We start from the raw sequence: 57671 nt of genomic DNA on the forward strand, positions 1-57671 counted from the left end.
GCCCGGGGGGGTTCGGCGGTCCGCCCGGCGGGCCGGGCGCAGGCCCGGGTGGCGGCGGTTTCGGCGGCGGCGGTTTCGGTGGACCTGGCGGAGGACGTCGCTAGGACGGGCCTCAGCCCCCGGCCTCCCGATCGAGCAGCGCGCGCTTGCGCGCGACGCCCCAGCGATAGCCCGAGAGAGCGCCGTCCGAGCGCACCACCCTGTGGCAGGGGATGGCCACCGCGACCGGATTCGCCCCGCAGGCCCGGGCGACCGCGCGCATCGCCGTCGGCAGGCCGATGGCCCGGGCGATCTCCGCGTAGGTCGCCGTCGACCCGACCGGGATCTTGCGCAAGGCCTCCCAGACCTGCTGCTGGAAGGCGGTGCCACGAATGTCGAGGGGCAGGTCGAGACCGCTGCCCGGCGCCTCCACGAGGCCGATGACCTGCGCCATCCAGCGCTCGAAAACCGGATCGCCGCCTTCGATCTCCGCGCCGGGAAAGCGGTCCTGGAGATCCTGCAGCAGGGGCTCGGGCGCATCGCCGAGCAGGATCGCGCAGACGCCCGCCTCGGTGGCGGCGACCAGGATCGCGCCCAGGGTGCAGGCGCCGATGCCGAACCGGATATGCAGGCCCGCGCCCCCGGTCCTGTAGGATGCGGGCGCCATGCCGAGGCGGGGGGCGCCGCCCGCGTAGAAGCGGCTCGCCGCGCCGTAGCCGGCTTCGTACAGGACCTCGGTCACCGAGGCGGCTCCCGGCAGACGGGCGGCCACCGTGGCGGCGCGGCGGGCGGCGGCATAGCCCTTCGGCGTCACGCCGGTGGCGGCCTTGAACACCCGGTGGAAATGGTAGGCACTCAGGCCGGCGGCGCGGGCGAGTTCGGCGAGCGACGGCATCGTCTCGGCCGACTCGATCAGGCGACAGGCCCGGGCGACCATCTCGGCCCTGCGCTCGGCCAGCGCGGGCTCGTCCGGGCGGCAGCGCCGGCACGGCCGGAAGCCGGCAGCCTCGGCCTCGGCGCAGGACCGGTGGAAGGTCACGTTCTCGGGCCGCGCCGCCCGCGAGGCGCAGCTCGGACGGCAGTAAACCCCGGTGGTGCGGACCGCGTACACGAAGGTGCCGTCGGCGCGCGCGTCGCGGGCCGAGAGGGCCGCCCAACAGTCGGCTTCACTGAGATCGGGCCTGGGAACCACGCGCATGGCGGCGGCACTATGCGGCTTGGCGTGGGCGTTGGGGAGGGGCATGAGGGGACCTGCCGGGCGGTGGATGGCGCTCGCCGCACTCTGTCCATCCGTTGCCGCTCCGGCATCCCGCTCCTTGCGCCCGAATCCGCTGCAACCGGCGGCCGGCACCGGAGCGGGCGCTCCGCCTCGCGAGGACGCCATGGCATCCAGCAACACCGACCACATCCATGTCGGCCAGGACGGGTGGCTGTTCCTGAAAACGGGGACCAACGATGTCCTCGGCCAGTACGAACGGCCCGAGGAGACGACGGAGCTGATCTGGCAGTGGCGGAGCCTCGTGACGACCCGCGAACGGCGCCTGCGCGGCCTGGGTATCCTGTATCGCCACGTCGTCGCCCCGGAGAAGCTGATGATCTACGATCACCGTCTCGACGGGCTCGCGATCCGCCCGGCCGCGTCGCCGGCCTACCGTCTGCTGCACAACGAGCCCTCGACGGGCCGCCTTCGAGGCCCCATCGCCCGCTACGCCGGCTGGCGCCGACGGAAGCGCTGGCGGGCGACCTGCATCGATCTGGTGACCCCGATGCGGACGCAGCGCGACAGCGCCGACCTCTACTGCCGGACCGACACACACTGGTCGTTCGAGGGATGCTTCCTGGCCTATGCTGAGATCTGCCGGGCACTGGGAGCAACGCCGCGGGACGACCTGCGGGACCGGCCCTCCTTCGAGACCGACCACGACGGCGATCTGGGAAGCGCGTTCGATCCGCCGCGGCGGGCGCGCTCGCGCACCGTCCTGATGCAGCAGGACGCGGTGCGGACCTATGGCAGCCCGATCGTCGAGGCACGGGAGAAGGCCGGGCTCCTGCACACGCTGCATGTCGGCGCCCACGTGGTCTACGGCAACGCCAAGGCCACCGACCCGCGGCGGCTGGCGCTGTTCGGCGATTCCTTCTCGCACGTCATGCCGTACATGCTGACGATCATGCTCGCGGAAACGTTCCGCGAGGTGCACTTCATCTGGAGCACCTCGCTGGACTGGCCGTATATCGAGCGCGTCCGGCCCGACATCGTGCTCACCGAGGTGGCCGAGCGGTTCATGGTCCAACTGCCCGACGACACCTTCTCGGTCGAACGTTACGCCCAGGAGCGTTTCGGCGCCGAACTCGCCGCCGCCGGCGCCTGACCGGTGCCGGCGGGCCGATCCGATCAGGCCTGCAGCTTGGCCATCAGCGCGTCGGACAGGGCGAAGTTGACGTAGACGTGCTGAACGTCGTCCTGGTCCTCGATCACCTCCACGAGGCGGATCAGCTTCTCGCCGGTCTCGTCGTCGACATCGATGGTGTTCTGCGCCTTCCAGATCAGGCCGGTGCGGCTGGGCTCGCCGAAACGGGCTTCCAGCGCCTTGACAACGTCGCCGTAGGAATCCTGTGCGCAGACGACCTCGTGACCGTCCTCGCCGGAGCTGACATCGTCGGCGCCGGCCTCGATGGCGGCCTCCAACATCGTGTCGGCATCGGCCACGGAGGCCGGGTAGGCGATCACGCCGACGCGGTCGAACATGAAGGCGACGGCCCCCGTCTCGGCGAGGCTGCCGCCGGACTTGGTGAAGGCCGAGCGCACGTCCGAGGCGGTGCGGTTGCGGTTGTCGGTCTGCGCCTCGACGATCAAGGCCGCGCCGCCGGGGCCGTACCCCTCGTAGCGGATGTCCTCATAGTTCTCGCCATCCACGCCGGCTGCCTTCTTGATGGCACGCTCGATATTGTCCTTGGGCATGTTCTCGGCGCGGGCCGCCAGGATCGCCGCCCGCAGGCGTGCGTTCATCGCCGGATCGGGCGTGCCGAGCTTGGCCGCGACCGTGATCTCGCGGGCGAGCTTGCCGAACACCTTCGAGCGGACCGCATCCACCCGGCCCTTCCGGTGCATGATGTTCTTGAACTGCGAATGGCCTGCCATGACGGTTCAGACTTTTGTTCGTTGGCGAGGGCGGGCGTTCGGGACCCCGCCGTCGCGGCTGTGAGATCGCGCCGTATATAGGCCGCCCGCTTCCGGCGAAGCAACGCAGCCGCTCATGGAGCCCGGGATCGGTCGGCCGCGGAAAGATTACCGTATCCGGGCGTTGCCACAGGGAGTGCCCCTCAATCGGAGGCCTGATGCCGAGCCGGAATGGACGCAACACGGTCATGGTCGCGGGCGCGAGCGCCGGCGTCGGCCGGGCGGTGGCCCACGAATTCGCCCGGCACGGCTGGAATGTCGGGCTGATCGCCCGGGGCGAGGCAGGGCTCAGGGGCACGATCCGCGACGTGGAGCAGGCCGGTGGCCGGGCACTGGCCTTCGCGGCCGACGTCGCCGACGCGGATGCGGTCGCGCAGGCCGCCGACGCCTTGGCCGACCGGTTCGGCGGTATCGACGTCTGGGTCAACAACGCCATGGTGACGATCTACGCAGCCGTGCAGGAGACGCGCCCGGAGGAATTCCGCCGCGCCACGGAGGTCACCTATCTCGGCCAGGTCCACGGCACCCTGGCAGCCCTCCGACACATGGTCCCGCGCGACCGGGGCACGATCGTCCATATCGGCTCGGCGCTCGCCTACCGGTCTATCCCGCTCCAGGCGAGCTACTGCGCCGCCAAGGCCGCCGTGCGCGGCTTCGTCGATTCCCTGCGCAGCGAGCTGCTCCACGACGGCAGCCGGGTGCGGCTGACGATGGTGCAGCTGCCGGCGGTGAACACGCCTCAGTTCGACTGGGCGCGCTCACGGCTGCCGCGCAAGCTCGAACCGGTGCCTCCGATCTACCAGCCGGAGGCCATCGCCCGGCACGTCTTCCGGGCGGCCCACGATGCGCCGCGGGAGTTGTGGATCGGGGCCTCGGCCTGGACGGCGATCATCGGAAACATGCTGATCCCGGGCTGGATCGACGGCTATCTCGCCCGGCACGGCTATCGCGGGGAGATGACCAGCGTGCAGGCCAAGAGGAACCGACCCGACAACCTCTACGACCCGGTAGATACCGATCCGGGGGCGCATGGACGCTTCGACGCCCGTGCGACCGGACAGGTCACCGCGGCCGACCCGCGCTGGCTGAAATTGGGCCTCGCGGCGGCGCTCGGTCTCGTGGCCGGGACGATGCTGTTCGCCACCGAGGCGCACGGGCGCGAGACGGGGCGACAGGCCCGTCGGCGGAGCCAACCCCCGGTCTAGCCGCGCGACAGGCCGAGGCCGGCCTGCCACCTCACGCCGCCCGCACAGTCACGAGGAAGCGCTGGACCTCGGCCGTGAGTTGCGCGGATTGATCCGACAGCGCCGATGCCGCGGCCAGAACCTGGCCCGCGGCCGTGCCAGTCTCCTCGGCGGCCGAAGCGACGCTCGCGATGTTGCTCGTCACCTCGCCCGTCCCGGCCGCAGCCTGCCCGACATTGCGCACGATCTCCTGCGTTGCAGCCTCCTGCTCTTCGACGGCCGCCGCGATCGAGGCCGCGACGCCGTTGATCTCGCGGATCCGCGCCGCGATGGCGCCGAGCGCGGACGCGGCCTGATTCGACGCGCCCTGCACCTGCCCGACCTGCCGGCCGATCTCCTCGGTGGCCCGGGCCGTCTGGTCGGCCAGCGCCTTCACCTCCGCCGCCACGACGGCGAAGCCCTTGCCGGCCTCGCCGGCGCGGGCCGCCTCGATGGTGGCATTCAGCGCCAGCAGGTTCGTCTGGGCCGCGATGCCCGAGATCAGCGCCACGATCTCGCCGATCTTGCCGACGCTCTGGGTCAGGGCGTGGACCAGCTCGCCGCTTCGGTCCGCCTCCGCCACGGCAGTCTGCGCCAACCCCGCCGAGCCATCGACCTGCCGGCCGATCTCCTGCACCGACGTGCCCAGCTCCTCCGCGGCAGCCGCGACCGTGCCGACATTCGTTGCGGCTTGGTCGGCCGCGGCCGCCACGGTGGTCGACCGCGCCGCCGTCTCGGAGGCGGTGGACGCCATGGACTGCGCCGTGGCTTGCAGCGCGCCTGCCGAGCCGGACACCGCGCGGACGATCCCGCCGACCGCTTGCTCGAACCCGTCGGCGATCTCCCGCAGAGCCGTGCGGCGCTCCACCTCCGCGGCGTGCCGGGCCTCGGCGGCCTCCTGCTCCAGCGACCGGGTCCGGAGCAGGTTGTCCTTGAACACCTGTACGGCGCCGGCCATCGCCCCCAGTTCGTCCGTGCGCTGGGCTCCGGACACGTGGCCGTCGACGTCGCCGTCGGCGAGGCGGCGCATGGAACCCGCCAGCCCGAGGATGCCCCGCACGACGCGCACCTGGACGATCAGGATCGCCGCAGCCGCGACTCCGGTCGCGAAAAGGATGGCGGCGACCGCGAATATGAAATCCTGGCGGGCCGCCGCCGCGGAGGCGCGCGCCCGCTTCACGGCCGCGTCGATGACCGTGACCGCCGCGTCGGAGATCGCCTTCAGGCCGGCCAAGACCCGGGTATCCCATTCCGGATCCAGGCTGAGCAGGGGGCGCCCCGCCAGGAGCTCGCCGATTGCGGCCTGCCGCATCTCCGACAGGCGGCCCGCGAAATAGGCGGCCTTCGCGCTGGCATAGGCCTCCTTCACGTCTGCATCGACCCCGGCGATCTTCACGGAGCGCTCGGCGAGTTGCCACGCCGTGCGCTCCTCTGCCTGTGCCGTGATCAGCCGCTGCAGGGCTTCGGGCTTGCTCGTGATCACTTGGGTTCGGAAGTCCCCGACGAGCGCCAGGACAGTGCCGCCGCTCTTGCGTGCGACCCAGGTCGCCGCCCTGGCATCGAGATAGCTGCCAAAGGCCGTGTCGAGGGTTTGAATCTCCGTCTCCAAAACCTCTGAAGCGGCTTCGAGCGCTGTGATGAAGCGGTTCGCGTGGTCGTCCACGTTCTTGCGGAGCGTCGGATCGCGCTCGGCGAGCCTCTGTTCGAAGGCGACGTCCATGGCCGGGCGGGCGCGCTGCCACGCGCGCAACAGGGTTTGCAGGTCGGCTCCCTTCGCGCGCAGGCCCGCCGCCGGGGCTTGGCTCAGCCCGGTGATGGCCGTGTCCGCGACCGCGTCGAACGCCGTCCGGCCCGCGAGCGAGGCCTGCCGGTGGCTGCGATTACGATCAGGCTCAGCGGAGAGGGCGAACAAGGCCCAACCGCGCTCGACGCGCAACTCTGTCAGACCGACGAAAAGTCCGTGGTCAATGGACATGTAAGTCGCGACCTGATCGGCCTTATTCAGTGCCGACCGGCTCCTGAATATCTCCAATGCGGCGAAACCGATCGACGAAAGGCCGATCAGAGCGAATAGAGACACGAGCAAGAAACGGATCGACGGCGCACGCACGAACATTACCCCACTCTTGCGAGCACGAGGTCTGATTATCCTAAGATTTATTCACAAAGCAATCAGATTTTTCAGCAGTTCGATATTCGTCTTATTGACGATATGTACCTACAGATCATTCTTTATACAAGAATTTATTCAAAAATATTCAGCTCGATCGAAATAATATACGGCGATCAGTCGAACGGTTGTTGCGGCGCAACCTCGGTGAACTTCCCGCCCTGGCAGACCGATCTCGATCCGGCGCAAGGTCAGTCACGGGAGCCGTCGCTGCCGGTAATGGGGACGGCGATCTCCGCCGACGTCGGGGGCACCCGAGGCGGCGCGCACCGTCCGGAGATGGTTGGGCGTCCCGGCCTACGGATGCATCTCAGGACCGTGCGGGACTGCGCCGTGACCCGCGAGGCTCGCGTGCCACCGGTTCAGGCCGGCTAGGTCCACGACGCCGCCCGGCCATTCGAACCCGGCGAGGTGCCGGTGCGGCCGACCCGGCTCGCCGAGGTCCGAGACCGCCGAGAAGGCGCCGTCGAGCCGGTGGCTGTCGGTGTAGCGGCTCCGGGTCGCCAGGACCGGAAGGCCGGCGGCGCGGGCCGAGCTGATGCCGGCGGCGGAATCCTCGAACGCCACGGCGTCCGCGGCGGCGACGCCCAGGCCGGCGAGCGCCAGCAGATAGACGTCGGGCGCCGGCTTCTTGCGGTCGGCCTGGTCGCCGGCGGCGATCACGTCGAAGGGCACGAGGCCGGGCGCGAAGTTCACGGCGACGAGCTGATCGACGTTCGGCCGGCTGGTCGTGGTGGCGACGGCGAGCCGGATCCCGGCCGCCCGCGCCTCGGCGATCAGCCGTCCGATGCCAGGGCGCAGGGGCAGCCGACACGCCGCCACCAGCGCGCCGTAGGCGGCGGTCTTGCGGGCGTGGATCTCCGGGGCCAGGGCGTGGAGCGCGTCGGCCTGCGCGGCGTGCTGCGTGTCGATGTAATGGGCGAGCCGCTCCTTGCCGCCCATCACGGTGAGCAGATCGGCGTAGAGCGCCGGAGCCCAGTCCCAGGGCAGGCCGACCTCCGCGAACGCGCGGTTGAACGCCTGCCGGTGCAGATCCTCGGTCTCGGCGAGGGTGCCGTCGACGTCGAAGATCAGCGCCTTCAGCACGACAGGTCGCGGCCGGAGGCGCCCTCCGCGCCATCACGGATCGCCGCGATGCGCTCGGCATAAGCGTCCGGGCCGCCGGCGAAGACGGCGTTGCCGGCGACGAAGGTGTCGGCACCGGCGCGGCTCGCGGCCTTCACGGTCTCGGGATCGATGCCGCCGTCGACCTGGATGCGGATGTCGCGCCCCGCCACCATGGCGCGCACCCGCGCGACCGACTCCATGGCGCTCTTCAGGAAGCTCTGCCCGCCGAAGCCGGGATTGACGGTCATCACCAGCACGAGGTCCACGAGGTCGAGCACCGGCTCGACCATGGCGGCCGGCGTGCCGGGATTGATCGCCACGCCCGCGCGCTTGCCGAGGTCGCGGATGGTCTGGAGCGAGCGATGGATGTGCGGCCCGGCCTCGGCATGGACCGTGATGCCGTCGGCGCCGGCCTGCGCGAAGGCCGCGAGATACGGATCGGCCGGGGCGATCATCAGGTGCACGTCGAAGAACTTCTGCGTGTGCGGTCGCAGAGCCTTCACCACCGGCGGCCCGAAGGTGATGTTGGGCACGAAATGCCCGTCCATCACGTCGAGGTGGATCCAGTCGGCCCCGGCCGCATCCACGGCGCGGGTCTCCTCGGCGAGCTTCGAGAAGTCGGCGGAGAGGATCGAGGGGGCGATGACGGGTGTGAGCATGGGAGGCTTTCGGGATGGTTCAGGCCAGCCTGCGGCGGCGCTCGACGAGCTGCATGATCATCGGCGTCAGGATCAGCTGCATGGCGAGATCCAGCTTCCCGCCGGGGATCACGATGGAATTGGCTCGGCTCATGAAGCTGTCGTGGATCATGGAGACGAGATACGAGAAATCGATCCCTTTCGGGTCCTTAAAGCGGATCACCACCATCGACTCGTCGGCGGTGGGGATCCAGCGGGCGATGAACGGGTTCGAGGTGTCGACCGTCGGCACCCGCTGGAAGTTGATGTCGGTGAACGAGAATTGCGGGCAGATGGTCTGCACGTAATCCGGCATGCGCCGCAGGATCACGTCCGTGACGGCCTCGGTGGAGTAGCCGCGGAACGATCGGTCCCGGTGCAGCTTCTGGATCCATTCGAGGTTGATCACCGGCACGACGCCGATCTTCAGGTCGGCGTAACGGGCGATGTCGACGTCCTGGTCGGCCACGCAGCCGTGCAGGCCCTCGTAGAACAGCAGGTCGGAATCCGGGGGGAACGACTCCCAGTCCGAGAAGCTGCCCTCCGGGATGCCGTAGGCGTGCGCATCGTGGGCGTCATGCGCGTAATGGCGGGTCCGGCCGGTGCCGGACTCGGCGTAGCTTCGGAACACCGCCTCCAACTCGGGCAGGAGGTTGGCCCGCGGCGCGAAGTGGGACAGCGTCGGCTCGTTCGCCATCATGGCCCGCATCGTGTCCCGGTCGAAGGCGTGGAAGCCGTCGCCCTCGATGAACACCGCCAGCACGTCCTCCCGGCGGAAGATCTGCTCGAAGGTGTTGCGAACCGAGGTCGTGCCGGCCCCGGAGGAGCCGGTCACCGAGATGATGGGATGCCGCGCCGACATTCTGTTCGGCCTTCGTGCTGCGCCTACGACCGCATGAGGCCGCGCTGGCCGAAGAGCGGCGAGCGGCCGGCATCGGGCTTGCCGCCCGCGTAGTAGGTCGCAACGCAGTCCACCTCCTCGGTGGAGCCGCAGACCAGAGGCGCCCGCTCGTGGATGCCGGTGGCCACGAGATCGAGAATCCGGGTCTGGCCATCGGTGGCGGCGCCGCCGGCCTGCTCGACCAGCATCGCCACGGGGGCGACCTCGTAGAGCAGCCGCAGGCGGCCGCGGGCGTAGTTCTTCCGGGCGTCGCCCGGATAGAGGAACACGCCGCCGCGGGTCAGCACGCGCTGGATGTCGGCCACCAGGGAGGCGAGCCAGCGCATGTTGTAGTCCTTGTCGCGCGGCCCCTCGGTGCCGCGCTGGCAATCCTCGATATAGGCCTTCACCGGGGCGTCCCAGTGCCGGGCGTTCGAGGCGTTGATGGCGAATTCCTTGGTGGTGGCCGGCACCGAGAGGGCCGGGCTCGTCAGCTTGAACCGGCCCTCGGCGCGGTCGAGCACGTAGGACTGGGTGCCGTCGCCAAGCGTCAGGATCAGCGCGGTGGCCGGTCCGTAGGTGACGAAGCCCGCGGCGATCTGGGCCGAACCGGGCGTGGTGAACGATGCGAGCGGATTCGCCGGATCCTTGATCGACGGCCGGATGCCGAAGATCAGGCCGACGGCCATGTTGACGCCGATGTTGGACGAGCCGTCGAGGGGATCGATGGCGACCGCGAGCGGCGCGTCCGGGTTCAGCCGCATCACCTCCTCGGCCTCCTCGGAGGCGACCTCGGCGACCGGGGCGCCGCGAAGCGCCGCGGTCACGCTTTCGTGCGCGATGACGTCGAGGGCCTTCTGCACGTCGCCGTCGCTGTTATGCTCGCCGGCCGCCGCGAGGTCGCCGCCGAGCGCCCCGCGCCCGATCCGCTCGCTGATCTCCACGGCCGAGCGCGCGACGGCCGCGATCACCGCGGCGGCGTCCTTCAGGGCCGGGTTGGCGTCCACGGCCTGCGCCAGGCAGGTCTCGAGGGGCGTTCCGACCGCCGCTGAAATTGCCATCGGCCTACTCCTCCTGCTCGGATCCCGTCCCTCGGGATCGCGCGTTCCGCGCCGGCTCTGTAGCGGCCGCTCGGCTGCCAAGATAGCGGTCTCTGTCTCCGGATCGACAGGAACCCGCGGCCGGGCCTTCAAGATTTCTGTGCGATCTTGTGCCATAGGACGAAAAAAACGAGATGTCCGCCATGCGCAACCTCTCCCTCAAGCAGCTTCAGGCGGTCGCTGCCGTGGCCCGCCTCGGCACCATGACCCGGGCGGCGCAGGAGCTGAACGTCACTTCGGCCGCGCTCTACGCGCGCATCCGCCAGCTGGAGGAGGAGGCCGGGCTGCTGCTGTTCGACCGGACGCCCGGCGGCCTCAAGCCGACCGATGCCGGCCGCGAGATGCTCTGGGCGATCGACAGCATCAACACGGTGCTGGAGACCTGCACCGACCGCTTGCGCACCCTGCGCGGCGCCGAGGGCGGACGGGTGGCGCTGGGCGTCGTCTCCACCGCCAAGTACTTCGCGCCCCAGGTGATCGCCGGCTTCGTCAAGAAGCATCCCGGCGTCGAGATCAGCCTGTCGGTGCGCAACCGCGGCCAGACCGTCGAGGCCCTGCGCGGCTACGAGATCGACTTCGCCCTGATGGGCCGCCCGCCCCGGGACTTCCCGATCGAGGCCGCCACCTTCGGCCCGCACCCGATCGTGCTCATCGCGCCGCCGGGGCACCCTCTGGCGGGCAAGAGCGGCCTGAACCGCGAGGACCTCGCCGACCAGCCCTTCTTCCTGCGCGAGGAGGGCTCGGGCACGCGCATGGTGTTCGAGGAATTCATGGCCGGCGTGCTGGTGAAGCGGGCACCGCTCGATATCGACACCGGCTCGAACGAGACCATCAAGCAGGCGGTCATGGCCGGCCTCGGGATCGCGCTGCTCTCGGTGCATTCGGTGGCGGCCGAGCTGGAGAGCGGGCGGCTCGTGCTCCTCAACGTCAAGGGCCTGCCGATCCGGCGCGACTGGTACGCGGTCCGGCGCGCCGACAAGGTGCTCGGGCCTGCGGCCTCCGCGGTCTGGTCCTACCTGATGTCGGAGGGTGCGCGCAGCCTGCCGGGCGTCGCAGAGAGCGGTCTCGCGCTGGCGGGAGCCAAGGCGTGAGTGCGGCCGGGATCGTCGTCGCGGGCGCCGGCCAGGCGGGCTTCCAGCTCGCCGCCTCCCTGCGCGAGGGTGGGTTCAGGGACCCGATCACCCTGGTGGGCGACGAGACCGCCCTTCCCTACCAGCGGCCGCCCCTGTCGAAGGCCTACCTCGCCGGCAAGACCGATCAGGAGGGTCTGTTCCTGCGCCCGCCCGGCTTCTTCGCAGAGCACGCGATCACGCTCCGGCCGGGGCTCCGGGCCGTCGCGATCGACCGGACGGCGTGCCGGCTGCAGCTGTCGGACGGCGGGCACCTGCCCTACGACCACCTCGTGCTCGCCACCGGCGCGCGCAACCGGCCTCTGCCCGTGCCCGGGGCAGACCTCGAGGGTGTGCGTCAGCTGCGCGGCCTCGCGGATGCCGACGCGCTCAAGGCGGAGATCGAGGCCGCCCGGGCGATCGTGGTGGTGGGCGCCGGCTTCATCGGGCTCGAATTCGCCGCCGTCGCGGCCGGGCGCGGCCTCTCCGTGACGGTGATCGAGGCAGCCGAGCGCCCCATGGCCCGGGCGATCTCGGCGGAGATGGGCGCGTTCTTCCGCGCGGCTCAGGAGACCATGGGCGTGCGCTTCGCCTTCGGGGCCGGCGTGACGGCGATCCTCGGACGGGACGGCCGCGCCGTCGGCGTCGCCCTCGCGGACGGCGGAGAGCTGCCCGCAGACCTCGTCCTCGTCGGCATCGGCGTGCTGCCGAACCGGGACGTCGCCCTGGAGGCAGGCCTGCCGGCCGAGGATGGGGTCCGGGTCGACGCGTTCCTGTCGACACCCGATCCGGCCATCTCGGCGATCGGCGACTGCGCGCGGTTTCCCAGCCCCTTCGCCCACGGACTCACGCCGGACGGCACGGTGCGCATCGAATCCGTGCAGAACGCCATCGACCAGGGGCGCTGCCTCGCGGCACGGCTTAACCGAAAGCCGGCGGCCTACGGCGCGCTGCCCTGGTTCTGGAGCGACCAGGGCCGGCACAAGCTGCAGATCGCCGGGTTGTCGGGCGCCTCGGATAACAGCGTGGTCCGCGGGTCTGGACCCGCCTTCTCGGTCTTCCGCTTCCGCGACGGCCGCCTGAGCGCCGTCGAATCCGTCGACAGGGCGGCCGACCACATGATCGCCCGGCGGCTCCTTACGGCCGGGACGCCGCTGACCCCGGACCAGGCGGCGGATCCGGATTTCGACCTCAAGGCGCTTGCGCTGCAGCGGCCCTGAGGGCGCTCAGCCCGGGAACGCCACCGGGGCGGACTTCTGCCGCAGGGCGATGGCGGTGCCGATGCCGAGCGCCAGGATGGTGACCGCGCAGAGGGCGAGCGCTCCGAATTGGCCGAGCCGGAGGAGCGCCTGCCCGATCACCGCGACGCCGAGCGCCTGCCCGCAGAAGAACGAGAAGGCGTGGAGCGCCACCGCGGAGGCGCGGGCCGTGGGCGCGACCTCGGTGACCTGCGTCTGGTAGGTGTTGTGCAGCATGTAGAATCCGAGCCCCATGGCGGTGAGCGCGGCGCAATCGACCTGCCACGTACCGGCGAGCCCGACGACGGTGAGGGATGCGCCGCAGATCAGGCCGCCGCCGATGAGCATCCGCGGCAGGCCGAGCAGCCGCACCAGCAGCCCGACCAGGGCCGAGTAGAGCAGGCCTCCGACCGCAAACCCCGCCAAGACGAGTCCGGCCTCGCGCGGGCCGCCCTCGCCGCGGGCCTCGATCAGCGGGGCGAGGTGCGGGAACACGCCGAAGATCGCGATGGCCTCGATGAACACCGCCGAGAACAGCACCCGCGCCCGGGGATTGCGCAGGATCGTCCGGTAGCGCGTCACCGCCACGCCGAAGGCCGGACGTCGGGCGGGGGCGCGACCGGCCCGGTCGAAGCCGAACACGGTCGCCGCGCAGGCTATGGCCGCCACCGCTGCGGTGACCGCGAAGACGCCCCGCCAGCCGATCGCCGCCTCGATCAGGCCCGCGAAGGTCGAGCCCGAGAGCTGGCCGAGGATCACCGCAACCAGGAAACGGCCGATCGCCACCTGACGGCTCTCCATGGGCACTCGGTCGCCCAGCAGCGCCAGGGACAGGGGAATGCAGCCCCCCGCCGCAGCCCCCGCCAGCATGCGCAGGCCGAACAGGCTGCCGATGTCGGGGGCGATGCTGCACAGGGAGAGGGCGACGGCGAGCACCGCCAGGCAGGTGCTCATCACCCGCTCCTTGCCGAGCGCATCGCCGATCGGCCCGAGCACGGGCTGGATGAAGGCGTAAGGCAGCGCGAAGGCGGTGGAGAGGAGCGCCACCGTGTGGGCGTCGCTCGCGAGGTCCCGGGCGAGCACGCCCACCAGGGGCTCGACGGAGCGCAGCGCGAAGGTGCTGCCGAACCCCGCGCAGGCCAGCACGACGATCAGGCGCGGGATCGAGGTGGCCGGCGGCGCGGCGAGCGCCGCGGCGGATGGGAGGGCCGGCTCTGTGCTGTCCGTCATGGGAACGCTTCGCGACGCGGGCAGAATCCGCTCTGCGGCATCGCATCTCCCTCGCCGGAGCGGAACCCCGCCGCGCGACAGATCAGTGCGCGTAGAAGGCCGGATCGGAATTGTCGGTCGGATTCGCGAAGGCCCAGCGCAGGGCGGAGGACAGCGGTACGGTGTAGGTCAGCCCGCGCGGCGGCACCGGCTTCAGGAACCAGCGGTCGTAGAGCGTCATGATCTCGGGGCTTCGGTAGAGATCGGCGGTCGCCCGGTCGACCACCGCCTTGAAGGCCGGATCGTCCCGGCGCAGCATGATCCCGTAGGGCTCCGGATTCGACAGGGTCTCCTCGCTGACCACGTAGGCGGAGGGCTCCTTGGACTGTGCCGCGACCACGCTGAGCTGCACGTCGTCCATGACGAAGGCCGCCGCCCGGCCGGTCTCGACCATGAGGAACCCTTCCGGGACGTCCTTGGCGGCGGTCACCGTGATGCCGAGCTTGCGCTCGTTGTTGGCCTTGATCAGCATCAGGATGTTGGTCGAGCCGGCCACCGACGAGACCGTCTTGCCGCGCAGGTCGTCCAGGCTGGCGATGTGCTGGTCCTTGCGGGACACGAAGCGGGTCGCCGTCAGGAAGTGCGTGTTGGTGAAGTCGACCTGCTTCTTGCGCTCGGCGTTGTTGGTCGTCGTCCCGCATTCGAGATCGATCGTGCCGTTGGTCATCAGCGGGATGCGCGACGAGGAATTGACGAACTCCATGGCGACCTCGAGGCCGGGCCTCTTGAGCTCGCGCTTCACCGCGTCGGCGATCCGCAGGCAGATGTCGACCGCGAAGCCCACGACCTTCTGGTTCTGGTCCAGGTAGCTGAACGGGGTCGCGGTGTCGCGCACGCCGAGGACCAGCCTGTTGTTGTCCTGGATCTTCCTCAGGGTGCCGGCGGGCTCCCCTGCCTGGGCGGGAGCGCCGAGGAGGAGCGCGGCGAGCATGGGGGCGAGCAGGCGCATGGGCTGGCGTGTTCCGGTCGCGCGATCGGGGCGCCGGGCGCGTTGCTCCGCGGCGGGGAGCCGGACTGCGCGCCGGATCCGGCCCCCGGATCCGGCCTCAGCAAGAGTCCGGCCGCGCTCAGGCCGACGCGGCCGCCTCGTGTTCCTGCGCGAGCTGCGCGTCCGCGGCGGCGACCTTGCGGGAGGCCGGGCGGGATCGGATGCGCTCCACGTAATCCACCAGGATGGGCGCGGGCTCGACGAGGCCGAACCCCATGGTCCAGCCGAGGGCGCCGCCCCACAGGACGTCGGCGGCGCTGAAGCGCGCCCCGAGCAGGTATGGGCCGGGCGTCAGCGCCTCCTTCACCCGGGCGATGACGCTGTCGTAATCGGCATAGGCCGACATACCGCGCGGCCCCGGCTCCCGTTTCAGGTGCCGGTCGATCACGGCGGGCTCGAAGCAGGAGCCGTAGAACACCATCCAGCGCAGGTAGGCGGCGCGGGCGGGCTCGGCGGGCGCCGGGGCGAGACCGGCCTCCGGGAACAGGTCCGCGAGGTAGAGGTACACGGCCGCCTGCTCGGTCACGAGGGCCTCCCCGTGTCGGATCGCCGGCACCTTCGCCATCGGGTTGACGGCGCGGTAGGCGTCCTGGAGGTGCTCGCCGGCCCGCATGTTGAGCGCGTGCAGCCGATACGGGACGCCGAGTTCCTCGAGCAGCACGCGCACGCCCGACGAGCGGGTATTGGGCGAATGATAGAACTCGATGTCATGCATATTGGACGCTCCGCAGCCGGCGAGGATTGTCGATTCGCACGGCGGCACGCTCATACCGGCTGAAGTTCGGGTCAACCGCGGACCGGTACGCTGCTTCTCAAGGGACCGGAATCGCGGCAGGAACGTTGGGCGATTGTGCGATGCCGCGCGTTGGGGTTCCGTCCCGGACGATGCGAGCCGGGGGTTCGAGTTTCCATGGCGAAGATTCTGCTGGTCGAGGATCACGAAGAGATCTGGGACTTCCTCTCTCGGCGCCTCAAGCGGCGCGGCTACGAGGTGATCCTGGCGCATGACGGCGAGGCCGGCGTCCATCAGGCCCGCTCGGGCCAGCCCGACGTGATCCTCCTCGACATGAACCTGCCGGTCCTCGACGGCTGGTCGGTCGCGCGGACCCTGAAATCGGGCACCGACACCCGGGCGATCCCGATCATCGCGCTCACCGCGCACGCGATGTCGGGCGACCGCGACAAGGCGATCCAGGCGGGCTGCGACGACTATCATCCCAAGCCGGTCGATTTCTCGAAGCTGCTCAGCCAGATCGGCGCGGCCCTGGGCGAGACCGAGCAGGCGAGCTGACCCGGTTCGGATCGGCGCGCCGTCGCCCCGAGAACTGACATGAGTGGAGCGTATTCGTGACCGAGGATCCCGTCACTGCCCAGCGCCTGAAGCAGGGCCTGCCGGTCATCGTGGCGCTGGCCTCGCTGCTCCTCGTGGTCGCCACGTTGGCGGCGCTGTATTTCGGCCGCGAGATCCTCGTGCCGGTGACACTGGCGATCCTGCTGAGCTTCGTGCTGGTGCCGGCGGTCCGGATGCTCAGGCGGCTGCGCGTGCCGCGGGCGCCGGCAGTGCTGCTGGTCGTCGTGATCGTCTTCGGCGCCCTGTTCGGGCTCGGCAGCCTGATCGCCAGCGAGGCATCCCAGCTCGCCGCCGACCTGCCGCGCTACACCCAGGTGATGCGCACCAAGATCAAGGATCTGCGCGGGGCGACCTCCGGGACCAGCACGCTGTCACGGATCGTCGACATGGTGCAGGATCTCGGCTCCACCCTGCAGCCGCCGCCTGCCGCGGAGGTGCGTGGCGAGCCGGGATCGCGCACGCATCCCCTCACCGTCGAACTCACGCCCGCCCGCGCCAGCGTGGTCGACACGCTTCAGACCTTCGCGGGACCGATCCTCCATCCCCTGGCCACGACGGGCCTGATCCTGATCTTCACGATCTTCATCCTGCTGCAGCGGGAGGATCTGCGGAACCGGGCGATCAAGCTGGCCGGCGGCTCGGGCGACCTGCGCCGCACCACGGCGGCGATCGACGACGCCGCGAGCCGGCTCAGCCGGTTCTTCCTGGCCCAGCTCGCCCTCAACATCGCCTTCGGCCTCGTCATCGGCGTCGGCCTCTGGTTGATCGGCGTGCCGAGCCCGACGCTGTTCGGCGTTCTCGCGGCGATCCTCCGGTTCGTGCCCTATATCGGCGCGGCGATCAGCGCCCTTCTGCCCCTGATCCTCGCCGCAGCAGTCGATCCCGGCTGGAGCATGGTGATCGCCACCGCGGCGTTGTTCCTGGTGGTGGAGCCGATCTGCGGCCACGTCATCGAGCCGTTGCTCTACGGCCACTCCACGGGCCTCTCGCCGGTCGCCGTGATCCTGGCGGCGACGATCTGGACCTTCCTGTGGGGCCCGATCGGCCTCGTGCTGGCGACGCCGCTCACGGTCTGCCTCGTGGTGCTCGGGCGCCATGTGGAGCGGCTCTGGTATCTCGACGTGCTGCTCGGCGACCAGCCCGCGCTGTCGCCGCCCGAGATCTTCTACCAGCGCATGCTGGCAGGCGATCCCGTCGAGGCGATCGACCAGGGCTGGCAGTTCCTGAAGGAACGCGCCCTCGTCACCTACTACGACGAAGTCGCCCTCGCGGGGCTTCTACTCGCCCAGGAAGATCTCTCGCGCGGCACCCTGGACCGCGAGCGGCAGGACGAGGTCGGCGCGGCGATCCGCACGGTCGTCGACCGCCTGGGCACCGCTCCCGTGGCACGGCGGACCCGTCGGGGATCGGGCCGCGGCCCCGATACCGAGACCGCGGCGGCGCTGGCCGCCATCGGGCCGGACCGGCAGGTCGCCGGCATCGTCCTCGGCCGCGAGGACCTCGCGCCCAACTGGCGGGGCGCGACCCCGGTCCTGTGCGTCTCCAGCCGCGGCCCCTTCGACGAGGCGGCGACGCTGATGCTGAGCCAGATCCTCGCCCGGCACGGGCTGGCCTCGCAGACCCTGTCGATGGCGGCGATCCGCGCCGGCGAGCGGCCCGAGAACCCCGAAGCTTTGGCGCTGATCTGCTTCTCCTACCTCGAGCCGGTGAGCCTGTCGCAGATCCGGTTCACGGTCCGCCAAGCTCGGGCCGCGGTGCCGGGCGTCCGGATCCTGGTGGGTTTCTGGCGCGAGCGCGATCCGGCGACCCTGGAGAGGCTGCGTCGGGCGACCTCGGCGGATTTCCTGGTGACGTCCCTCAACGAGGCCCTTTCGGCGGTGCTGGACACCTGCCGGGCGCCCACGCCGTCCCGGCTCGTCCCGGCCCAGGTCGAAACGCACGCCGGGTCACCACAGCCGGCCGCAGCATGAGCCGCCGGCGCGACACCGCCGCCGGGCACGCGCCGTCGACATCGCGCGCCCGACCGCTACAGTCTCTCACGCCCGTCGTGATCGGCCGCGCGCGAAGTGCTTCCAGGATCCGGGGGGTAACGACCGACTCTCATGTCTGAGACTCCAGAAACATCCCCCGCCGGGCCGAGCCCTCCGATCAGGGACAGCGCACCGAGCGACTTGAGCGACCGCAGGAGCGACATCTTCTTCGCGGCCGTCGAGACGACGCGCATGCCGATGATCGTCACCGATCCGCGCCAGCCCGACAACCCGATCATCTTCGCCAACCGGGCCTTCCTGGCGATGACCGGCTACACGCCGGAGGAGCTGATCGGACGCAACTGCCGATTCCTGCAGGGGCCGGAAACCGACCGCGAGAGCATCGCCCAGGTCCGCGCGGCGATCGCCGAGAAACGGGAATTCGCCACCGAGATCCTGAACTACCGCAAGAACGGTTCGACCTTCTGGAACGCCCTGTTCGTCTCCCCGGTCTACAATGCCGACGGGGAACTCGTGTACTTTTTCGCCTCGCAACTCGACGTCTCGCGCCGCCGCGACGCCGAGGAGGCCTTGGGCCAAGCCCAGAAGATGGAGGCGCTCGGCCAGCTGACCGGCGGCATCGCGCACGATTTCAACAATCTGCTTCAGGTGATCGTCGGCTACGTCGACATCCTGGCCGCCGGCCTCGAGAAGCCCGACGCCGACCGCGCCCGGCTGGGGCGGGCCGCCGAGAACATCCGCCAGGCCGCCGAGCGCGCGACGACCCTGACCCAGCAGCTGCTGGCCTTCGCCCGCAAGCAGCGGCTGGACGGCCGCGCGGTCAACCTCAACACGCTGATCGAGGGGATGGGCGAGATGGTCGCCCGCTCCGTCGGCGAGGCCGTGAAGATCGAACTCGATCTCGCGGAGGATCTCTGGAACTGCCGCGTCGACCCCACCCAGGCCGAGGTCGCGATCCTGAACGTCCTGATCAACGCCCGCGACGCGATGCCGGAGGGCGGCACCGTGCGGATCTCCACGGAGAACAGCGAGATCGCCGCCCGCGGCCGGGAGATCGGGCCGCTGCGCGATGGCCGGTACGTCAGCATCGCCATCAAGGATACGGGGACCGGCATCCCGCCGGCCGTGCTCGCCCGGGTGATGGACCCGTTCTTCACCACCAAGGAGGAGGGCAAGGGCACCGGGCTGGGCCTGTCGATGGTCTACGGCTTCGCCAAGCAGTCGGGCGGTGCCGCGCAGATCGACTCGACGGTGGGCGCGGGCACGACGGTGCGCCTGTCGTTCCCGGCGACCGACGGCGACGTGAACACGCCCCCGAAGGTCGCGCTGCGGTCCGTGGACCGGCAGGGCACCGAGACGATCCTGATCGTCGACGATCGCGAGGACGTGGCCGAACTCGCCCGGACCATCCTGCGGGACTTCGGCTACACGACGCTCGTGGCCGGCAATGCCCGCGAGGCCCTGGAGATCCTGGATTCGAGCGAGCGCATCGATCTGCTGTTCACCGACCTCATCATGCCCGGGGGCATGAACGGCGTGCTGCTGGCCCGCGAAGCGCGCAGCCGCCAGCCCAAGCTCAAGGTCCTGCTCGCCACCGGCTACGCGGAGGCGAGCCTGGAGCGAACCGATATCGGCGGCTCGGAGTTTGATCTCCTGAACAAGCCCTACCGGCGCACGGAGCTGGTCCGACGCGTGCGGGCCATCCTCGACGGTCCGACCGGGGTGGGCTGACCTTCGGGAGACGGCCGATGTCCCAGGGCGACAAGTCGAAGTACACCGACAAGCAGAAGCGCAAGGCGGAGCATATCGCGGAATCCTACGAGTCCCGCGGCGTGCCGGAAAAAGAAGCCGAGGCCCGCGCTTGGGCCACGGTCAACAAGGACGACGGCGGCGGCAAGAAGCCGGGCGGCTCGGGCCGGGGCAAGTCTACCGGTCATCCGGCCGCCCACAAGGGTGGCGCGAGCGGTGGCGAGGCGTCTGAAGGCCGGACGGCTGCGGAGCGATCCGCCTCCGCCAGGAAGGCCGCTGCGACCCGGAAGGCGAATGCCGCGGCGCGGGCGTGAGACGGATTGGCCGGCAAGGGCACAGCCGCGCCGTCGTCCCGAGCCACCCAGGGCGATCTAGCCGTCCCGCTCGGCGAGCTTGACCAGCGTGTGCAGCATCCGGTTGGCCGGCGTCGGGACGCCGAGTTCCGCGCCCTTGCGCACGACGTAGCCGTTGAGATGGTCGATCTCGCTGGGCCGGCCCCTGGCCAGGTCCTGGGCGGTGGACGAGCGCTGGTCGGCCATGGCGACGCTGAGCGCCATGACGCTGTCGAAGATGTCGGGCGCCACCCGCACATCCGCGGCTCTGGCGACGGCGCCGCATTCCCGCACCACGTCGGTCATGGATGCGACGACGCCCTCGCCCTGGACCAGCCGGCCGTAGGGAAGCTGCGTCAGGGCCGACAGGGCATTGTAGGCGCAGTTCATGATCAGCTTCGCCCAGAGGGCGTCGACGGCGCGCTCCGAGACCGTCGTCGGGATCCCGGCCGCCGTGAACGCGGCGGCGATGGCCGCACTCGTCTCCGAGGCGCCGAGGATCAGGTCGCCCCGCCCGTTGTGCCGGACGCGGCCCGGCCCGGTCATCGCGGTGGCGACGTAGACCGCCACCGGCACCACCGGCCGGCCGAGCACTGCGGCGAGCCGTTCGGCATTGTCGACGCCGTTCTGGAGGCTGAGGATCGTGGCGGCGGCGGCGAGATGCGGCGCGATCATCGCGCCGACCGCCTCGGTGTCGCCGGACTTCACGCAGACGAGCACGAGCTCGGCCCGGGTGACCCCCTCGCCCTCCGTCGTCGCCCGCACCGGCACCGCGTCCGTCCCGCCCGCGCTCTCCAGCACGAGACCGTCCGACCGTACCGCCTCGACCAGGGCGGGACGGCCGATCAGCGTCACCGGGTGGCCAGCCTTGGCCAGGAGGAACCCGTAATAGCAGCCGACCGCGCCGGCTCCGACGACAGCGACGTTCATGGCGGTACCGCTGCTCATCGCGCCGAAGCCGCGGCGCGCTCGGGATGGAACGGGGCTGCGCCGACGGCGCTGCTGCGGACATGATCGAGGAGCGCCTGGGCSGGGTGGCGCAGGCGCACGCCGTCGACGAGCTTGGCTTGGCAGCGGCAGGAATAGCCGTCCGCCAGCAGGGTGCAGCCGGGCGCCTCGGCCACGAGGCGCGCCCAGCTCAGCCCGTAGATCGCCTCCGACGTGGCCCGGTGGCGCGCCTCGTGGCCATAGGTTCCGGCCATGCCGCAGCAGCCGGCCGCCGGCACCTCGAGCCGCAGGCCCAGATGGGCGAACAGGGCCTGCCAGTCGCGGACCGCGCCCGGCGCGTTGGTGCGCTCGGTGCAGTGGGGCAAGAGCTGCAGCGTCCCGCCACCTTGCCGGGGTGGGATCCGGTCGAGCTGCGCGGCGAGCCATTCCTGGAGCAGATGGACCTTGGGCAGGTCACCGCCTCCCAGCGCCTGCGCGTATTCGGACCTGTAGGTCAGCGTCATCGACGGATCGATCCCGACGAGGGGCACGCCCTGGCGCGCCAGTTCCGACAGCATCCCGGCGTTGGACCGGGCAACGGCGGCGAACCGGGCCAGGAACCCGTGCACGTGCAGCGGCTTGCCGTTCGGGCGATAGGGCACGAGCCAGGGCTTGAAGCCGAGGGCGGCCAGCAGCGCGCAGGCGTCGGCCACGACCTCCGCGTCGAAATGGCTGGTGAAGGCGTCCTGCACCACCAGAACCGCCTTCTCCCGATCGCCGGGGTCCAGCCGGGCGAGCGCCTCGGGAGTCGCGACGGCGACGCCGAGATCCGCCAGCCGCGCCGAGAGGGCGACGGGCGACAGGGTCGGGATCGCGACCAGTCCGGCCCTGGCGAGCAGCAGGCGCACCACCGGATTGATCAGGAGGCCGTTGCTCAGGCGCGGCGCCCGGGCGGCCAGCGGCAGGAGCGGTTCCAGCGCCGCTACGAGGTGGTCCTTCAGGGGCCGGGCGTAGCGCGTGTGGTAGAGCGCCAGGAACTTCGCCCGGAAGCTCGGGACGTCGACCTTGATCGGGCAGGCGCCCGTGCAGGACTTGCAGGCGAGGCAGCCATCCATCGCCTCCTTCACCGCGTGGGAGAAGTCGCCCGCCTCGGATCGCCGCCGGATCGTGCCCCATAGGGTAGCGGCCAGGTCGCGGAGCCACCCGGCCCGCTGCCGCGCCAGTTCGGCGGTCGGATCGACGCCGTCCGACGCCGCGCGGCGCAGCCACTCGCGCATCAGCGACGCCCGGCCCTTCGGCGAGTGCCGGCGCTCGCGGGTCACCTTCCAGGACGGGCACATGGCCTCGTCCACATCGAAGCTGAAGCAGGCGCCGTTGCCGTTGCAATGGAGGGCCTCGTCGAAATCCCGGCGGACCGGCGCCGGGATGGTGCGGTCCTGCTCGCCCCGGCGCGGCACACCGTCGATCGGGGTCAGCGCCTCACCCGTCGCCGAAGCGATCTTGCCGGGGTTCATCCGGTCGCCCGGATCGAAGGCGCGCTTGACGGCCTCCAGGGCCGGCATCAGCGGGCCGAAGGTCCGGGGCACGAATTCGGAGCGGAATCCCTTGCCGTGCTCGCCCCAGAGCAGGCCACCATACTTGGCGGTGAGCGCCACCACGCCCTCCGTGACCTCGCGGATCAGGCCGTTCTGGGCGGGATCCTTCAGGTCGATCGCCGGCCGGACGTGCAGGACGCCGGCATCGACGTGGCCGAACATGCCGTAGCGCAGCCCCTTGCCGTCGAGGAGCGCCCGGAACTCCGCGATGAAGTCGGCGAGCCGTTCCGGCGGGACCGCCGTGTCCTCCACGAAGGGGATTGGTCGCGCGTCGCCCTTGGCGGCCCCGAGGAGGCCCACCGCCTTCTTGCGCATGGTCCAGAGTTTCTCGATCGCCGCACCCCGGGCGACGGTGAAGGCGAGGCGCTTGGTGTCCGGGCCGCGCTCGGCCTCCAGCATGGCGATGAGCCGCCCGAGGACGGCCTCGACGGACGCGGCGTCGTCGCCCACGAACTCCACGAGATTGATGCCGTCCACCGGCCGCCCGGCCGGATCGTCGGGGAAGAAGGCCTGCACCTCGGCCCAGATCGGATCCCTGCGGGCGAGCGCCAGCACCGTGGAGTCGATCGTCTCCACCGAGGCGGCGCCGAACGGCAGGAGCGCCTGCGCGTCGCGCAAGGCCGCGTCGAAATCGACGTAGGACAGCGCCACCAGAACCGCGGCCTTGGGGATCGGCAGCACGTTGAGCCGCGCCTCGGCGATCAGCGCCAGCGTCCCCTCCGAGCCGCAGAGGACGCTTTTGAGGTCGAAGCGCCCCTCCGCGTCGCGGAGATGCGCAAGGTCGTAGCCGGTCAGGCAGCGGTTGAGCCTGGGGAAGCGCGCGGCGATCAGCGCCGCGTTCTCGGTGACGACCGTATCGACGGTGCGGTGGATCGCGCCGACGCGGTCGTTGCGCCCCTTGGCGGCGCTCAGCCCCGCCTCGTCCAGGGGCTCGGCGGTCCAGACCGTGCCGTCGGTGAGCACGCAGGTCAGGGCCAGGACGTGGTCCCGGGTCTTGCCGTAGAGGCACGAGCCCTGCCCGCAGGCATCGGTGGAGATCATGCCGCCGATCGTGGCGCGGTTCGAGGTGGAGAGTTCCGGCGCGAAGAACAGGCCGTGCTTGGCGAGTTCCCGGTTGAGCTGGTCCTTCACCACCCCCGGCTCGACCCGGACACTCCGGTTGGCGGCGTCGATCTCCAGGATGCGGTTCATGTGCCGCGAGGTGTCGACCACGAGGCCGTGGCCGAGCGACTGGCCGTTGGTGCCCGTGGCCCCGCCCCGCGGACGGATCACGATCGCGGCGAAGCGCGGGTCGTCCAGCAATTTGGCGATGCGCACGAGGTCGTCGCGGGTCCGCGGGAAGGCCACGGCCCCCGGTTCCACCTGGTAGATCGAGTTGTCGGTGGCGAAGACCGTGCGGTCGGCGTCCGAGAGCGTCAGGTCGCCCTCGAAGCCGCGCAGGCGCAGCTCGGCGCAGGCCGCTTCGTAGAGCGGCACGGCCTCGGTTCGGCGGGTCAGGACCGGGATCATCCGTGCCTTCTACACCCGGCAGATCGCGAAGGAAGATCGGCCGTTCTGTCGCGCGTCTCCCTGCGCCCGCCGGCATCCCCTTGCCACACCGGCCGGCGCGGGACGCTCGACGGGCAGGTGGACCGGGCAAGCCGGCGCGCCTGTCGGCTCGGCCTGGAGGCGATCCGTGCACCCGGCTTCGAGACTGACATGGCGGCCGAACTGATCCGGAAGGTCGCCTCCACGGTTATAGACACGGACGGATCGCGCCTGTTGAGGACGGACGGCGCGGCGTTGCCGCGGGCCGCCCGGACACCCATCTTGGGATCGCAGGATCGTCCGTCCGATTCTCGGCCCGCACGCGGGCTCTTCCTCCGCAGAATTGTCTGGCACCCACCTTTTGGCACGACGCACCACCGCTCCGGCGGCCGAGCCCGCGGCTCCTCCGCCCCTCCCTACCCGCGAGCAGATCCTCGCCTTCGTCGCCGAGTCGAAGGAGCGCGTCGGCAAGCGGGAGATCGCCAAGGCCTTCGGCATCACGGGGGCCGCCAAGATCGACCTCAAGCGCGTCCTCAAGGAGATCGAGGCGGACGGCGACCTCGACCGCGGCCGCGGCGGACTCGCCCCGGCGGGCCACCTGCCGCCCGTGGTTCTGGCCGACATCCGCTCGCGGGACCGCCATGGCGATTTCCTGGCCGTGCCGGTGGAATGGGGCGGGGCCGGGAAGCCACCCTCCATCGTGCTGACCCAGCCGCGCGGCCCTCGCAAGGGCAACCGGCCGGCGCCGGGCATTGGCGATCGCGTCCTGCTCCGCGTCGAGCGCGACGCGGAGGGCGGCTATGCGGGCCGCGTCGTTAAGGTCATCGGCAAGAACAAGGCCGAGGTGATCGGGGTTTACCGCGCCGGCGCGCAGGGTGGCCGGATCGCGCCGGTGGAGAAGCGCTCGCAGGGCCGCGAGATCATGATCCCGCCCGGCGAGGAGGGGCAGGCCCGCGACGGCGACCTCGTCAGCGTCACCTTGGAACGTGAGACGCGGTTCGGGCTGCCGCGGGGACGCGTCCGGGAGCGTCTGGGCTCCCTCGGCTCCGAGAAGGCGGTGAGCCTGATCGCGCTCCACCTGCACAACATTCCGCACGTCTTCTCGGATGCGACCCTGGCGGAAGCCGACGCCGCCGAGCCCGCGCCCCTGACGGGCCGGGAGGATTGGCGCGACCGGCCGCTCCTGACCATCGACCCGCCGGACGCCAAGGACCACGACGACGCCGTCATGGCCGAGGCCGATCCCGATCCGGCCAATCCGGGCGGCTTCATCCTCACCGTCGCCATCGCCGACGTCGCCGCCTACGTGCGGGCGGGCTCGAGCCTCGACCGCGAGGCGCTTGAGCGGGGCAATTCCGTCTACTTCCCCGACCGGGTCGTGCCGATGCTGCCCGAGCGGATCTCGAACGACCTCTGCTCGCTCCGCGAGGGCGAGGACCGGCCGGCGCTCGCGGTGCGCATGGTCATCGCCGCCGATGGCGAGAAGCGCCGCCACAGCTTCCACCGGGTGATGATGCGGTCCCGCGCCAAGCTCGCCTACGCGCAGGCGCAGGGCGCGATCGACGGACAGCCGGACTCTGCGACCGGGCCGCTGCTGGACACGGCGCTCCGCCCGCTCTGGGCCGCGTACGCGGCCCTGCGGGAGGCCCGGGACCGCCGCGGGCCGCTCGCCCTCGATCTGCCCGAGCGCAAGGTCCTGCTCAGCCCCGACGGTGCGGTCGACCGGGTGATCGTGCCCCAGCGCCTCTATGCCCATCGGCTCATCGAGGAGTTCATGATCCAGGCGAACGTGGCCGCCGCCGAGACCCTGGAGCACGCCCGGCAGCCGCTGATCTACCGCGTCCACGACGAGCCGGCTCAGGAGAAGATGCGGGCGCTCGGCGAGGTTCTGGCTTCGGTGGGCATCAAGCTGCCGAAGGACGGCGCGCTGCGCCCCGCCCTGTTCAACCGGATCCTGGCCATGGCGGCCGAGACCGAGCACGGCGTCTTCCTCAACGAGGTCATCCTGCGCAGCCAGGCCCAGGCGGTCTACGCCGCCGAGAACCTCGGCCATTTCGGCCTGAACCTGCGCCGCTACGCGCACTTCACCTCGCCGATCCGGCGCTACGCCGACCTCGTCGTCCACCGGGCGCTGATCACCGCCTGCCGGCTCGGCTCCGACGGTCTGGCCGTCGCGATCTCCGCGGGTGAGCTCGCCCAGATCGGCGAGCAGATCTCGGCCGCCGAGCGCCGCGCCATGGCGGCCGAGCGCGAGACCATCGACCGGCTGATCGCCCACCACCTCGCCGATCAGGTCGGCGCCACCTTCGAGGGTCAGATCGCGGGGGTGACCCGCGCCGGGCTGTTCATCAAGCTCGACGAGACCGGCGCCGACGGGTTCGTGCCCGTTTCGCAGCTCGGCGCCGACTATTTCCGCCACGAGGAAGGCCGCCACGCCCTGGTCGGCGAGCGAAGCGGGGAGACGTTCCGCCTCGGCGACCGGGTCGAGGTGCGGCTCGTGGAAGCCGCGCCGATCGCCGGCGCGCTGCGCTTCGAGCTGCTCAGCGAGGGCCGCTCCCGGTCGGGCGCCCGGAAGGCCGGCCCGGGGCAGAAGCCCGGCGCTCGACCGTTCAAGTCCGCGCCGCCCGGCCGCCCCGCCGGAATCCGCAACACCGGGTCGCGCCATCGCGGCTCGCGCCGCTGACCGGGCCGATGTACACCCCTCCCATGACCGCCGACGCGCTCCCGGCCCGCACTCGCCTGATCCCCGCGCTGGCCCGCGGCTTCATCGGCCGCTGTCCCCATTGCGGACAGGGGCGGATCTTCGGCCGCTTCCTCAAGGTCCGGCCCGACTGCGAGGCCTGCGGCCTGGAGCTGCACCACCACAGGGCCGACGACCTGCCGCCCTACGTGGTCATCTTCATCGTCGCCCACATCGTCGGGTACCTGATCCTGGAGACCGAGAGCGCCTACGAGGTGCCCCTCTGGGTGGAGATGGGCGTCTGGCCGGTCTTCACGCTCCTCTTCGCCCTTGTCCTGCTCCAGCCGGTCAAGGGCGCCGTCGTCGGCCTGCAATACGCCCTTGGCATGCACGGCTTCGCCACGCTACCGCGGAGCCGCCCCGTCCCGGGGCTGGAGGAGACCCGCCTTGCCGCAGCCGGAGCCACAGATCGCGACCGGTCCTGAGGGGAAGCCCGCCGCGGCGCGCCTGCGCCCGCGGGACGCCGCGACCATGATCGTGATCGACCGGCGCGGAAAGGGCGGCCCCAAGGTCCTGATGGGCCGGCGCAACCCGAACCTCGCCTTCATGCCGGGGAAGTTCGTCTTTCCGGGCGGCCGGATCGAACTCGGCGACCGCCACATGCCGGTGGCCGGGGCGCTCCCCGACTACGCGGAGGCGGCCCTGACCCGGCAGGTCTCCCGCCCGCCGCATCATCTCGGCCGCGCACTGGCCCTCGCCGCCATCCGCGAGACCTACGAGGAGACCGGCCTGCTGCTCGGCACGACCGAGCACGGCGCCCCCGAGGGCACCCCGGAGGGTTGGGAGGGCTTTGGCCGCCACGGCGTCCTTCCGGATCTCGAGGCCCTGCACCTCGTGGCCCGGGCAATCACCCCGCCCAAGCGCGTGCGCCGCTTCGACACGCGCTTCTTCGCGGTCGACCACCGGATGGTGGCGGCCGAGGAGCCGGGGCGGATCAGCGTCGACGCCGAGTTCACCGAACTCGCCTGGGTCCGCCTCGATGCCGCGCGCAAGCTCGACCTGCCTTACATAACCCGGGCGATCCTCGATGACCTGGAGGCGCAGATCACCGTCGATTTCGCGCCGCATCGGATGATCCCCTTCCACTACGAACGCTACGGCCGCCGGGAGCGGGTAGCCTTGTGAGCCACCCGGAAAAGCTGGCACGGGAGGCGCGGCGGGGGATCCGATCGGAAGATGTGGCGGCGATCTCGGCGGCCGTGACCTGCGTCACCGTCGTCGGCATAGGGCTGAGCCTCTCGATCCCGCTCCTCTCGATCGAGCTGGAGCGGCGCGGCGCGTCGAGTACGCTGATCGGGCTCAACACGGCGGTGGCCGGCATCGCCAGCATCTGCACGGTGCCGTTCGTGCCGCGGCTCGCGGCGCGGATCGGCGTTGCGCCGCTGCTGGGCCTGGCGCTCCTCGTCGGGGCGGTCAGCCTGGCGCTGTTCCCGCTCCTGCCGGGCATTGCCCTGTGGTTTCCCCTGCGCTTCGTCTTCTCGGCGACCCTCGGCGCGCTGTTCGTCCTGTCCGAATACTGGATCAACGCGGCCGCGCCCCCCGAGCGTCGCGGCCTCGTGATGGGCATCTACGCCACCGTCCTGGCGGCGGGGTTCGCGGTCGGCCCCCTGCTGCTGGCGCTGGTCGGGACCGAGGGGCCGGCGCCCTACGCAACCGGGGCCGTCCTGATGCTGGCCGGCGGCCTGCCGATCCTGCTGGCCCGCGGGCTGTCGCCAACGATCGAGACGGGCTCGGGCCGGAGTATCCTCGGCTACGTGCGGCTCGCTCCAGGCGCCCTGGCGGCGGCCCTCGCCTATGGTGCGGTGGAGACCGGCATCTTCGCAATCCTGCCGCTCTACGGCCTGCGCCTCGGCTACGACGCGCAAGGAGCGGCCGGCCTCGTCAGCCTGATCGCGCTGGGCAACGTGCTGTTCCAGATCCCGTTCGGCTGGCTCGCAGACCGGCTCGACCGCAGCGCCGTGCTGCTCGGCGCCGGACTCGCGGGTGCGGCGGGTTCGGCCCTGATCCCCCTGGCGGCGGGCAGTCCCATCGCGTTCGGCCTCCTGCTCCTGGTGTGGGGCGGGATCGCCGGCACCCTCTACACGGTCGGGCTGGCGATGCTCGGGGACCGCACGCCGGCAAACGATCTCGCTGGCGCCAACGCGGCCTTCGTGGTGCTCTACAATGTCGGGCTGATGCTGGGTCCGCCGGTGATCGGCGGTGGCCTCGACCTCGCGCCGCCGCACGGCTTCGCGCTGGCGCTCCTCGCCCTGTTTCTGGCCTTCGCCGGATGGCTGGCTGCCACGGAGTGGGTGCCCCGCCACTCTTGACCTGCCGAGCCCGATCGGGCATTCACCCGCCCGTATTCGGCCGGGCCTTCCCGGCCATTTGCGTTTCGCTCACGCGGAATGCCGCACCCTGCAGGAGCGCCGCGCCATGGCCAAGGCCGTCACCGTCAAGATCAAGCTCATCTCCACCGCCGACACCGGCTACTTCTACGTCACCAAGAAGAACTCCCGGACGCAGACCGAGAAGCTGTCGATGCGCAAGTACGACCCGGTCGCGCGCAAGCACGTCGAGTTCAAGGAGACGAAGATCAAGTAAGACGCCGGGCCGCATCCCGGCCCGACCGTTCATGTGAAGCCGCTCCGGGGACGGGGCGGCTTCTTTCTTTGGGGCGCCCTCCTGCGGGCGGAGGGCCGCCGAGTGCGGGAATCCCGCCGCGCCCCGCACGGGGAAACGCCCCCGTTGGTCGGCGACGACGGCGGCTTGCGCGGTCAGGCGGGCGCTGGAAGGTCCGGATCGAGCGTCCGCGCCAGGGATCGCGCGATGGCCACGAGGGCGGTCACCATCGGCGTTGACGGCTCACGCCGCGGGGCGACGAGGCCGATCGTGTGCTCCAGGTCCGGGGCGGTGATCGGGATCGTGCGCACGCCCTCCATCGGTCCCAGCGCATCGACCAGGATCTCGGGCATGATCGAGGCCCAGCGCAGGGTGCGCACGTGGGTCAACAGCACGATCATCGAGTTCGACTCGAGGGTCGCGGCGGGATCCGCACCAGATTCCCGGATCTGCTGGTCGATGATCCGCCGGTTCTGCATGTTCGGGGTGAGCAGGCACAGCGGCAGGCTGCCGGTCTCCGCCCAGGTGACGCTCGCCCGGCCGTCGAATGGGCCGCCGATCGCCGTGACGAGACGATAGCGCTCCCGATAGAGCGGCACGGAGACCACCCGCCCGAGCGGCTCGTTGTCCAGGTAGGTCAGGCCGGCATCCGCCTCGAGGTTCTCGATCAGCGAGAAGATGTCGGCCGAGGTGGCTGATTCGACCGTGAGCCGCACGTCCGGATGCCGCTCGCGGTAGGGGGTCGTGAGGTTCACGATCATCGGCAGGGCCGTGGGGATCGCGGCGATGCGCAGGTGCCCGGTCAGGCCCCGGCGCAGGCCGGTGACTTCCTCGTGCATGGCCCGGGCATCGGCCACGATGCGCCGCGCCCATTCCAGGACCCGCTCGCCCTCGGGGGTGAAGCCCTGGAAGCGGGAGCCGCGCAGCACGAGTTGCACGCCGAACCGGTTCTCCAGCTGCTTCACGCCGGCCGAGAGGGTCTGCTGGGTCACCCCGCAGGATTCCGCGGCGTGCCCGAAATGCTGCTCGCGGGCGAGCGCGAGCAGGAAGTCCAGCTTGTCGATCACGACGGAGGCGTCCCGGCACGGCGAGGCGCCGGAACCCTAGCGACCCGCCGTGCCGGCCACAACCGAGGGCTCCCGGCACTCACCGGAACAGGATGAACGCCTTCGACAGGGTGATGCCGATGCCCCAGACGATCGGAATGCCGACCACCGCCCAGGCCAGGGCCGCGCCGAGGCTGAAGCCGCCGCGTCCGATCCCGAACGACCCGGACGGTCCGTCGGCCGTCGCGCCCGTGCGGACGTCGAGGGAGGCGCGCTCGGAATCGGACATGAACCAGCGCTGCGCCAACGGCCGGACCAGCAGGTTGCAGATGAACCCGACCGCCAGGAAGCTCGCGAGCACGTACATGGTCCGGCCGTAGAGGTCCGCCCCCTGCACGCCGGCTGCGACCTGCGCCTCGCGGATCTTGGTGATGACGAAGGGTCCGACGATGCCCGCCATCGACCACGCGGTGAGCAGGCGGCCGTGGATGGCGCCCACGAACTGCGTGCCGAACACGTCGGCGAGGTAGGCCGGAACCGTCGCGAAGCCGCCGCCATACATCGACAGGATCACGCAGAAGATGGCGACGAACAAAGCCTGCGAGCCGATGCCGGCGGCCCAGGGCGCCGCCGCGTACAGGAGGCCGCCCAGCGCGAAGAAGATCGCGTAGGTGCCCTTCCGCCCGATGCGGTCCGACATCGAAGCCCAGAAGAACCGGCCCAGGATGTTGAACAGGGAGAGCAGTCCGACGAAGCCCGCCGCGATGGCCGCGACCTGCGCCTTCTGGCCGGCGTCGAGGGTGGAGAAGCTTGTGCCCGGCAGGCCGATCAGCTCGCCGCCGAAGATCTCCTGGAGCATCGGCGAGGCCAGGGCCAGCACGCCGATGCCGGCCGACACGTTGAGGAACAGGACGAGCCAGATCATCCAGAACTGGGAGGTCTTGTGCGCGTCGCGCAGATGGACGTGCCCCGATGCGATCATGGCGTTCTTGGACGCGGGCGCGGTCCACCCGTCCGGGCGCCAGCCGGCCGGGGGCACCCGGTAGCCGAAGGCACCACCCAGCATGAACAGGATGTAGCCGATGCCCATGACGGCGAGCGTCTGCCAGACGCCGGCCGAGTCCGCGGTCCGGAAGCTCTTGATCAGGCTGTCGGCCAGCGGCGAGCCGATCATGGCACCCCCGCCGAACCCCATGATCGCCATGCCGGTGGCCATGCCGCGGCGGTCGGGGAACCACTTGATCAGCGTCGATACCGGCGAAATGTAGCCAAGGCCCAGCCCGATTCCGCCGATCAGGCCCATGCCGAGCCAGACCAGCCAGAGCTGATGGACGTAGACACCCAGCGCGCCGATCAGGAAGCCGCCACCCCAGCACAGGGCGGCCACGATGCCCGCCTTGCGCGGACCCGCGCGCTCCAGCCAGCCGCCGAACAGTGCGGCCGAGAGCCCGAGCACGACGATGCCGATCGAAAAGACCGTCACGAGGTCGCTGACGCGCCAATCGCAACTTGTGGTGAAAAGGGCCGTCATCACGCCCATGTCGGGGCAGGCGGCGGGCGTCGGCTTGCCCACGGAGAGCGCCCGGGTCAGCGGCAGCCAGAACACCGAGAGGCCATAGGCCATGCCGATGCAGAGATGGATCGCAAGCGCCGCCGGCGGGACCAGCCACCGGTTGAAGCCCGGCTTGGCGACGATCCGCTCACGCGACAGAAAATTTGGTGTCCCATCAGGCGCGATCGCGCCCGCAACGCCAGCACTCATCATCGACTCCTCCACGGCAGCCTCGTTCATGGGCCGCGCGCGGCGGGAGAATGCGCGATCTGTGTGCAGGGCACCAGCGCGCTATACGCTGAGACGGCAATTTTAATCCAATCGGGGTCGACGTGTATGCGTCAACCCCGAAATCAGGCCGCACATCGGCACTGAGTCGCAGTGGATCCGTGCCCGGGCACGACGCGCCGCGATCCCAGCACCCGGGAAGCCGGACGCGACCGATCATGTATCCGCGCGGGGTCCACCGTCTCTCCGTCCACGGCGATGCCCGTTGAGACAGATCAAGGCGTCCGGCGCCCTCCCCGGCACCGTAGTCTGCGTCGCAGGGCCTCAGAGCGAACGCGCCCCGCCCTCATCTGCGGGAGCCGCAATGCCACGCTATTTCATCGATACGGCAAACCACGTCGAAGTCATCGACGCGGAAGGGACCGAACTGCCTGATCTCCATGCCCTGCGGGTTCTGCTTCGCAGAGCCCTGATCGCGATCCTGCAGGACGAAGGCGAGGCGACCGGCGTGAACGAGTATACGGCCCACGCCTATGACAAGACCGGCAAGCTCGTGATGCGGGCGCAGGCGAACTTCTTCATCGTGGATCAGTGAGGCTGCCCTACGCCGCCTAGCGATCCGCTTCGACAGCGCCCCCGAGGCGATCGGCCCGCCCGACGGAGCCCGCCGGACGGGCCGCCCTGCCTTACATCGGAGGGGTCAGGCCGTCCTTGCCCACCGCCACCAGTTTGCCCTCGGCCTTGGCGCCGTCCTTGGCGACCACCGCGAAGACCTTGGAGCCCGGCGCGAGGATCGCCTTGTCGGCGGGTTCGAAGGCGACGATCGGCGCCGAAGCCGGCACCACGATCTCCTTGGACCCGTCCTTGCCGTAGCTCACCGTGAGGGTGCGCTCGCCACCCGCGGCGGCCTTGTCGGCTTTCACGGTGCCGTTCGTCATGGCGCTCTTCACCTTCGGGGCGTTCGACGATTCGACCTTCACGGTGCCGTTGGTCATTGCGCTCTTGACCTTGGCGCCGGCGCCTGCGGTCTGGTCGGTGATCGAATCCCAGCCGTAATGGCCCTCGCCGGTCCCGCGCATCGACTCGGGGAAGAGGACCACCTCCAGGGCGGTCATGGGGTTCTCGCCCTTGGTGGCGGTGCCGATGAAGACGCCGTCCTTGATCGCATCGAGGCTCGACGGGACCACCCAGGCGAACTTGGCGCCGCCGACATCCACGGTCTCGGTCTTGCCGTCGTCGGTCTTGATCGTGAGCGTGGTGCCGTCGGCCTTGTCGATGGTGCCGCGGACGCGCTCGACCTGGGCGGCGTAGGCGGCGCTCGACAGAAGGGCCGTCAGGCCAGCGGCGACGAGGGTCTTGCTGAGGTGCTTCATCGAGGTCCCATCCTGGCTTCGAGAGCCGGGTTATGGGGCTTGCCGCGCGCAAAACAAGGTTGTGCGCAAGCGAAACACAGGCCGTGAGTAACAAATAAGGCGGCGCCCGGTGGGCGCCGCCTCGTAGAACCCGATGGCGGCCCGAAGGCCGCCCCAGGGGATCAGGCCGCCAGCGAGCGCAGCACGTACGGAAGGATGCCGCCGTTGCGGAAGTATTCCAGCTCGTCGAGGGTATCGATCCGGCAGGTCAGCGGGACCTGCTTCACCGTGCCGTCGGCGGACTTGATCTCCGCGGTCAGCGTCTGGCGGGGCTTCAGCTCGCCGGCGAGACCCTTGATGGTGACGGTTTCGTCACCCTTCAGGCCCAGCGACTGCCAGCTCGTGTCGCCCTGGAAGACCAGCGGCACCACGCCCATGCCGACGAGGTTCGAGCGGTGGATGCGCTCGAAGCTCTCGGCCACCACGGCGCGGACGCCGAGCAGCTTCGTGCCCTTGGCCGCCCAGTCGCGCGACGAGCCGGTGCCGTATTCCTTGCCGGCGAAGATCACCAGCGGGGTGCCCTGCGCGGCGTATTTCTGCGCCGCGTCGTAGATGAACATCTTCTCGCCGGACGGCTGGAAGTGGGTCCACCCGCCCTCGACCACGCCGCCGGAGGCGTCCTTCACCATCTGGTTCTTGATGCGGATGTTGGCGAAGGTGCCCCGCATCATCACCTCGTGGTTGCCGCGCCGCGTGCCGTACTGGTTGAAGTCCTGCACGCGCACTTGGTGCGACTGCAGGTACTCGCCGGCCGGCGAGGCCGCGCGGATGTTGCCCGCCGGCGAGATGTGGTCGGTGGTGATCGAGTCGAGGAATAGGCCGAGGATGCGGGCGTCCGCGATGTCCTCCACCGGCTTCGGGGTCTTCTCCATGCCGACGAAGTAGGGCGGGTTCTGCACGTAGGTGGAGCCCGGGTTCCACGCGAAGGTCTCGGCCTCGGTGACCTCGACATCCTTCCAGTTCTGGTCGCCGCCGAACACGTCGGCGTAGCGCGACTTGAACAGCGCCGAGGTGATGTTCTCCTCGATGAACTGCTGCACCTCGGCCGAGGACGGCCAGATGTCCTTCAGGTAGACCGGCTTGCCATCGGAGCCCAGGCCGAGCGGCTCGGTCGTGATGTCGATCTGCATCGAGCCGGCCAGCGCGTAGGCGACCACCAGCGGCGGCGAGGCGAGGTAGTTCGCCCGCACGTCGGGGTTCACGCGCCCCTCGAAGTTGCGGTTACCCGAGAGGACCGCCGCGGCGACGATGTCGTTGTCGTTGATCGCCTTGGAAATCGCCTCCGGCAACGGGCCGGAATTGCCGATGCAGGTGGTGCAGCCGAAGCCCACGAGGTTGAAGCCGAGCGCGTCGAGGGGGTCCTGCAGGCCGGACTTCTCCAGGTACTCGCCAACCACCTGCGAACCGGGGGCCAGCGAGGTCTTCACCCACGGCTTGGAGCGCAGGCCCTTGGCGACGGCGTTGCGGGCGAGCAGGCCCGCGCCGATCATCACCGAGGGGTTCGACGTGTTGGTGCAGCTCGTGATCGCGGCGATCACCACGTCGCCGTGCCCGAGGTCGAAGTTCGTGCCCTCGACCGGGTAGCGGCGCGCGATGTCGGCGGCCTTCTTGAACTCGGTCTCCATCGAGGCGGCGAAGCCGGGCTTCGCACCGTCGAGGAGCACGCGGTCCTGCGGGCGCTTCGGCCCGGCGAGCGACGGCCGGACCTCGCCCATGTCGAGTTCCAGCGTGTCGGTGAAGACCGGGTCGGGCGTGCTGGCGTCGCGCCACATGCCCTGCGCCTTCGCGTAGGCCTCGACCAGGGCGATCCGGTCGTCGGAGCGGCCGGTGACCTTCAGGAAGTCGATGGTCTTCTGGTCGACGGGGAAGAAGCCGCAGGTCGCGCCGTACTCGGGGGCCATGTTGGAGATCGTGGCCCGGTCGGCCACCGCCATGTCGTCGAGGCCGGGGCCGTAGAACTCCACGAACTTGCCGACCACGCCCTTCTTGCGCAGCATCTGGGTGACGGTGAGCACGAGGTCGGTGGCGGTGGTGCCCTCGGGCAGCTTGCCAGCCAGCCTGAAGCCCACGACCTCGGGGATCAGCATCGAGAGCGGCTGGCCGAGCATGGCGGCCTCGGCCTCGATGCCGCCGACGCCCCAGCCGAGCACGGCCATGCCGTTGACCATGGTGGTGTGCGAATCGGTGCCGACAAGCGAATCGGGATAGGCCACCTCGGACCCGTCCTCTGCCTTCGTCCAGACGGTCTGCGACAGGTATTCCAGGTTCACCTGGTGGCAGATGCCGGTGCCGGGCGGCACGACGGAGAAGTTGTCGAAGGCCGACTGGCCCCACTTCAGGAAGGTGTAGCGCTCGCCGTTTCGCGAGTATTCCAGGGCGACGTTGTCGGCGAGCGCCTTCGGCGTGCCAAACTCGTCGACGATCACCGAGTGGTCGATGACGAGATCCACCGGCACAAGCGGGTTGATCTTCTGCGGGTCGCCACCGAGCGCCACCATGGCGTCGCGCATGGCGGCGAGGTCGACCACCGCCGGCACGCCGGTGAAGTCCTGCATCAGCACGCGGGCGGGGCGGAACGCGATCTCGACCTCGGCCTTGCCCTTCTGGTCGAGCCAGGCGACGGCGGCCGCGATATCGGCCTTCTTGACCGAGCGGTCATCCTCGTAGCGCAGCAGGTTCTCCAAGATCACTTTCATGGAGAAGGGCAGCGCGGCTGCCGAGGCGAGGCCGTTCTTCTCGGCCTGGGGGATCGAATAGTACGTGTAGGTCTTGCCGCCGGCTTCGAGCGTCTGGCGGGCCTTGAAGCTGTCGAGTGAGGGCACGGCTGGTTCTATCCTCGCTGCGGGTTGTCGAACACGCGCAGGCAAAACCTGCGCTACGAAGTCTGTGTTCGGCCTGTGTAGCGCCCGACGGGCGCGCGCCGCCCCGGGAGCGCCCGGGTAGGAGACGATGCGCGGGGGCGATTTGGACGCCCGTGAAGCCGCGCGGCGCAGCCAGGGAGGGATATAGAACTTTTCGAATCTGGCCGCTACCGGGTCGCGATGACAGGTGCGTTTTCCTGTCGAGCCCGGGCGTGCGGCCGCGCGGCGTGGCGCGCCGGCCGTCGTCGCGCATGGGACGGGCCAGTCCAACGTCACGGTGTATCGGCGGTCCGGGATGCCGAAGGCGAGCCCGGAGCGACGGGATGGCTGTCGGTCACGGGCCTCGGCGCGGCTGAGCACCGGAGCCCCGCGCTCGCGTCACCCCTGCCCGGGGGCACCCGCGCCGGACAGCGCCTTGGACCGATTCGGCTGGGCCGCGAGCCTGCGAAGGGAAGCGACATTCGTGGCCGCCTCCCCGGGGCTCATGTCGCGGCGCAGGACGGTCTCGGCATCGGCGAAGCGGCCCTTGAGGCCCAGGACCATGGCGAGGTTCGCCCGCACCCGCGCATCGGCGCCGGGTTGGTCGGCGGCGAGCCGCAGGGTCTGCTCGGCGAGATCGAGATTGCGCGACAGCGCGTAGGACAGGCCGAGATTGGACAGGAGCGAGGGCTCATTAGGCCGGATCTTGAGCGCGGCCTCGTAGAAGCCCTGTGCCCGGGTCTGCTCGCCGAGCTGAGCGGAGGCCGAGCCCTGGGCCGACAGGATGCGCCAGTCGGGGTTCGCGGGCGTGTGCGCGTTGGCGAGCACGTCGATCGCCTCGCGGAAGCGGCCAGCCTCGACCAGCGACTTGCCGTAGGCGCCGAGCAGGGCCTTGTCGCGCGGGTTGCGCAGGGCGGCCTGCTGCAGGACCGCTGCGGCTTGGTTGATCTGATCGGTCGACCGCAGGGCGCGGGCATAGGCGATCGCCGTGCGGCCGTCGGTGGGCTCGGCGTTGAACCGCTCCGCCAGCCGGTCGATGTCCTGCCGCGCGGGGGCCGCGGAGGGGGCCGTGGAGGGGGCTCCGAGGGGACCGATCGAGCCGGTGGTCTCGGGAGAGCGGGTGTTGCAGCCGGCGAGCCCCAGCGCGACCACGGCAGCCACCAGTGCGGTGCGGCGTCCGGCGGTGGCCTGAGATCGTGTGACCCGGATCAGGGCCGTCATCATGATACGCTCCGCCGACATCGGGGCCGGGTGCGATGGCGCGCTTCACGCTTCCGGCCGGCCGGTGATAGAGCGTTAACCCTAACCACCGGTTAAGCTGCTGGTCCCGACGGCACGCGAGAGGCACATGACCCAGGCCGAGATCCCGGCGACGATCCACGCGCTCCGACCCGCCGACACGCAGGCCGTGCCGGTGACCCTGGTCACGACGGCGGCCTGGGCGGAAACCGAGGCCGGCCTGGAACCCGCCGGGCGCAGCTTCGCCCAGGCCGTCGGCTTCAAGCCGAAGGCGGGCACCCTCGCGCTGCTGCCGGCCCGGGACGGCGGCCTCGGGCGGGTGCTGTTCGGACTCGGGGATCCGGAGGCCGCATCCTACGACCGGTTGATCGTCGGAAAGCTGCCGGGTCTGCTGCCGGAGGGCACCTACCGCCTCGAGAACGCGCCCGAGCCCGCCGAGGCCGCACTCGCTTGGCTGATGGGGAGCTACCGCTTCAGCCGCTACCGGTCCGGCAGCGGCACGAAGGCCCGGCTCGCAGCTCCGACCGGCATCGACGCCGCCGACGTAGAGCGGATCGCCGCCGCGGTGGCGATGGGCCGCGACCTCGTCAACACGCCGGCCAACGACCTCGGCCCCGCCGAGATCGAGGCGGCCGCCCGAAGCCTCGCCGATCGCCACGGCGCGACCGTCACCGTGACGGAGGGCGACGCGCTGGCGAAGGACTTTCCGCTGATCCACGCCGTCGGCGCCGCCTCGCCCCGGGCGCCGCGGCTGATCGACCTGACCTGGGGCTCGAAGGACGCGCCGCGCGTGACGCTCATCGGCAAGGGCGTCGCCTTCGACACCGGCGGGCTCGACATCAAGCCGTCGGCCGCGATGCTGCTGATGAAGAAGGACATGGGCGGCGCCGCCGCAGCCCTCGCCGCCGCCGACATGGTCATGGGCGCCGGGCTCCGGTTGCGCCTGCGCCTGCTGATCCCCGCGGTGGAGAACGCGGTCTCGGGCAACGCCTTCCGCCCCGGCGACGTGCTGAAGAGCCGGGCCGGGCTCAGCGTCGAGATCGGCAACACCGACGCGGAGGGGCGCCTGATCCTGGCCGACGCGCTCACCCTCGCGGACGCGGACGCCCCCGACCTGATCCTCGACTTCTCGACGCTCACGGGCGCGGCCCGGGTGGCCCTCGGGCCGGACCTGCCGGCCTTCTTCACGGAAGACGACGCGCTGGCCGAGGCGGTGGCGCGGGCGGGGCGGGCAGCGATCGATCCGGTCTGGCGGATGCCGCTCCACGCGCCCTACGCGAGCCTGCTCGACTCCAAGGTGGCCGACCTCAACAACGTCTCGAGCGGCCCGTTCGCGGGGGCGATCACCGCGGCGCTGTTCCTGCGCCGGTTCGCCCCGAAGACGAAGGCCCACGGCCATTTCGACCTCTTTGGCTGGAACCCCTCCACCAAGCCCGGCCGGCCGGAGGGCGGCGAGGTCCAGACAGCTCGGCTGACCTACGCGCTGCTCAAGGCGCGCTACGGCGGCTGATCGCCTCTCGTCTTTGCGAGCGCAGCGAAGCAATCCAGTCAGCGCCACGCTGATAGAGGCTGCGCTTCCCTGGGTCGCTTCGCTGCGCTCGCGATGACGATGCGGCTCAAGCAAGACCCGCCTGCCGCTACAGGATGCCGGCCCCGTCGCATAGCGCCAGGCTCCGGAGCGTCCCGAGCCCGAAACGAAAGTCCTCGCGGTTGCGGATCACGCCCGCCCCACCGCGGTGGTGATCGCCGCCAGCCCCCGAGCCGGCGGCGCGCTCAGGCGGTCAGCGGCAGGCCCGTCTCGATCAGGCGCGCCCACAGGGAGGCCCCGTACGGCGCGGCGTCGTCGTTGAAGTCGTAATGCGGGTGGTGGAGCGAGGCGCTGTCGCCGTTGCCGATGAACATGTAGGCGCCGGGGCGGCGGCCGAGCATGTAGGAGAAGTCCTCGGCCGTCATCATCGGCGCGACGGCCCGGTCGACATTCTCCTCTCCTACCAGCGCCTCGGCGACGCCGGCCATGAAGTCGGCCTCGGCGGGATGGTTCTCGGTGACCGGATAGCTCGACCCGTACTCGACCAGGCCGCGCGCGCCGAAGCCGCCGGCGATCTCGGCGACCAGGGTCTCGATCCGCGCCTTGATCCGGCTCCGCACCGCCTGGGACAGCGTGCGCATCGTGCCGCGCATGGTCACGGTCTGCGGCAGGACGTTGAACGCCTCGCCGGCCTCCAGCGCGCAGACCGAGACCACCGCCGATTGCAGCGGATCGAGGTTGCGCGCCACGATGCTCTGCAGGGCGATGATCACGTGGCTTCCCACCAGCACGCTGTCGATGGCGTTCTGCGGCAGGGCCGCGTGGCCGCCCCGGCCCTCGATCGTGATCGTGAATCGGTCGGTGGACGCCATGATCGGACCCGGGCGGATCGCGAACGTGCCGACCGCCATGCCGGGGATGTTGTGCATCCCGTAGACCGACTCGACCCCGAACCGCTCCATCAGGCCGTCCTCGACCATCGCCTCGCCGCCGCCGCCGCCCTCCTCGGCGGGCTGGAAGATCAGCACGGCCGCCCCGTCGAAGTCGCGGGTCTCGGCGAGGTACCGGGCGGCCCCGAGCAGCATCGTCGTGTGCCCGTCATGGCCGCAGGCGTGCATCTTGCCCGGCACGGTGGACCGGTAGGGCAGGTCCCGCACCTCCTGGATCGGCAGCGCGTCCATGTCGGCGCGCAGGCCGATGGCGCGGTTGGAGGCGCGCCCCCGCCCCCGGATCACGCCGACGACCCCCGTGCGGCCGATGCCGGTCACCACCGCGTCGCAGCCGAAGGACCGGAGCTTGTCCGCGACGAACCCCGCGGTGCGCTCGACGTCGTAGAGCAGCTCGGGATGGGCGTGCAGGTCGTGCCGCCACGTTGTCATCGTGTCGGCGAATGCGCGGATCCGTTCGAGGACGGGCATCGGGTCGGGGCTTTCGTGGCCTTCGGGATCGACCAGACCAGCAAAGCCGGGGCCAGAGCCGCCGTCAACGGCCGCGCTTGGAGAGCGAGCGGATCGCGCGCTGCCGCGTCGGGCCATGATCCGCCGCGGCGAGATCGTCCAGGATCGGGCAGTCCGGCCTCTCGTCACCGCAGCAGGCCTCCGCCAGATGCTCCAGCGTCCGGGCCATCCCCTCCATCTCGGCGATGCGGCGGCGCAGATCGGCGATCTGCTCCTGGGCGATCGCCTTGACCCCGGCGCTCGGGCGGGCGCGGTCGCGCCAGAGCGCCAGCAGATCCGCGATGGCATCGACGCTGAACCCGAGGTCGCGGGCGCGGCGGATGAAGCGCAGCGTGTGCAGATCGGCCGCGCCGTAATGGCGGTAGCCGGCCTCGGACCGGGCGGCCGGCGGCAGCAGGCCGGTCGCCTCGTACCAGCGGATCATCTTGGCCGAGACCCCGGTGCGCCGGGCCGCCTCGCCGATCGTCAGGGTCGTCCCGCTCATGCCGGCCTCGCGGTGAGCGCGGACGCCCCCGTGGACGCCGGTCGTCCGCCGGCCCGGCGCAGCCGCAGGGCGTTGCCGAGGACGAACACGCTGGAGAACGCCATGGCGCCCGCAGCCAGGATCGGCGACAGGGCGGGGCCGCCGAACGGCACCAGCACGCCCGCCGCCACCGGGATCAGCGCGACGTTGTACGCGAAGGCCCAGAACAGGTTCTGGTGAATGTTGGCCATCACCGCCCGCGAGAGCGCCAGGGCCTCGACCAGGGATTCCAGCTCCCCCGACATCAGCACCACGTCGGCGCTGTCCATCGCGATGTCGGTGCCGGTGCCGATGGCGAGCCCGACATCGGCCTCGGCCAGGGCCGGCGCGTCGTTGATCCCGTCGCCCACGAAGGCCACCGGCCCGTGCGCGGACCGGAACCGCTGGACGGCCTCGACCTTCCCGCCGGGCAGAACCCCGGCGGCCACCGCATCGATTCCGAGGCTCCGCGCCACGCCCGCGGCGGTGACGGGATCGTCGCCCGTGACCATCGCCACCACGAGACCGCGCGCCTTCAGGGCCGCCACCGCCGCGCCGGCGCCCGGCTTCACGGGATCGGCCACCGCCAGGACCGCGGCGTGCCCGCCGTCGAGGACGAGGTGGATCGGGCTTTGCCCGGCCTCGGCCAGCCCTTCGGCGCGGCTGGCGAGGCCCGGGTCCAGGGCGACGCCGAGACGCTGCAGGTAGCGCGGCGCCCCGAGCGCCACGGCCCGGCCCGCCACCCGGCCCGCGACGCCGAATCCCTCCACCGCCTCGAACCTCTCCGGCTCCGGAACGCGGAGGTTCCGGTCGCGGGCGGCCGCCACCACGGCGCCGGCCAGCGGATGCTCGGAGCGGGTCTCGAGCGCGGCGGCGAGGGCCAGCGCCTCGGCCTCGTCCACGCCCGCGGCCGGGACGATCCCGGTGAGCCGGGGGTGCCCCTCGGTGAGCGTACCGGTCTTGTCGAGCGCCACGACGCGCACGTCGCGCAGACCCTGCAGCGCGGCGCCGTCGCGAAACAGCACGCCGCGCGCCGCCGCGCGCCCGGTGCCGACCATGATGGCGGTGGGCGTTGCCAGCCCCATGGCGCAGGGGCAGGCGATGATCAGCACCGCCACGGCGTTGACCAGGGCCGGCCCCAGCGCGGGGGCCGGCGCCAGGAGGAGCCAGGCCAGGAAGGTGACGGCGGCGATCCCGATCACCGCCGGCACGAACCGCGCGGTGACGCGGTCGACGAGCGCCTGGATAGGCAGCTTCCCGCCCTGGGCGCGTTCCACCATGGCGGCGATCTGCGCGATGACGGTGGCGCCGCCGACGGCCTCGACCTGCAGGTCGAGGCTGCCGCGCCCGTTGAGGGTGCCGCCGACCACCTTGTCGCCCGGCCCCTTGCGGACCGGCACCGGCTCGCCGGTGACCATGCTCTCGTCGACGTGGCTGGTGCCGGAGGCCACGGAGCCATCCGCCGCCACACGCTCGCCCGGACGCACCCGGACGACGTCGCCGATGCGCAGGGCGTCGAGCGGCACCTCGGTCTCTGCGCCGTCGCGCACGACCCGGGCGGTCTTCGGGGCCAGGTCCATTAGCCGGGCGATCGCCTGGCCCGTGCGCCCCTTGGCCCGGGCTTCCAGGGTCCGGCCGAGGAGGATCAGCGTGACGATCAGCACGCTCGCCTCGAAATAGAGATGGGCCGCGCCCGCGGGCAGGAGGCTCGGCGCCAGCGTCGAGACCATCGAGAACAGGTAGGCGGCCCCGGCGCCCAGGGCGACCAGGGCGTTCATGTCGGGGTGGCCGCGCAGCAGGCCCGGCACGCCGCGCAGGAAGAACCGTCGCCCCGGCCAGGCCAGGACCAGGGTGGCGAGGATCGCCTCGACCACCGCCGTGACCGGGCCGCCATGCAGGCCGGGCAGCAGGTGCCCGCCCATGTCGAGGACGACCACGGGCGCCGAGAGGAGGGCCGCAACGGTCAGGTCGCGGCGCAGGATCCGGCCCTCGTCCGCCTGCCGGGCCGAGGGGTCGGCCGGATGGCCCGCATCGACCGGGCGGGCCTCGTACCCCGCCGCCTCCACGGCCGCGATCAGGTCGTCCATCGACACCACGCCCTCGGGGTGCCGGATCGCGGCCCGTCCCGCGGCGAGGTTGACGCTGGCGGCCGTCACGCCCGGCACCGCGCAGAGCGCCCGCTCGACGCGGCCGACGCAGCTCGCACAGGACATTCCCTCGACGGCGAGCAGGCTCTGCGTCTCGGGAACCGGATAGCCGGCCTCCGCCAGGGCCGCCGCGACGTCACCCGGGGTCGTGCCCGCGTCGAGGACGAGGGTGGCGCGGTTGGTGGCGAGGTTCACCGCGACGTCCCGCGTCCCGGGCAGCGCCGTCAGGGCGCGCTCCACGCGGCCGACGCAGGAGGCGCAGGACATCCCCGAGATGGGGACTGTCAGGGTGACGGATTTCGACATGGCGGCGATCCCGTTCGAAGCATCCATGCCCCATCAGATGGGGCTTCCCATCATGGGAAGGTCAAGGGCCGTCTGCGGGCCGTTACAGGACCGGTCGGTCGGGGGCGCCCGTTGTCGAATCGTCCAGACCCGGCCAAGCTCCGTCACCGGAGCGAGGAGGACGCGGATGACCGAGCCCCTGACGATCTACGGCGATCCGGGCTCCGGCAACTGCCTCAAGGTGAAGTGGGTCGCGGCCCACCTGGGCATCCCGGCGGTCTGGCGTGACGTCGATGTTCCGGGCGGCGGGACGCGCACGCCGGACTTCCTGGCCCTGAACCCGGCCGGGCGCGTGCCGATCATCGTCCTTCCCGAGGGCGCCGTCCTGTCGGAATCGAACGCGATCATCCTGCACTTGGCGGAGGGGTCCGCCCTGATCCCGCAAGCCCCCCTCCCCCGCGCCCGCATGCTGCAATGGATGTTCTGGGAGCAGTACAGCCACGAGCCCTACATCGCGGTCCGCCGCTACCAGCTCCACTACCTCAGGCGGTCGCCGGAGGATCTCGATCCGAAGCTCGCCGAGCGCGGTGCGGATGCCTTGCGGCTGATGGAGGCGACCCTCGAGCGCTCCGCCTTCATGGCCGGCGATGCCCTCACACTCGCCGACGTGGCCCTCGTCGCCTACACCCGCATGGCCCATGAGGGTGGCTTCGACCTCGCGGGCTACCCGGCCATCCGCACCTGGGTCGGACACGTCGAGAACGGGCTCGGAATCGGGACCTATGCCGGGCCGGCCTGATCGGACGCGGGCTGCGGCGGCGCGGCGGCGCCGTATTCCGGCAGGCTGACCCGGACCGTCGTCCCCGTCCCCTCCGCGCTCTCGATGGCGAGACGCCCGCGGTGGCGGTTGAGGCTGTGCTTGACGATCGCGAGCCCCAGACCGGTGCCGCCGCGGGCGCGGCTCGACGCGACGTCGACCCGGTAGAAGCGCTCGGTCAGGCGCGGAATGTGCTCGGGCGGTATGCCCGGCCCGTCATCGGCCACCGACAGGACGATCCGGCGCCCGAGCCGCGGATCGTCCTCGCGGGCGAGCCCGACGCTGATCCGGCCGCCGCCGTATTTCACGGCGTTCTCGATCAGGTTCTCGATCACCCGGGCGAGTTCGTCGGCATCGCCGGGCACGGGGTAGGGTCCGGCGCCGTCCTCGAACCGGATCGTGGCGCCCCGCGCCTCGGCGGGGGGACCCTGGGCGTCGACCATCTGGCGGACGAGGGCACCGAGATCGACCACCGCGGTGGGTGCCACGTGCTCGCGCAGCTCGATCCGCGACAGCGACAACAGGTCGTCGATCAGGCGCGTCATGCGCAGGGCCTGGACCCGCATGATTTCGAGGAAGCGCTCCCGGGCCTGGGCGTCGTCGCGCGCAGGACCCTGGAGTGTCTCGATGAAACCGATCAGGGTGGCCAGCGGCGTGCGCAGCTCGTGGCTCGCATTGGCGACGAAATCGACCCGCATCGCCTCAAGGCGCCGGGCCGAGGTGAGGTCGCGCAGGAACAGCAGGGCGCTGACGCCGGACCCGTCCGGCATCGGCAGGGCGCCGATCTGGACCTCGAAGATGCGCTCCAGCGGCACCCGGGTCGAGAGCGCGACGCGGCGCGGCAGGCCGGAACTCAGCACCGCCTCGATGCCGTCGAGGACCTCCGGGTCGCGCAGCGCGAAGGACAGGGGCCGGCCCTGGTGCAGGGCCGGCAGGAGGGCACGGGCAGCAGGGTTGGCCTCCACCACCAGGGTGCGCCGGTCCACCAGGATGACCGGGTCCGGCACATGGGCGAGCAGCGCCTCGGCGACCGCGTGGCGCTGCGTGGTGGCGGCCGGACGCGGCACCGGCGCCTCGCGGCCGCGGCCGCCGAGCCAGCCGCCCAGGCAGATCGATCCAAGCCCGATCAGGATCAGAGGGAGATCGAGACGTCCGGCCAGGGCGGTGGCGAGACCGAACAGACCCGCCGCGATCGCGGCACCGGTCCAGGCGGGGTAGCTGCGCAGGCGGCCCGACATGGCAGGTGCGGCCGTCCGCTCAGTGGGTCTCGGACTCGTCGTGCCACGCCCGGCCGGACGGGCCGGCCGTCCCCTCCGGCGGCCCGGGATCGCGCGTCCCGGCCGCGCGCTTGACGATCTCGTACAGGCCGAGCGTCGCCAGGGCGGTCACGAAGGGCACGACGTAGTAGCAGCCCCGGAACAGCAGCAGCGAGGTCAGAACCTCGTTTCGCGGCAGGCTCGACAGGGCGAGGAGCACGGTGGCCTCGAACACGCCGATGCCGCCGGGGGCGTTCGACGCGATGCCCAGCATGGCGGCGAGCACGTAAATCGCCAGGAAGGTGGTGAAGCCGAGCGTCATCTCCTGCGGCAGCAGGACGTAGAGGACCGCCGCTGCCGCGCAGACGTCGCCGATCCCGACGATCATCTGCCCGATCGAGACCGAGGCTCCGGGCAGTTCCAGGCGCCAGTGCTTGACGGTGATGCTGCGCTTCTTCGCCGAGACCCAGGCGAGATAGCCGAGCACGAGGGCCAGCGCCGCCAGCCCGACACCCTGATTGATCCGGATCGACGTGAAGGCGAGCCCGGCGAGCTGGCCCGCCTCGATGATCAGGCTCAAGCCCAGCACCACGCCCATACCGAGCCAGAAGGTGAAGCCGGCGATGACGGTGAGCGCAGCGATCTTGGCGGTGGACAGGCCCTGCCGGGCGTAGATCCAGTACCGGATGGTTCCGGCGGTCAGCAGCGGGAAGCCCAACGTGAAGCTCACCGCGTAGCTGGTGAAGGAGGCCAGCGCGGTGATCCGGTAGGGTACCTTGATCCTGAGCTGGCGCAGGGCCAGCGCGTCGTAGCCGGTGAGGAAGAGGTAGCTGATGCCGACGAACAGGAAGGCGAGGCCGAGCTGCTCGGTCGTGGCCGCCGCGATCGCGGTCCGCACCTCCGCCCAGCTCACGCTCTGGACGAGCTTCCACAGCACGCCGAGGGAGACCGCGAACAGCACGATGCTGGCGGCCGTGCCGATCCAGGCATAGCGGTTGCGCCGGCTCTTCCGCTTCGCGGTCGCGGCGGCATCGTGCTCAACCGGCTCGGCCTGCTCGGCCGCGCTCCGGTGCTGTCCCTGAAAATTCATGCCGATCGGCGTCCGCCCTTCCGGCTGCGCGGCCCGGCCGAAGGCCGTCAGCCCGTGCCGGAATCTCCCGGACCGCGGCCCGTTGCCCCGCATGTAGGCCGAACCGGGGCGCAAGGCCAGGGAAGGCAGGCCCGTGACGGGCGATCTATCCTCAGCCGGAGGTTCGATCGAGGATTGCGGCCGCCTCCGCGAGGCCGTGCCGGATCCGCTCGGGCACCTCCGGCGCGGTGCAGACATAGGTCGGGCTCGGGTGCGGCACCCGGATCACCGGCAGGTCGGGGCGGAGCGCCGCGACGGCAGGCGCCGCTTCCCCGGCGAAGCGGCCGGCCAGCACCGCCACGGCGAGGCGCGGCAGCAGGTCGAGGAGCGGGGCCAGATAGCGTGCGGCCGCCGCGACCTCCGCCCGGCGGGGCGCCCGGTTGCGGGCGCCCTCGGCGTGGATGAGCCAGGGGACCGCGTTCCAGATCAGTGTGTCGGCCCGGCTCAGCCCGGCCTCGGCGAGGAAGCGGAACAGGTTGGCGGCCGTGCCGTTCGCGCTGTCGCGGGTGACGAAGCCGGTGCGCAGCACCGCCGGGCCGGGAGTCTCGAGGAGGAGGAGCATCCGCGCTCCGACGCCGCCGTCCAGGGGGTCGGGCGCCGGGACCGGGGCGCCACACTCGGCGGATATGCGCGCCGCGAGGGCTCGGATCGGCGCGATGTGGCAGCTGCCGATCAGGGCGCGACGGGCCGCGAGGGCCTCGGGATCGGCCAGCGCCTTCGGCGCCTGCGGTTCAGCCGGCATCCAGGCTGGAAACTGCGAAGCCGAGGGAGCCCAACAGCCGGAAGCGCTCGATGCCCTCCTCCCGAGCGAGCCGCGCGTCGAGGCCGGCCATGCCGCCGAACTGGAAGCCGATCTGGCTGGCATAGGCCGCGCAGGCGGCACGCTTGAGGGCCTGCGCCTCCTGATCAAGGCGCATCGCCGGCTCGGCGAGCCCCGCGAACAGCGCCGCGAGAGGCTCCTTCGGGGCGGCGTCCCGCACCGTGTAGGGGAAGTCGCGCCACCACAGGATCGGCGGCGGCGGATCGAGGCTGCGGAGCGCCCGGACCGCCTGGACGTGGTCGACATGCCCGCCGATCGCCTGTGGGGCGAGGATCAGGTCGGGGTCCTCGGCGCCGATCAGGGCCGCCAGCGCCGGGGCGAGATCGGCGGCGATGGCATCGTCGGGTCGGGTTTCGGAAAAGAGTTCCGACGCCGCGCCGTAGCCCCGGTGCGGTGCCTCCCGGAACGGCAGGTGGACGGGGTGCGTGAGGCCGAGCGCGGCGGCGGCGCGGACATCCTCGTCCCGGCGCAGGGCCATGTAGTCGACTTCGGGCGCCAAGCCCTTGTCCAGCTGGCAGGCGAGCGCGAAGCCCGTCGGATCGGCGACGCTGCCGGTGAACAGGGTCGCCATCACCACGCGCCAGCCATCCGAGGCGAGGCTCGCCATGAGGCCGCCGCACGAGAAGGCGGCGTCGTCGAGATGGGGCGATAGGGCAAGCGCGGTGGGCACGTTTCGCGTCACTCGACCTCAGAGGAGATGCGGCTCGGCGCGGAACCGGCAGCTGGGATCGTAAGGCAGATCGCTCGGGAATTCGGTGGCCGGAGACTCGTCGCGCACGCGGGCGTAGACGTCCATGATCTGCCGCCCGACCGCATGCCAGGAATAGACCCGGCGGCACTCCTCCAGGCCGGTCGTGGCGATGCGGCGGCGCAGGTCTTCGTCCGTAATGATCCGGGTCAGCGCGGCCGCCAGCGCCGGGGTGTCGCCCGGATCGACCAGAAGCCCGTTCTCGCCGTTGCGCAGGCAGTCGGAGACGCCGACCGCGTGGCAAGAGACCGTGGCGAGCCCGGCCGCCAGCGCCTCTAGGATCGTGTTGGAGAAGCCCTCCGCATAGGTCGGCGAGACGAACACGTCGGCGCGGCGGTAGAGGTCGGGCACGGAGCCGTATTCGGCATAGCCCGTGAAGGCGACGTCGCGCTCCGAGAAGGCCAGCTCAGCGGCGAGCGCCCGGGCCGGGTCCACGTCCGGCCCGATCCCCGAGATCGTGGCCGCGAAGGGCGTGCCCTGCCGGCGCAGGATCGCGAGGGCGTCGATGAAGTCGAGCACGCCTTTCCGGCGGTCGACCCGGCCGTGGTAGAACAGGCGCACCGGCCCGGCATGGGGCGCGGGCAGCCCGTCGGGCGTCCCCTGTGCGAACCGGTCGGTGTCGACCGCGCCGGGCACGATGGTGAAGCGGGCGGGGTCCGATCCCAGCCGCCCGCAGACCTCGTCCACGAAGGAGGCGCCGCCGATCAGCAGCGCGTTGGCGTGGGCCAGAACCTCGCACATGGCGACCCGGTGGGTCTCGCAGCACGATCCGACCCAGTGGCCGTCGCCACCCTGGATCGAGACGACGCTCGGCACCCCGAGCTTGCGGGCGGCGAGCAGGACCGCCCAGCCAGTCGGGTAGCCGTACTGGGCGTGCAGGATATCGAAGGGTTTCCGGGCGTGCTCTCGGGCGATCGCGTCCACCATCGTGGCGATGTCGCGCTCGAAATCGCCCGATGTCTGCTCGCCGAGCTGTTCCAGGCCGATCACCCGCACCCCCGGCACCGGCGGGGGCGGCCCGCCGCCGTAGACCCGGGTACCGAAGGCGTCGCCGCGGTACTGCGAGATCATCGTGACGTCGTGGCCGGCGCCGACCAGCTCGCGCAGCAGGTTCTGCGCGTAGACGCTCATGCCCGATATCGCCGGGAAGTAGCGGCGGCTGAGGAAGAGGATTCTCATCGTTGCACCATCGGACACGGTCCGTTGATGACGGCGCGCGACCGGCTCCCTCTCCCGTGCGGGAGAGGGTTGGGGTGAGGGACGAGAGGTCTCAGGACAGAGCGCTCCATCGAAGCGGCGACAGGCCGAGCCATTGTCTGGGCGTTCTCGTCCCTCACCCTGTCCCTCTCCCGCATGGGCGAGGGGACCCGCGCCCGGTCTTGAAGCCGGATGTTCGGAGTGGATGGCGGAGTCGGCATGGCCGCCGGGAGCCGAGACCGGCGCCATGCCGGGACGATGGCGTGCGTACCATCAGCTAAGAGGGCCTTGCTCACTGCCATTGCCGCCGCGTCTCCTGCTCGCCGGCCATCACGGGACCGGAGCGCCGGCAGCCGCGCAGATAATCGAGGGCCTGCGGTATCATCACGTCGGCCCGGTGGCTCTCGCGGGACAACTCGACGCAGATCAGCTTGCCGAAGCTGATCTCCTCGAGCGCCTCCAGCACCCCCGGCACGTCCATGTCGCCCTCGCCGAACGGCAGGTGGATGTGGCTCCCGCGCTTCATGTCCTCGATCGCCACGGTGCCGATCCGGTCGGAGAATTCCCGCACGGCGGCTTCCGGCTCCCGCTCGCCCGTGACGAGACAATGGCCGGTGTCGAGGGCGAGCTTCAGCCCCGGCACGTCGAGGGACGCGTAATCGTCGAGCGTCTCGATCAGCATGCCGGGTTCCGGCTCCAGGCACGGCACGACCCCGGACTCGGCGGCGAAGGCCGAGACCGCGTGCAGTCCCTCGGCCAGCCAGCGCCGGGCCTCGCCGGGATCGACGCCGGGCTTCGGCACGCCGGCCCAGAACGAGACCGCCTCGGCGGACAGCATGGCGCCGATCTCGATCGCCCGCTTGAGGAAGCCGACCCGCCGGGCACGACCCGCGGCGTCGGCGGTCACCAGGGTCGGCTCGTGCTTGGCGCTGGGATCGAGGAGGAAGCGCGCGCCCGTCTCGATGACGCAGGTCAGCTCCAGCTTCTCCAGCAGGCTCGCCACGCGGCCGGCCTCGGCCGCCCAGGTCTCGGAGAAGGGGTCGAGGTGGTGGATGTCGAGGGTCAGCGCGACGCCGTCATAGCCGGCGGCCTTGATCAGGTGGATCGCGTCGTCGAGGCGGTGGTTGGCCGCGCCGTTGGTATTGTAGGCGAACCGGAGCGTCATGCCGTTCTCCCCTTCCGCTGGGCGAGGCGGAACGGCGCGTGGTGCGATTCCGGCTCGCGGTAGAGGGGATAGTGCCGGCCGACGATCCGCTCGGCCAGCGCCACGTCGAACAGCGGCTGGCCGCCGAACCGGTCCAGGGCTTCCGGCGTGAGCCGCACGGGGCGTAAGGCGTCGCTCTCGGTGCCGAAGCGGATCAGCGGGTGGTCGCGGTCGAGGAGCTTGCGCGTGTTGCGCTCGCCGATCCGGTAATAGCTCATGGTCTCGACCTCGAGCCCCGGCACGATCGCCTTCACCACGCCGACACCGCCGCCAGGCGGCGTGCAGTCGACGTAGAGCACGTCGAACCCGGCCTCCGTGAGCCGGTCGCAGGCGATCCTGCCCCGGGCATGACCGTCGGCGGCCGGGGTCGAGGGCAGGTCCGCGAAGCGCTTGGTGCTGCGCTCGGAATAGACGGTGTCGGCCAGCACGCCACGCAGGTCGGCGGCGGGCATCTCGATCCATTCGAGCATCGCCTGGAGCGCGCGGCTCTCCTCGAGGTCGAGGCTCGGGAGCGCCTTCTGGATGAAGGCGTCGATATAGCCCGGCGGCGTCACCGTGGCGGCCATCTCGAGGGGTCCGTGGCCGAAGGTCTTGCGCACCCGCGCGGCCTGGAATTCCAGCAGGGCCTTGCGCAAGGCCCGTTCCCGGTCCGGGTCGCAGGCCTCGCCGCAGGCCGAAAGGGCGATCGGCGCCGGTGTGCGGGCCGGGTCGGCGTCGTAGCCGACGACGTAGAGGTTGGTCAGGCCGAACTGGTCCGTGGCGAATTTCGGCAGCGCGCGGATGCCCAGATCCTTCAGCCGGGCCAACATCGCGGCGTTCTCCGGCCCGATGCCGTCGAGATCGAGCATCACGCCCTGGTCCAACGCCCGGAACAACAGGCCGTTACCGTCCCGCTGGAGCAGTTCGAGGACGCCGTGGCCCAGCGCGAAGGGCACGTCGGGCCCGGCGCCGAGGCCGTTGGTGATGAGGTTGGTGAAGGGCCGGTAGCCCTCCGACAGCTCGAAATAGTCGGTCGCGGCGACGTCGAGGGGCATGAGCACCACCTCGCCGTTGGCGTGCCGCACGGCGGGCGTCCATTCGAGCACCGTGTCGCGGCCGACCGGGGATCCGGCCGGCAGGCAGAGGGTGAGCGGGTCGGCCACCGCGTTCTGGCCATAGACGCGGACGAGATCGGTGTAGCGCGCCCGCTCCTTGGCACGGGGCAGGACCGCCAGCGACGGCATCAGGTTCTCGGCGATCTCCGCCACGGCGCCGATCAGCGCCTCGTCGTCGGTGGCGCCGTAGCCGATGCCCGACGGCATCGCGCCCACGAAGAACGGGTCGTCGAGGAACAGGGCCACGAACCAGACCGGGATGCCGGTGCGGTCCAGCGGCGCCAGGGGGAAGCCGACGACGCGCCCCTCCGGCAGGACGTCGAGATAGGCCTTGACCGGGTCGGGCAGGATCGCGGGCAGGCCCTCGATCGGCCGCCTGGCGCCGAAGCGGTAGGGGCGCGGCGCCTTGATCCGCTCGTGGCGGGCGCGGTCGTCCTGATCGTGGAAGGCGTCTGCGTTGCTCAAGGTTCGGTCCCGTCCCTCTCGTGTCCGCCTGTTCCGCCGCCGTGTCCCACCCGCCCCTCATCCTGAGGTGCCGCAGCGTAGCGGAGGCCTCGAAGGAGGGCTCCAGCTGGCCGCGCGATCCCTGGAGCCTTCCCTCGAGGCCCGCTGGCGCGAGCACCTCAGGAAGAGGGGGTGGATGGACTACGCCGGATCCGAGTTTGGCGATCGATCGTCCTGTCGTGTCGCTATTCCTGCCCGTAGGCACGGGCGACGAGCCGCATGGTGTGAAGGTCGCGCGCGGCCGACCACGCCGCCCGCTCCTCGGGCCGGCGCAGGGCCGAGCCGAAGGCGCGCACCTGCTCGGTGAAGGGCGAGCTGTCGACATCGAAGGCGAGCGGTTCCGGGCGGCCGCTCGCCCCGTCGATGAAGACGAGCGACCCGCCGGCCGTCTGGCCCATCGTGTTCTCGGCTACCAGCAGGCCCTTCGTGCCGACAACCTCGAGACGGCGACGGGGCAGCGCATCGGGGCAATTGTAGGCGACGTGCAGGCTCGCCAGAGCGCCCGCTTCGGTCCGCCCGATCAGAAGGGCGCCGTCGTCGACGGCGTAATCCTGAGCGCGGCTCTGGGTCAGGGCTGCGAGATCCGCGATCGGCTCGCCGAGCAGGAAGTCCACGAGGTCGAGCCCGTGCGGCGCGAGATCCATGAGCGCACCGCCGCCGGCCTGGGCGGCGTCGATCCGCCAATTCGGCTGTCCGGCCTCCGACCAGTCGCGCCCGAGCCAGCAGGCGTACACGATCCGCACCGCCGTCACGGTGCCGACCCGTCCGGCCTCGACCTGGGCGCGGATCGCCCGATGCGCCGGGTGGTGCCGCTGATCGAAGGCCGTCCCGTAGAAGACCTTTTGCGACGCGACGGCGTGCGCGATGGCCTCGGCGTCACTCAGCGTCGCCGCCATGGGCTTCTCGCACAGGATCGCCTTGCCGGCGGCGGCCAGCGCCTCGACGGCGCCGCGGTGGAGGTGGTTGGGCGTCGCCACGTAGACCGCCTCGACCGCGGGCTCGGCGATGAGACCGGCGAGGTCGGCATGGCCGCGGGCGCCTGCCCGCTCGGCCGCGGCGCGGCACTCGGGATTGGGATCGCAGACCGCGACCAGCCGATGCCCGGCGGCGCGGATGCCGGGCTCCATGTAATCGCGGGCGACCCAACCGTAGCCGACGATGCCCCAGCCGACCGCGTCCATCACCACCGCTCCGGCAGATCGACGAATTCGCGCACGCGGACGCGCTGCGTCTCCGGGCTGTCGAGTCTGCCGTCGAAGGTCAGGTGCTCGGGGCCGGGCGAGTGGAGCGGGTAGGTGGCGCGGGGGGCGTACTCCGCCTCGTAGCGCTCCGAGGGCCAGTGGATGACGTAACCGCCCTGGTCGGTGTCCTGACCACCGCCATCCAAGTGGGACGCGGGTCCCCTCTCCCGTCCGGGAGAGGGATAGGGTGAGGGATTTGCGCTTTCCGAGGACGGCGCGACGGCAGTGCGCGTCGATGGCGCACTCTGTGCCGAAACGTCGTAACCCTCGCCCCGACCCTCTCCCGCACGGAAAAGGGAGCCCGTCGCGTCCGCCATCACGGGCACATAGAGCGGGTTGAGCCGCAGCACGGTGCCGGGCTTCGGCAGGGTCAGGCCGTCGATCAGGGCGCGCGGCGCCGGGCGCATCCCGGGGCCGCACACCACCGAGAACGCCTCGCAGGTTCGCAGGGCGGCGGGATCCTGCGGGCCCGGCGCCCGCGCCTCGACCAGCGCCCGGGTCAGCTCCGCGTCGTCGTAGACGAGGGCATCGGGGAAGAACTCGGCGATCTCCTCCGCGGTCACGGCCCTGCCGGCCGAGAAGCCCGGGCAGTCGCGGTTGTGGATGTGGCTGAGCGCCAGCCAACCGTCGTCGCCGGCGTTCTGACGGAGGTTCTCCAGCAGCGCCGCCTTGTCGTCGAGGAAGTAGAAGGCGTCGTTGCAGACGACCAGGTCGACCGGCGCCCCGGGGATCGGCCAGTGGGGCGAGCCGGCATCGAAGCAGACGAGCTGCGCCTTCTCGGCGACGACCCAATGGCGCGCCACCCAGAGCTTGGCGAAGACAACGTCGGCCCCGGAGACCTTGCAGCCGCGCCGCTGCAGCTCCCGCAGGTAGTGGCCGATGCCGCAGGCGAACTCGAAGACGCAGACCGGCTCGTTCCAGTGCGCCTCCAGCAACGAAAGGCCGGCCAGGAAGGTCGGATCGCTCCAGCGGTGCAGGAAGTAGTCGCCGACGCGGCCCCAGCCGAGGCGTTCGACCGCGTCGCGGAGCGTCGCTGTGCGGCGCTCCTTGATGAGCTGGATGATCCCGGCCGGGTCGGCGGGCGGGCCGTTCCACCAATCATCCTGATCGACCAGCAGGGCAGCGAGCGCCTCGTCGGGCTCGCCCGCGTCGAGATGGGCCAGGACCCGCTCGATCAACGCCTCGCGGTTGATCCGTAGATACGGAATGCCGTCGATCACGGGCCAGCGTGCGCCGGTCTCCGCGTCGCGCAAAGCGTGCGGGCCGTCGGCCTTCAGCGGGTTGCCGGTATCCGGCGAGTGGAGTTCGAACGGGATCATGGTTCTCGGGGCCGTCCCGGCAGATGGGCGACCGGGTCCGGCGATCAAGGGATGCGCATGTCGGCGAGGACACGATCGTGGAAGCCCTTGACCGGGCCGGCATGGACCAGCTCCCACTCGTCGAGCACCATCCCCATCGTGGTCGAGGCCCCGCGGAGGTGCTGGGCGATCTGGAGAACCCGGTCGATGCAATCCGCCGCGTGGAAGGCGCGGCCCTCCGCGGTGGCGTCGTCGGGCAGGACCGCGCGGGCGCGCTCGACCTGGCTGCGCAGGGGCTCGGCGAGTTCGGCGAGCGCCCAGCCCGTGGTCGTGGCCATGACCGGCCCGAGATGGTCGCCGAGCAGCATCTCGCCGGTGAACCCGGCATCCGGCATCGCGGCATTGTGGAAGTGGTGGGCCATCGCAGCCAGGAACACGGTGCCGGGGTCCGCCCGGTAGAACGGGCTGAGGCAGACGCCGTAGGCCGCGACGATCAGGCAGTGCTCGGCGTGGTTCTCGGGCGGCTCCAGCAGGATGCGGGCGCGGCCGGGACAGGTGACGCCGGCCCGCGGCTGCTGCGCCAGGGCGGCGACGAAGCCCGGCAGGGGACCAGGCTGGCCCGCCGGACGCGGCGCGAGGCGTGCACGCAGGCGCGTCCGCAGGTCCGCATCGAGGTCGGCGGTGACGGCATCGAAGCCCGCGACCAGCACTTCGGAAGCCGCCGCCTCCGAGAGCCCGGCGGCCGTGAGGAAGGCGGCGTCGAGATCGCAGAGCCGCGTCGCCGCGAGAGTCGTGGCGGTGATGTCGAGGGCCACGTCGTCGGGCGGGCTCCCGCCGGTGAGGAGCCCCCACCCCTGTGCGAACAGGCGTTCGGCGATCGATCCCTGGCGGCCCGCGGAGCGGACGCGCTTGAGGTCGTTCATCTCGACCAGGAGGTCGCGCAGGGCCTCCGGCGCTGCCGCGCCGGGGGAAGACGGCAGGGTTTCGTTGGGCATCGTCTCGTTCCGAAAAGCCGTCTCCCCTGTGGCGATGCGGCCTAGTGCACGCCCAGCCAGTCGCGGAGCATCTGCTCCTGCTTGCCGAAGGCGTGCTCCGGCCCGTGGCCGTTCTTGACCATCGGAGCCTTGAAGAAGGTCGAGAGCTGCTCCTGGACCCCGCCGTCACCGCGCGTGTGGGCGAGGTCGAGCACGCGGGCGATCTCGATGACCAGCGGGGCGGCCAGGATCGAGTCCTTGCAGAGGAAGTTCACCTTCACCTGCATGCGCTGGCCCATGAAGCCGGTGACGTCGATGTTGTCCCAGGCTTCCTTGTCGTCGCCGCGCGGCCGGTAATAGTGGATGTGCACGAGGTGGTCCTCGACCGGGTAGCCGAGGATCGAGTCGAGCACCGTGCCCTTGGTGTTGAGCTTCGACTGAAGCGAGTTCGGGTCGTTCAAGGCGAGGCCGTCGCGGTTGCCGAGGATGTTGGTCGAGAACCAGCCGTCGACGTGCAGCGCGCGGGCCTTGAAGGCGGGGGCCAGCACGGTCTTCATCATGGTCTGGCCGGTCTTGCCGTCCTTGCCGGCCACCGGCACGTTCAGCTCCTTGGCGAGGTCGAGGAGCGCCGGGACGTCGGCGGCCACGCTCGGGGTGAAGTTGGCGTAGGGAATGCCGCTCTTGATCGCCGCGTAGGCGTAGAGCATCGCCGGGGAGATCGCCTCGTCGCTGGAATCCAGGCCCTTCTCGAAGGCCGCGGTGGAGTTCAGGGTCGGGTCGCTCAGGTCGGGCCAGCGCTCCGTGGAGGCGAGGTTCACCACCACGACGTCGTCGAGGTTGCTCTCCTTCTGGAAGCGCCGCAGGTCGTTGGCGATGACCGAGACCGCCTCGCGGTGGTCCTTGGCGACGATGCGGTTCTGACCGTCGATGTTCTTGCAGAACTTGGCGCTGCCGACCGCCGGCCAGGGGGTGATCCCCTTCAGGGCGTTGGCGCCGTCCTCGATGTCGTCCTTCGAGAGGACGCCATGGCCGCTGGCCGCGGAGGCGAGGTCGTCGCCGTTGAGGTCCCATCCGCCGAAGACGAGATCCTTGTAGTCGGCCATCCCCGCCACGGAGAGGCCGGCGAGCGGCAGTCCGTCGAGTCTGTTCGAACCGGATTTGATCATCTCGATGCCGGCGATGGCGGTGGTGGCGACAGCGCCGCCCATGCCAACGAATGCGACACCGACGCGGCGACCGGACTGCATGCTCATCGGAAACTGATGTCCTTGTGCGGACGCGGGTGGCGTCTCGGACGGAAAGTACGACCCCCCCGGGGCCGTACCTAACTGGCTCGGACGGGCCGCGTTCCAACCCGAATGCGACAACATTGCGCCTCCGTCGCGCCCGGCGCGGACGGCTCGCCGGGTTAACGCGCCGCTA

At 71.1% G+C, this 57671-nt stretch carries 47 protein-coding genes; 16 read left to right on the forward strand and 31 right to left on the reverse strand.

The features are described 5' to 3' along the window. Positions 1 to 112 precede the first annotated feature (112 nt). The gene (gene ada / locus ACXJKQ_RS01860; protein ID WP_457104232.1) at positions 113 to 1177 is read right to left on the reverse strand and encodes a bifunctional DNA-binding transcriptional regulator/O6-methylguanine-DNA methyltransferase Ada; all 1065 of its coding nucleotides are present in this window, start codon (positions 1175 to 1177) and stop codon (positions 113 to 115) included. Positions 1178 to 1361: 184 nt separating this feature from the next. Here ada and ACXJKQ_RS01865 point away from each other — a divergent pair, with 184 nt between their 5' ends. Continuing rightward, on the forward strand, positions 1362 to 2348 hold the full coding sequence (locus ACXJKQ_RS01865) for an alginate O-acetyltransferase AlgX-related protein (RefSeq protein WP_457104072.1): 987 nt from the start codon (positions 1362 to 1364) through the stop codon (positions 2346 to 2348). 23 nt (positions 2349 to 2371) lie between these two features. Here ACXJKQ_RS01865 and ACXJKQ_RS01870 read toward each other — a convergent pair whose 3' ends face one another. Continuing rightward, complete coding sequence (locus tag ACXJKQ_RS01870; RefSeq protein WP_457104073.1) at positions 2372 to 3118, reverse strand: YebC/PmpR family DNA-binding transcriptional regulator; 747 nt, start codon at positions 3116 to 3118, stop codon at positions 2372 to 2374. A 197-nt stretch (positions 3119 to 3315) separates the two neighbouring features. Between ACXJKQ_RS01870 and ACXJKQ_RS01875 the strand changes: the two genes are divergently transcribed. Next, on the forward strand, positions 3316 to 4362 hold the full coding sequence (locus ACXJKQ_RS01875) for an SDR family oxidoreductase (protein WP_457104074.1): 1047 nt from the start codon (positions 3316 to 3318) through the stop codon (positions 4360 to 4362). 31 nt (positions 4363 to 4393) lie between these two features. Here ACXJKQ_RS01875 and ACXJKQ_RS01880 read toward each other — a convergent pair whose 3' ends face one another. From ACXJKQ_RS01880 to ACXJKQ_RS01900, 5 genes are all read right to left on the reverse strand, one after another. Beyond that, positions 4394 to 6355, reverse strand: coding sequence for a methyl-accepting chemotaxis protein (locus ACXJKQ_RS01880; RefSeq protein WP_457104075.1), 1962 nt, complete (start codon positions 6353 to 6355; stop codon positions 4394 to 4396). Positions 6356 to 6847: 492 nt separating this feature from the next. After that, complete coding sequence (locus ACXJKQ_RS01885) at positions 6848 to 7636, reverse strand: HAD-IA family hydrolase (RefSeq protein WP_457104076.1); 789 nt, start codon at positions 7634 to 7636, stop codon at positions 6848 to 6850. Further along, positions 7630 to 8316, reverse strand: coding sequence for a ribulose-phosphate 3-epimerase (gene rpe, locus ACXJKQ_RS01890; RefSeq protein WP_457104077.1), 687 nt, complete (start codon positions 8314 to 8316; stop codon positions 7630 to 7632). The genes ACXJKQ_RS01885 and rpe overlap by 7 nt, the downstream gene beginning before the upstream one ends. A 19-nt stretch (positions 8317 to 8335) precedes the next feature. Continuing rightward, on the reverse strand, positions 8336 to 9196 hold the full coding sequence (locus ACXJKQ_RS01895; protein WP_457104078.1) for a phosphoribulokinase: 861 nt from the start codon (positions 9194 to 9196) through the stop codon (positions 8336 to 8338). A 23-nt stretch (positions 9197 to 9219) separates the two neighbouring features. Further along, positions 9220 to 10275, reverse strand: a complete 1056-nt coding sequence (locus ACXJKQ_RS01900; RefSeq protein WP_457104079.1) for a class 1 fructose-bisphosphatase — start codon at positions 10273 to 10275, stop codon at positions 9220 to 9222. A gap of 182 nt (positions 10276 to 10457) precedes the next feature. Between ACXJKQ_RS01900 and ACXJKQ_RS01905 the strand changes: the two genes are divergently transcribed. Beyond that, positions 10458 to 11405, forward strand: coding sequence for a LysR family transcriptional regulator (locus ACXJKQ_RS01905; RefSeq protein ID WP_457104080.1), 948 nt, complete (start codon positions 10458 to 10460; stop codon positions 11403 to 11405). After that, entirely contained in the window at positions 11402 to 12643 is a 1242-nt protein-coding gene (locus ACXJKQ_RS01910; protein WP_457104081.1) for an NAD(P)/FAD-dependent oxidoreductase, read from the forward strand. Before ACXJKQ_RS01905 ends, ACXJKQ_RS01910 begins: the two co-directional genes overlap by 4 nt. A 6-nt stretch (positions 12644 to 12649) precedes the next feature. On the opposite strand, the gene ACXJKQ_RS01915 is transcribed toward ACXJKQ_RS01910, so the two are convergent. The 3 genes from ACXJKQ_RS01915 to ACXJKQ_RS01925 form a co-directional block, all read right to left on the reverse strand. Further along, entirely contained in the window at positions 12650 to 13891 is a 1242-nt protein-coding gene (locus ACXJKQ_RS01915; RefSeq protein ID WP_457104082.1) for an MFS transporter, read from the reverse strand. An 82-nt stretch (positions 13892 to 13973) separates the two neighbouring features. Further along, positions 13974 to 14879 (reverse strand): amino acid ABC transporter substrate-binding protein, encoded by a 906-nt coding sequence (locus tag ACXJKQ_RS01920; protein ID WP_457104083.1) that lies wholly within the window; start codon positions 14877 to 14879, stop codon positions 13974 to 13976. 118 nt (positions 14880 to 14997) lie between these two features. Next, positions 14998 to 15633, reverse strand: coding sequence for a glutathione S-transferase family protein (locus ACXJKQ_RS01925; RefSeq protein WP_457104084.1), 636 nt, complete (start codon positions 15631 to 15633; stop codon positions 14998 to 15000). Between the two features lie 195 nt (positions 15634 to 15828). Between ACXJKQ_RS01925 and ACXJKQ_RS01930 the strand changes: the two genes are divergently transcribed. The 4 genes from ACXJKQ_RS01930 to ACXJKQ_RS01945 all read left to right on the forward strand — a co-directional run bounded on the left by ACXJKQ_RS01930 (position 15829) and on the right by ACXJKQ_RS01945 (position 20323). Next, entirely contained in the window at positions 15829 to 16209 is a 381-nt protein-coding gene (locus ACXJKQ_RS01930) for a response regulator (RefSeq protein WP_457104085.1), read from the forward strand. Positions 16210 to 16265: 56 nt separating this feature from the next. After that, the gene (locus tag ACXJKQ_RS01935) at positions 16266 to 18239 is read left to right on the forward strand and encodes an AI-2E family transporter (RefSeq protein ID WP_457104086.1); all 1974 of its coding nucleotides are present in this window, start codon (positions 16266 to 16268) and stop codon (positions 18237 to 18239) included. 132 nt (positions 18240 to 18371) lie between these two features. Next, the gene (locus tag ACXJKQ_RS01940; protein WP_457104087.1) at positions 18372 to 19991 is read left to right on the forward strand and encodes a hybrid sensor histidine kinase/response regulator; all 1620 of its coding nucleotides are present in this window, start codon (positions 18372 to 18374) and stop codon (positions 19989 to 19991) included. A 17-nt stretch (positions 19992 to 20008) separates the two neighbouring features. Next, positions 20009 to 20323 carry a plasmid stabilization protein gene (locus tag ACXJKQ_RS01945; RefSeq protein WP_457104088.1) on the forward strand — a complete coding sequence of 105 codons (315 nt, stop codon included), beginning with the start codon at positions 20009 to 20011 and terminating at the stop codon, positions 20321 to 20323. Between the two features lie 57 nt (positions 20324 to 20380). On the opposite strand, the gene ACXJKQ_RS01950 is transcribed toward ACXJKQ_RS01945, so the two are convergent. Together ACXJKQ_RS01950 and ydiJ are read right to left on the reverse strand one after the other, a co-directional pair. Continuing rightward, on the reverse strand, positions 20381 to 21271 hold the full coding sequence (locus tag ACXJKQ_RS01950; RefSeq protein ID WP_457104233.1) for a ketopantoate reductase family protein: 891 nt from the start codon (positions 21269 to 21271) through the stop codon (positions 20381 to 20383). A gap of 14 nt (positions 21272 to 21285) precedes the next feature. Beyond that, a complete protein-coding gene (ydiJ, locus tag ACXJKQ_RS01955; RefSeq protein ID WP_457104089.1) occupies positions 21286 to 24372 on the reverse strand; it encodes a D-2-hydroxyglutarate dehydrogenase YdiJ in 3087 nt (1028 codons plus the stop codon). A gap of 379 nt (positions 24373 to 24751) precedes the next feature. On the opposite strand from ydiJ, the gene rnr reads away from it, so the two are divergent. From rnr to rpmG, 5 genes are all read left to right on the forward strand, one after another. Next, positions 24752 to 27073, forward strand: a complete 2322-nt coding sequence (gene rnr, locus ACXJKQ_RS01960) for a ribonuclease R (protein WP_457104090.1) — start codon at positions 24752 to 24754, stop codon at positions 27071 to 27073. Positions 27074 to 27096: 23 nt separating this feature from the next. Further along, positions 27097 to 27555: a DUF983 domain-containing protein gene (locus ACXJKQ_RS01965; RefSeq protein ID WP_457104234.1), complete on the forward strand. Its 459-nt coding sequence runs from the start codon at positions 27097 to 27099 to the stop codon at positions 27553 to 27555. Further along, entirely contained in the window at positions 27518 to 28255 is a 738-nt protein-coding gene (locus tag ACXJKQ_RS01970) for an NUDIX hydrolase (RefSeq protein WP_457104091.1), read from the forward strand. The genes ACXJKQ_RS01965 and ACXJKQ_RS01970 overlap by 38 nt, the downstream gene beginning before the upstream one ends. After that, positions 28252 to 29439: an MFS transporter gene (locus tag ACXJKQ_RS01975; RefSeq protein WP_457104092.1), complete on the forward strand. Its 1188-nt coding sequence runs from the start codon at positions 28252 to 28254 to the stop codon at positions 29437 to 29439. Before ACXJKQ_RS01970 ends, ACXJKQ_RS01975 begins: the two co-directional genes overlap by 4 nt. A gap of 106 nt (positions 29440 to 29545) precedes the next feature. Next, entirely contained in the window at positions 29546 to 29713 is a 168-nt protein-coding gene (gene rpmG / locus ACXJKQ_RS01980; RefSeq protein ID WP_091717349.1) for a 50S ribosomal protein L33, read from the forward strand. Between the two features lie 173 nt (positions 29714 to 29886). Here the strand turns inward: rpmG and ACXJKQ_RS01985 are convergent, their stop codons facing one another. Together ACXJKQ_RS01985 and ACXJKQ_RS01990 are read right to left on the reverse strand one after the other, a co-directional pair. Next, entirely contained in the window at positions 29887 to 30798 is a 912-nt protein-coding gene (locus ACXJKQ_RS01985) for a LysR family transcriptional regulator (protein WP_457104093.1), read from the reverse strand. A 79-nt stretch (positions 30799 to 30877) separates the two neighbouring features. After that, positions 30878 to 32539 (reverse strand): OFA family MFS transporter, encoded by a 1662-nt coding sequence (locus ACXJKQ_RS01990; RefSeq protein WP_457104235.1) that lies wholly within the window; start codon positions 32537 to 32539, stop codon positions 30878 to 30880. Positions 32540 to 32921: 382 nt separating this feature from the next. Between ACXJKQ_RS01990 and ACXJKQ_RS01995 the strand changes: the two genes are divergently transcribed. Beyond that, complete coding sequence (locus ACXJKQ_RS01995) at positions 32922 to 33152, forward strand: DUF6894 family protein (RefSeq protein WP_457104094.1); 231 nt, start codon at positions 32922 to 32924, stop codon at positions 33150 to 33152. Positions 33153 to 33243: 91 nt separating this feature from the next. On the opposite strand, the gene ACXJKQ_RS02000 is transcribed toward ACXJKQ_RS01995, so the two are convergent. The 3 genes from ACXJKQ_RS02000 to ACXJKQ_RS02010 form a co-directional block, all read right to left on the reverse strand. Then, on the reverse strand, positions 33244 to 33930 hold the full coding sequence (locus tag ACXJKQ_RS02000; protein ID WP_457104095.1) for a metal ABC transporter permease: 687 nt from the start codon (positions 33928 to 33930) through the stop codon (positions 33244 to 33246). Positions 33931 to 34091: 161 nt separating this feature from the next. After that, positions 34092 to 36791, reverse strand: coding sequence for an aconitate hydratase AcnA (acnA, locus tag ACXJKQ_RS02005; RefSeq protein WP_457104096.1), 2700 nt, complete (start codon positions 36789 to 36791; stop codon positions 34092 to 34094). A 417-nt stretch (positions 36792 to 37208) separates the two neighbouring features. Continuing rightward, positions 37209 to 38030, reverse strand: a complete 822-nt coding sequence (locus tag ACXJKQ_RS02010; RefSeq protein WP_457104236.1) for a tetratricopeptide repeat protein — start codon at positions 38028 to 38030, stop codon at positions 37209 to 37211. A 127-nt stretch (positions 38031 to 38157) separates the two neighbouring features. Here ACXJKQ_RS02010 and ACXJKQ_RS02015 point away from each other — a divergent pair, with 127 nt between their 5' ends. Beyond that, positions 38158 to 39558 (forward strand): leucyl aminopeptidase family protein, encoded by a 1401-nt coding sequence (locus tag ACXJKQ_RS02015; protein ID WP_457104097.1) that lies wholly within the window; start codon positions 38158 to 38160, stop codon positions 39556 to 39558. Positions 39559 to 39821: 263 nt separating this feature from the next. Here ACXJKQ_RS02015 and ACXJKQ_RS02020 read toward each other — a convergent pair whose 3' ends face one another. From ACXJKQ_RS02020 to ACXJKQ_RS02030, 3 genes are all read right to left on the reverse strand, one after another. Continuing rightward, positions 39822 to 40994 carry a M20 aminoacylase family protein gene (locus tag ACXJKQ_RS02020; RefSeq protein WP_457104098.1) on the reverse strand — a complete coding sequence of 391 codons (1173 nt, stop codon included), beginning with the start codon at positions 40992 to 40994 and terminating at the stop codon, positions 39822 to 39824. Positions 40995 to 41058: 64 nt separating this feature from the next. Beyond that, positions 41059 to 41517, reverse strand: a complete 459-nt coding sequence (gene cueR / locus ACXJKQ_RS02025) for a Cu(I)-responsive transcriptional regulator (protein ID WP_457104099.1) — start codon at positions 41515 to 41517, stop codon at positions 41059 to 41061. Beyond that, positions 41514 to 43988, reverse strand: a complete 2475-nt coding sequence (locus ACXJKQ_RS02030) for a heavy metal translocating P-type ATPase (RefSeq protein WP_457104237.1) — start codon at positions 43986 to 43988, stop codon at positions 41514 to 41516. The genes cueR and ACXJKQ_RS02030 overlap by 4 nt, the downstream gene beginning before the upstream one ends. A gap of 166 nt (positions 43989 to 44154) precedes the next feature. On the opposite strand from ACXJKQ_RS02030, the gene ACXJKQ_RS02035 reads away from it, so the two are divergent. After that, on the forward strand, positions 44155 to 44766 hold the full coding sequence (locus ACXJKQ_RS02035) for a glutathione S-transferase family protein (RefSeq protein ID WP_457104100.1): 612 nt from the start codon (positions 44155 to 44157) through the stop codon (positions 44764 to 44766). Here the strand turns inward: ACXJKQ_RS02035 and ACXJKQ_RS02040 are convergent. From ACXJKQ_RS02040 to ACXJKQ_RS02090, 11 genes are all read right to left on the reverse strand, one after another. Then, positions 44748 to 46022 (reverse strand): ATP-binding protein, encoded by a 1275-nt coding sequence (locus ACXJKQ_RS02040; protein ID WP_457104101.1) that lies wholly within the window; start codon positions 46020 to 46022, stop codon positions 44748 to 44750. The genes ACXJKQ_RS02035 and ACXJKQ_RS02040 overlap by 19 nt on opposite strands. Positions 46023 to 46041: 19 nt before the next feature. Beyond that, entirely contained in the window at positions 46042 to 47130 is a 1089-nt protein-coding gene (locus ACXJKQ_RS02045) for a lysylphosphatidylglycerol synthase domain-containing protein (RefSeq protein WP_457104102.1), read from the reverse strand. 151 nt (positions 47131 to 47281) lie between these two features. Then, complete coding sequence (locus ACXJKQ_RS02050; RefSeq protein WP_457104103.1) at positions 47282 to 47911, reverse strand: uracil-DNA glycosylase; 630 nt, start codon at positions 47909 to 47911, stop codon at positions 47282 to 47284. Further along, positions 47901 to 48659 (reverse strand): PIG-L deacetylase family protein, encoded by a 759-nt coding sequence (locus ACXJKQ_RS02055; RefSeq protein WP_457104104.1) that lies wholly within the window; start codon positions 48657 to 48659, stop codon positions 47901 to 47903. Before ACXJKQ_RS02055 ends, ACXJKQ_RS02050 begins: the two co-directional genes overlap by 11 nt. 18 nt (positions 48660 to 48677) lie before the next feature. After that, a complete protein-coding gene (locus ACXJKQ_RS02060; RefSeq protein WP_457104105.1) occupies positions 48678 to 49916 on the reverse strand; it encodes a glycosyltransferase family 4 protein in 1239 nt (412 codons plus the stop codon). Between the two features lie 310 nt (positions 49917 to 50226). Further along, positions 50227 to 51099 (reverse strand): sugar phosphate isomerase/epimerase family protein, encoded by an 873-nt coding sequence (locus ACXJKQ_RS02065; RefSeq protein WP_457104106.1) that lies wholly within the window; start codon positions 51097 to 51099, stop codon positions 50227 to 50229. Further along, entirely contained in the window at positions 51096 to 52697 is a 1602-nt protein-coding gene (locus ACXJKQ_RS02070) for a YcaO-like family protein (RefSeq protein WP_457104107.1), read from the reverse strand. Before ACXJKQ_RS02070 ends, ACXJKQ_RS02065 begins: the two co-directional genes overlap by 4 nt. Positions 52698 to 52921: 224 nt before the next feature. Continuing rightward, complete coding sequence (locus ACXJKQ_RS02075) at positions 52922 to 53917, reverse strand: Gfo/Idh/MocA family protein (protein WP_457104108.1); 996 nt, start codon at positions 53915 to 53917, stop codon at positions 52922 to 52924. Then, positions 53917 to 55296, reverse strand: coding sequence for a class I SAM-dependent methyltransferase (locus ACXJKQ_RS02080; RefSeq protein WP_457104109.1), 1380 nt, complete (start codon positions 55294 to 55296; stop codon positions 53917 to 53919). The genes ACXJKQ_RS02075 and ACXJKQ_RS02080 overlap by 1 nt, the downstream gene beginning before the upstream one ends. A gap of 44 nt (positions 55297 to 55340) precedes the next feature. Further along, entirely contained in the window at positions 55341 to 56270 is a 930-nt protein-coding gene (locus ACXJKQ_RS02085) for a hypothetical protein (protein ID WP_457104110.1), read from the reverse strand. 41 nt (positions 56271 to 56311) lie between these two features. Continuing rightward, positions 56312 to 57502 (reverse strand): inositol-3-phosphate synthase, encoded by a 1191-nt coding sequence (locus ACXJKQ_RS02090; protein ID WP_457104111.1) that lies wholly within the window; start codon positions 57500 to 57502, stop codon positions 56312 to 56314. Positions 57503 to 57671 lie beyond the last annotated feature (169 nt).

This window comes from Methylobacterium sp. P5_C11, from assembly GCF_054049775.1.

Coding starts and splice junctions, on each gene's coding strand:
- ada (WP_457104232.1), bottom strand. CDS start 1,177: ATGCGCGTGGTTCCCAGGCCCGATCTCAGTGAAGCCGACTGTTGGGCG.
- ACXJKQ_RS01865 (WP_457104072.1), top strand. CDS start 1,362: ATGGCATCCAGCAACACCGACCACATCCATGTCGGCCAGGACGGGTGG.
- ACXJKQ_RS01870 (WP_457104073.1), bottom strand. CDS start 3,118: ATGGCAGGCCATTCGCAGTTCAAGAACATCATGCACCGGAAGGGCCGG.
- ACXJKQ_RS01875 (WP_457104074.1), top strand. CDS start 3,316: ATGCCGAGCCGGAATGGACGCAACACGGTCATGGTCGCGGGCGCGAGC.
- ACXJKQ_RS01880 (WP_457104075.1), bottom strand. CDS start 6,355: ATGTCCATTGACCACGGACTTTTCGTCGGTCTGACAGAGTTGCGCGTC.
- rpe (WP_457104077.1), bottom strand. CDS start 8,316: ATGCTCACACCCGTCATCGCCCCCTCGATCCTCTCCGCCGACTTCTCG.
- ACXJKQ_RS01895 (WP_457104078.1), bottom strand. CDS start 9,196: ATGTCGGCGCGGCATCCCATCATCTCGGTGACCGGCTCCTCCGGGGCC.
- ACXJKQ_RS01900 (WP_457104079.1), bottom strand. CDS start 10,275: ATGGCAATTTCAGCGGCGGTCGGAACGCCCCTCGAGACCTGCCTGGCG.
- ACXJKQ_RS01905 (WP_457104080.1), top strand. CDS start 10,458: ATGCGCAACCTCTCCCTCAAGCAGCTTCAGGCGGTCGCTGCCGTGGCC.
- ACXJKQ_RS01915 (WP_457104082.1), bottom strand. CDS start 13,891: ATGACGGACAGCACAGAGCCGGCCCTCCCATCCGCCGCGGCGCTCGCC.
- ACXJKQ_RS01920 (WP_457104083.1), bottom strand. CDS start 14,879: ATGCGCCTGCTCGCCCCCATGCTCGCCGCGCTCCTCCTCGGCGCTCCC.
- ACXJKQ_RS01925 (WP_457104084.1), bottom strand. CDS start 15,633: ATGCATGACATCGAGTTCTATCATTCGCCCAATACCCGCTCGTCGGGC.
- ACXJKQ_RS01930 (WP_457104085.1), top strand. CDS start 15,829: ATGGCGAAGATTCTGCTGGTCGAGGATCACGAAGAGATCTGGGACTTC.
- ACXJKQ_RS01940 (WP_457104087.1), top strand. CDS start 18,372: ATGTCTGAGACTCCAGAAACATCCCCCGCCGGGCCGAGCCCTCCGATC.
- ACXJKQ_RS01945 (WP_457104088.1), top strand. CDS start 20,009: ATGTCCCAGGGCGACAAGTCGAAGTACACCGACAAGCAGAAGCGCAAG.
- ACXJKQ_RS01950 (WP_457104233.1), bottom strand. CDS start 21,271: ATGAACGTCGCTGTCGTCGGAGCCGGCGCGGTCGGCTGCTATTACGGG.
- ACXJKQ_RS01965 (WP_457104234.1), top strand. CDS start 27,097: ATGACCGCCGACGCGCTCCCGGCCCGCACTCGCCTGATCCCCGCGCTG.
- rpmG (WP_091717349.1), top strand. CDS start 29,546: ATGGCCAAGGCCGTCACCGTCAAGATCAAGCTCATCTCCACCGCCGAC.
- ACXJKQ_RS01990 (WP_457104235.1), bottom strand. CDS start 32,539: ATGAGTGCTGGCGTTGCGGGCGCGATCGCGCCTGATGGGACACCAAAT.
- ACXJKQ_RS01995 (WP_457104094.1), top strand. CDS start 32,922: ATGCCACGCTATTTCATCGATACGGCAAACCACGTCGAAGTCATCGAC.
- ACXJKQ_RS02000 (WP_457104095.1), bottom strand. CDS start 33,930: ATGAAGCACCTCAGCAAGACCCTCGTCGCCGCTGGCCTGACGGCCCTT.
- ACXJKQ_RS02010 (WP_457104236.1), bottom strand. CDS start 38,030: ATGACGGCCCTGATCCGGGTCACACGATCTCAGGCCACCGCCGGACGC.
- ACXJKQ_RS02015 (WP_457104097.1), top strand. CDS start 38,158: ATGACCCAGGCCGAGATCCCGGCGACGATCCACGCGCTCCGACCCGCC.
- ACXJKQ_RS02020 (WP_457104098.1), bottom strand. CDS start 40,994: ATGCCCGTCCTCGAACGGATCCGCGCATTCGCCGACACGATGACAACG.
- cueR (WP_457104099.1), bottom strand. CDS start 41,517: ATGAGCGGGACGACCCTGACGATCGGCGAGGCGGCCCGGCGCACCGGG.
- ACXJKQ_RS02030 (WP_457104237.1), bottom strand. CDS start 43,988: ATGTCGAAATCCGTCACCCTGACAGTCCCCATCTCGGGGATGTCCTGC.
- ACXJKQ_RS02035 (WP_457104100.1), top strand. CDS start 44,155: ATGACCGAGCCCCTGACGATCTACGGCGATCCGGGCTCCGGCAACTGC.
- ACXJKQ_RS02040 (WP_457104101.1), bottom strand. CDS start 46,022: ATGTCGGGCCGCCTGCGCAGCTACCCCGCCTGGACCGGTGCCGCGATC.
- ACXJKQ_RS02045 (WP_457104102.1), bottom strand. CDS start 47,130: ATGAATTTTCAGGGACAGCACCGGAGCGCGGCCGAGCAGGCCGAGCCG.
- ACXJKQ_RS02050 (WP_457104103.1), bottom strand. CDS start 47,911: ATGCCGGCTGAACCGCAGGCGCCGAAGGCGCTGGCCGATCCCGAGGCC.
- ACXJKQ_RS02060 (WP_457104105.1), bottom strand. CDS start 49,916: ATGAGAATCCTCTTCCTCAGCCGCCGCTACTTCCCGGCGATATCGGGC.
- ACXJKQ_RS02065 (WP_457104106.1), bottom strand. CDS start 51,099: ATGACGCTCCGGTTCGCCTACAATACCAACGGCGCGGCCAACCACCGC.
- ACXJKQ_RS02075 (WP_457104108.1), bottom strand. CDS start 53,917: ATGGACGCGGTCGGCTGGGGCATCGTCGGCTACGGTTGGGTCGCCCGC.
- ACXJKQ_RS02080 (WP_457104109.1), bottom strand. CDS start 55,296: ATGATCCCGTTCGAACTCCACTCGCCGGATACCGGCAACCCGCTGAAG.
- ACXJKQ_RS02085 (WP_457104110.1), bottom strand. CDS start 56,270: ATGCCCAACGAAACCCTGCCGTCTTCCCCCGGCGCGGCAGCGCCGGAG.
- ACXJKQ_RS02090 (WP_457104111.1), bottom strand. CDS start 57,502: ATGAGCATGCAGTCCGGTCGCCGCGTCGGTGTCGCATTCGTTGGCATG.